At 60.3% G+C, this 57671-nt stretch carries 50 protein-coding genes, 1 tRNA gene and 1 pseudogene (2 of these 52 only partly in view); 40 read left to right on the forward strand and 12 right to left on the reverse strand.

The genetic code is table 11. From position 1 onward, the window contains the following. Window positions 1-1642 carry the 5' portion of a 5-methyltetrahydropteroyltriglutamate--homocysteine S-methyltransferase gene (locus tag CLU92_RS20750; RefSeq protein ID WP_101483429.1) on the reverse strand. The gene continues 266 nt to the left of window position 1, outside the view, so the window shows 1642 of its 1908 coding nt (coding positions 1-1642); its start codon is at window positions 1640-1642; its stop codon lies beyond the left edge, outside the window. A 118-nt stretch (window positions 1643-1760) separates the two neighbouring features. On the opposite strand from CLU92_RS20750, the gene CLU92_RS20755 reads away from it, so the two are divergent. The 5 genes from CLU92_RS20755 to CLU92_RS20775 all read left to right on the forward strand — a co-directional run bounded on the left by CLU92_RS20755 (window position 1761) and on the right by CLU92_RS20775 (window position 7198). Then, a complete protein-coding gene (locus CLU92_RS20755; RefSeq protein WP_101483430.1) occupies window positions 1761-2669 on the forward strand; it encodes a LysR family transcriptional regulator in 909 nt (302 codons plus the stop codon). Between the two features lie 129 nt (window positions 2670-2798). After that, window positions 2799-3284, forward strand: a complete 486-nt coding sequence (gene phaP / locus CLU92_RS20760) for a TIGR01841 family phasin (RefSeq protein WP_101483431.1) — start codon at window positions 2799-2801, stop codon at window positions 3282-3284. Window positions 3285-3495: 211 nt separating this feature from the next. Further along, a complete protein-coding gene (locus CLU92_RS20765; RefSeq protein ID WP_099761085.1) occupies window positions 3496-4674 on the forward strand; it encodes an acetyl-CoA C-acetyltransferase in 1179 nt (392 codons plus the stop codon). 213 nt (window positions 4675-4887) lie between these two features. Further along, complete coding sequence (gene phbB / locus CLU92_RS20770; RefSeq protein WP_071325827.1) at window positions 4888-5628, forward strand: acetoacetyl-CoA reductase; 741 nt, start codon at window positions 4888-4890, stop codon at window positions 5626-5628. Window positions 5629-5746: 118 nt separating this feature from the next. After that, window positions 5747-7198, forward strand: a complete 1452-nt coding sequence (locus CLU92_RS20775) for a hypothetical protein (RefSeq protein WP_101483432.1) — start codon at window positions 5747-5749, stop codon at window positions 7196-7198. Here CLU92_RS20775 and CLU92_RS20780 read toward each other — a convergent pair. After that, window positions 7135-7755 (reverse strand): LysE family translocator, encoded by a 621-nt coding sequence (locus CLU92_RS20780; protein ID WP_257561136.1) that lies wholly within the window; start codon window positions 7753-7755, stop codon window positions 7135-7137. The two genes, CLU92_RS20775 and CLU92_RS20780, sit on opposite strands and share 64 nt — an antisense overlap. A 165-nt stretch (window positions 7756-7920) precedes the next feature. On the opposite strand from CLU92_RS20780, the gene CLU92_RS20785 reads away from it, so the two are divergent. From CLU92_RS20785 to CLU92_RS20800, 4 genes are all read left to right on the forward strand, one after another. After that, window positions 7921-8403, forward strand: coding sequence for an Lrp/AsnC family transcriptional regulator (locus CLU92_RS20785; protein WP_010393611.1), 483 nt, complete (start codon window positions 7921-7923; stop codon window positions 8401-8403). Between the two features lie 85 nt (window positions 8404-8488). Beyond that, window positions 8489-9445: a prolyl aminopeptidase gene (pip, locus tag CLU92_RS20790; RefSeq protein ID WP_101483433.1), complete on the forward strand. Its 957-nt coding sequence runs from the start codon at window positions 8489-8491 to the stop codon at window positions 9443-9445. A 112-nt stretch (window positions 9446-9557) separates the two neighbouring features. Further along, window positions 9558-9998 carry a DUF2721 domain-containing protein gene (locus CLU92_RS20795; RefSeq protein ID WP_101483434.1) on the forward strand — a complete coding sequence of 147 codons (441 nt, stop codon included), beginning with the start codon at window positions 9558-9560 and terminating at the stop codon, window positions 9996-9998. A gap of 44 nt (window positions 9999-10042) precedes the next feature. Next, window positions 10043-10498 (forward strand): hypothetical protein, encoded by a 456-nt coding sequence (locus tag CLU92_RS20800; RefSeq protein WP_099408108.1) that lies wholly within the window; start codon window positions 10043-10045, stop codon window positions 10496-10498. 1 nt (window position 10499) lies between these two features. Here CLU92_RS20800 and CLU92_RS20805 read toward each other — a convergent pair whose 3' ends face one another. Beyond that, the gene (locus tag CLU92_RS20805; protein ID WP_306821373.1) at window positions 10500-11093 is read right to left on the reverse strand and encodes an SRPBCC family protein; all 594 of its coding nucleotides are present in this window, start codon (window positions 11091-11093) and stop codon (window positions 10500-10502) included. Between the two features lie 159 nt (window positions 11094-11252). Between CLU92_RS20805 and CLU92_RS20810 the strand changes: the two genes are divergently transcribed. Further along, window positions 11253-13298, forward strand: a complete 2046-nt coding sequence (locus CLU92_RS20810) for an NADPH-dependent 2,4-dienoyl-CoA reductase (RefSeq protein ID WP_101483436.1) — start codon at window positions 11253-11255, stop codon at window positions 13296-13298. Window positions 13299-13358: 60 nt separating this feature from the next. On the opposite strand, the gene ybaL is transcribed toward CLU92_RS20810, so the two are convergent. From ybaL to CLU92_RS20825, 3 genes are all read right to left on the reverse strand, one after another. Next, window positions 13359-15068: a YbaL family putative K(+) efflux transporter gene (ybaL, locus tag CLU92_RS20815; RefSeq protein WP_101483437.1), complete on the reverse strand. Its 1710-nt coding sequence runs from the start codon at window positions 15066-15068 to the stop codon at window positions 13359-13361. Window positions 15069-15279: 211 nt separating this feature from the next. Then, a complete protein-coding gene (locus CLU92_RS20820) occupies window positions 15280-16401 on the reverse strand; it encodes a beta-ketoacyl-ACP synthase III (RefSeq protein WP_101483438.1) in 1122 nt (373 codons plus the stop codon). A gap of 198 nt (window positions 16402-16599) precedes the next feature. After that, window positions 16600-18042: a S41 family peptidase gene (locus CLU92_RS20825; RefSeq protein ID WP_101483439.1), complete on the reverse strand. Its 1443-nt coding sequence runs from the start codon at window positions 18040-18042 to the stop codon at window positions 16600-16602. Window positions 18043-18366: 324 nt separating this feature from the next. Between CLU92_RS20825 and CLU92_RS20830 the strand changes: the two genes are divergently transcribed. The 3 genes from CLU92_RS20830 (at window position 18367) to CLU92_RS20840 (ending at window position 23509) form a co-directional block, all read left to right on the forward strand. Next, on the forward strand, window positions 18367-18945 hold the full coding sequence (locus tag CLU92_RS20830) for a hypothetical protein (protein WP_101483440.1): 579 nt from the start codon (window positions 18367-18369) through the stop codon (window positions 18943-18945). A 141-nt stretch (window positions 18946-19086) separates the two neighbouring features. Next, window positions 19087-21180: a M13 family metallopeptidase gene (locus CLU92_RS20835; protein ID WP_101483441.1), complete on the forward strand. Its 2094-nt coding sequence runs from the start codon at window positions 19087-19089 to the stop codon at window positions 21178-21180. A gap of 253 nt (window positions 21181-21433) precedes the next feature. Further along, entirely contained in the window at window positions 21434-23509 is a 2076-nt protein-coding gene (locus tag CLU92_RS20840; RefSeq protein WP_101483442.1) for a M13 family metallopeptidase, read from the forward strand. Between the two features lie 137 nt (window positions 23510-23646). Here CLU92_RS20840 and CLU92_RS20845 read toward each other — a convergent pair whose 3' ends face one another. Further along, entirely contained in the window at window positions 23647-24210 is a 564-nt protein-coding gene (locus tag CLU92_RS20845) for a cytochrome c5 family protein (protein WP_101483443.1), read from the reverse strand. A 199-nt stretch (window positions 24211-24409) separates the two neighbouring features. Between CLU92_RS20845 and CLU92_RS20850 the strand changes: the two genes are divergently transcribed. The 4 genes and pseudogenes from CLU92_RS20850 (at window position 24410) to CLU92_RS20865 (ending at window position 27640) form a co-directional block, all read left to right on the forward strand. Beyond that, a tRNA-Arg gene (locus CLU92_RS20850) sits at window positions 24410-24485 on the forward strand. Window positions 24486-24567: 82 nt separating this feature from the next. Next, window positions 24568-24726: pseudogene (locus CLU92_RS28505) on the forward strand (DUF6538 domain-containing protein); the annotation flags it as partial. A 36-nt stretch (window positions 24727-24762) separates the two neighbouring features. Beyond that, entirely contained in the window at window positions 24763-26598 is a 1836-nt protein-coding gene (locus CLU92_RS20855) for a site-specific integrase (protein WP_180338550.1), read from the forward strand. 304 nt (window positions 26599-26902) lie between these two features. Then, the gene (locus CLU92_RS20865) at window positions 26903-27640 is read left to right on the forward strand and encodes a hypothetical protein (protein WP_143452630.1); all 738 of its coding nucleotides are present in this window, start codon (window positions 26903-26905) and stop codon (window positions 27638-27640) included. A 7-nt stretch (window positions 27641-27647) separates the two neighbouring features. Here the strand turns inward: CLU92_RS20865 and CLU92_RS20870 are convergent, their stop codons facing one another. Then, on the reverse strand, window positions 27648-28223 hold the full coding sequence (locus CLU92_RS20870; RefSeq protein ID WP_101483446.1) for a recombinase family protein: 576 nt from the start codon (window positions 28221-28223) through the stop codon (window positions 27648-27650). Window positions 28224-28400: 177 nt separating this feature from the next. Here CLU92_RS20870 and CLU92_RS20875 point away from each other — a divergent pair, with 177 nt between their 5' ends. The 17 genes from CLU92_RS20875 (at window position 28401) to CLU92_RS20950 (ending at window position 47474) form a co-directional block, all read left to right on the forward strand. Further along, complete coding sequence (locus tag CLU92_RS20875) at window positions 28401-28769, forward strand: hypothetical protein (protein ID WP_143452631.1); 369 nt, start codon at window positions 28401-28403, stop codon at window positions 28767-28769. After that, window positions 28766-29731 carry a hypothetical protein gene (locus tag CLU92_RS20880; protein ID WP_101483448.1) on the forward strand — a complete coding sequence of 322 codons (966 nt, stop codon included), beginning with the start codon at window positions 28766-28768 and terminating at the stop codon, window positions 29729-29731. Before CLU92_RS20875 ends, CLU92_RS20880 begins: the two co-directional genes overlap by 4 nt. Before the next feature lie 46 nt (window positions 29732-29777). After that, on the forward strand, window positions 29778-30362 hold the full coding sequence (locus CLU92_RS20885; protein WP_101483449.1) for a hypothetical protein: 585 nt from the start codon (window positions 29778-29780) through the stop codon (window positions 30360-30362). Window positions 30363-30608: 246 nt separating this feature from the next. Further along, a complete protein-coding gene (locus CLU92_RS20890; RefSeq protein ID WP_218973472.1) occupies window positions 30609-32534 on the forward strand; it encodes a class I SAM-dependent DNA methyltransferase in 1926 nt (641 codons plus the stop codon). Between the two features lie 244 nt (window positions 32535-32778). Further along, the gene (locus tag CLU92_RS27545) at window positions 32779-33501 is read left to right on the forward strand and encodes a restriction endonuclease subunit S (protein WP_180338551.1); all 723 of its coding nucleotides are present in this window, start codon (window positions 32779-32781) and stop codon (window positions 33499-33501) included. Between the two features lie 906 nt (window positions 33502-34407). Next, the gene (locus CLU92_RS20900; protein WP_101483451.1) at window positions 34408-34728 is read left to right on the forward strand and encodes a family 43 glycosylhydrolase; all 321 of its coding nucleotides are present in this window, start codon (window positions 34408-34410) and stop codon (window positions 34726-34728) included. Between the two features lie 17 nt (window positions 34729-34745). Next, window positions 34746-35816, forward strand: coding sequence for an aldose epimerase family protein (locus CLU92_RS20905; protein ID WP_101483452.1), 1071 nt, complete (start codon window positions 34746-34748; stop codon window positions 35814-35816). Between the two features lie 242 nt (window positions 35817-36058). Beyond that, window positions 36059-37801 carry an IlvD/Edd family dehydratase gene (locus tag CLU92_RS20910; protein ID WP_101483453.1) on the forward strand — a complete coding sequence of 581 codons (1743 nt, stop codon included), beginning with the start codon at window positions 36059-36061 and terminating at the stop codon, window positions 37799-37801. A 12-nt stretch (window positions 37802-37813) separates the two neighbouring features. Further along, complete coding sequence (gene araD1 / locus CLU92_RS20915) at window positions 37814-38806, forward strand: AraD1 family protein (protein WP_101483454.1); 993 nt, start codon at window positions 37814-37816, stop codon at window positions 38804-38806. Further along, a complete protein-coding gene (locus CLU92_RS20920; protein WP_101483455.1) occupies window positions 38803-40380 on the forward strand; it encodes an aldehyde dehydrogenase (NADP(+)) in 1578 nt (525 codons plus the stop codon). The genes araD1 and CLU92_RS20920 overlap by 4 nt, the downstream gene beginning before the upstream one ends. 87 nt (window positions 40381-40467) lie before the next feature. Next, window positions 40468-41235, forward strand: a complete 768-nt coding sequence (locus CLU92_RS20925) for an SDR family NAD(P)-dependent oxidoreductase (RefSeq protein ID WP_101483456.1) — start codon at window positions 40468-40470, stop codon at window positions 41233-41235. Window positions 41236-41317: 82 nt separating this feature from the next. Next, on the forward strand, window positions 41318-41440 hold the full coding sequence (locus tag CLU92_RS28335; RefSeq protein WP_257562752.1) for a hypothetical protein: 123 nt from the start codon (window positions 41318-41320) through the stop codon (window positions 41438-41440). 317 nt (window positions 41441-41757) lie between these two features. Further along, entirely contained in the window at window positions 41758-42732 is a 975-nt protein-coding gene (locus CLU92_RS20930) for an ABC transporter substrate-binding protein (RefSeq protein ID WP_071079903.1), read from the forward strand. Window positions 42733-42741: 9 nt separating this feature from the next. Next, window positions 42742-44283 carry a sugar ABC transporter ATP-binding protein gene (locus CLU92_RS20935; protein ID WP_257561137.1) on the forward strand — a complete coding sequence of 514 codons (1542 nt, stop codon included), beginning with the start codon at window positions 42742-42744 and terminating at the stop codon, window positions 44281-44283. After that, window positions 44280-45362, forward strand: coding sequence for an ABC transporter permease (locus tag CLU92_RS20940; protein ID WP_101483457.1), 1083 nt, complete (start codon window positions 44280-44282; stop codon window positions 45360-45362). The genes CLU92_RS20935 and CLU92_RS20940 overlap by 4 nt, the downstream gene beginning before the upstream one ends. After that, window positions 45359-46333, forward strand: a complete 975-nt coding sequence (yjfF, locus tag CLU92_RS20945) for a galactofuranose ABC transporter, permease protein YjfF (RefSeq protein ID WP_101483458.1) — start codon at window positions 45359-45361, stop codon at window positions 46331-46333. The genes CLU92_RS20940 and yjfF overlap by 4 nt, the downstream gene beginning before the upstream one ends. A gap of 199 nt (window positions 46334-46532) precedes the next feature. Further along, on the forward strand, window positions 46533-47474 hold the full coding sequence (locus tag CLU92_RS20950; RefSeq protein WP_035823672.1) for a LysR family transcriptional regulator: 942 nt from the start codon (window positions 46533-46535) through the stop codon (window positions 47472-47474). A 121-nt stretch (window positions 47475-47595) separates the two neighbouring features. Here CLU92_RS20950 and CLU92_RS20955 read toward each other — a convergent pair whose 3' ends face one another. The 4 genes from CLU92_RS20955 to CLU92_RS20970 form a co-directional block, all read right to left on the reverse strand. Then, window positions 47596-48861, reverse strand: coding sequence for a DUF6445 family protein (locus CLU92_RS20955; protein WP_101483459.1), 1266 nt, complete (start codon window positions 48859-48861; stop codon window positions 47596-47598). Between the two features lie 52 nt (window positions 48862-48913). Further along, window positions 48914-49657, reverse strand: coding sequence for a hypothetical protein (locus tag CLU92_RS20960; RefSeq protein ID WP_101483460.1), 744 nt, complete (start codon window positions 49655-49657; stop codon window positions 48914-48916). 40 nt (window positions 49658-49697) lie between these two features. Continuing rightward, entirely contained in the window at window positions 49698-50522 is an 825-nt protein-coding gene (locus CLU92_RS20965; protein WP_143452633.1) for a hypothetical protein, read from the reverse strand. A gap of 75 nt (window positions 50523-50597) precedes the next feature. After that, the gene (locus CLU92_RS20970; protein WP_101483462.1) at window positions 50598-52010 is read right to left on the reverse strand and encodes a caspase family protein; all 1413 of its coding nucleotides are present in this window, start codon (window positions 52008-52010) and stop codon (window positions 50598-50600) included. Between the two features lie 187 nt (window positions 52011-52197). Here CLU92_RS20970 and CLU92_RS20975 point away from each other — a divergent pair, with 187 nt between their 5' ends. The 6 genes in view from CLU92_RS20975 to CLU92_RS21000 are tightly spaced (at most 28 nt apart) and all read left to right on the forward strand, a layout consistent with a single transcriptional unit that may run on beyond the window. Next, on the forward strand, window positions 52198-52962 hold the full coding sequence (locus tag CLU92_RS20975) for a hypothetical protein (protein WP_133988906.1): 765 nt from the start codon (window positions 52198-52200) through the stop codon (window positions 52960-52962). Then, a complete protein-coding gene (locus CLU92_RS20980; RefSeq protein WP_101483464.1) occupies window positions 52959-53981 on the forward strand; it encodes a hypothetical protein in 1023 nt (340 codons plus the stop codon). The genes CLU92_RS20975 and CLU92_RS20980 overlap by 4 nt, the downstream gene beginning before the upstream one ends. Window positions 53982-54009: 28 nt before the next feature. After that, window positions 54010-54867: a hypothetical protein gene (locus CLU92_RS20985; protein ID WP_101483465.1), complete on the forward strand. Its 858-nt coding sequence runs from the start codon at window positions 54010-54012 to the stop codon at window positions 54865-54867. A 1-nt stretch (window position 54868) separates the two neighbouring features. Then, window positions 54869-56509, forward strand: a complete 1641-nt coding sequence (locus CLU92_RS20990; protein ID WP_243857887.1) for a hypothetical protein — start codon at window positions 54869-54871, stop codon at window positions 56507-56509. Then, on the forward strand, window positions 56484-57395 hold the full coding sequence (locus CLU92_RS20995) for a glycerophosphodiester phosphodiesterase family protein (protein WP_101483466.1): 912 nt from the start codon (window positions 56484-56486) through the stop codon (window positions 57393-57395). The genes CLU92_RS20990 and CLU92_RS20995 overlap by 26 nt, the downstream gene beginning before the upstream one ends. Before the next feature lie 27 nt (window positions 57396-57422). After that, window positions 57423-57671, forward strand: partial view of a hypothetical protein gene (locus tag CLU92_RS21000; protein WP_101483467.1) — the 5' end (the start) only. 339 nt of this gene lie beyond the right edge of the window; only the first 249 of its 588 coding nucleotides appear in the window; the start codon lies at window positions 57423-57425; its stop codon lies beyond the right edge, outside the window.

The raw sequence follows: 57671 nt of genomic DNA on the forward strand, positions 1-57671 counted from the left end.
TGGCCAGGGCCAGTTGCAGCGCCGTGGTGGCGCGCGACTGGTCGTCGCGCACGAACGAGCATTGCAAGATCGTCACCGGCCCCGTCAGCATGCCCTTCACCGGTTTATGCGTCAGGCTTTGCGCGTGCACCGTCCATTCGACGGTCATGGCGGCCGGGCGCTGCACGTCGCCGTAGATGATGGGAGGCTTGACGCAGCGCGAGCCGTACGATTGCACCCAGCCCAGGCGCGTGAAGGCGAAACCGTCCAATTGCCCGCCGAAGTATTCGATCATGTCGTTGCGTTCCGCTTCGCCATGCACGAGTACGTCCAGGCCCAGCGCTTCCTGGCGGATGGCCGTCGTTGGCGGGAAGGAGCCGATGGTCGTTGTCGGGAAGTCGGGCAGTTGCAGGCGCTGCGTCACTTGCGGACGGTGCACGCGGGGGCTGGTACGGCGGCTGGCAATGGCCAGGCGAGACATGGCCAATGCGGCCAGCGCGGCGTCATCGGGATGGCCTTCGAGCGCGCCCTTGAGGACGGCGATCTCCGACAGCTTTTCCGTGGCAAACGCCAGCCAGGTCCGGATTTCACCGTCGAGCTCCGTCTCGGCTTCCAGGCTGAACGGTACGTGCAGCAGGGAGCATGACGGCGCCAGCCACAGGTTGCCGTTGCGTTTGGCTGCCAGTGGCTGCAGCACGGCGAGGGCCGCGTCGAGGTCGGTGCGCCAGATGTTGCGCCCGTCGACGATGCCGATCGACAAGACTTTATGCGCGGGCAGCCAGTCCGTCACGCTGATCAATTCATGCGGCGCGCGGATGCCGTCGACATGCAGGCCGGCCACGGGCAGGCGGCACGTCAGGCTGAGGTTTTCTTCCAGCGGCGAGAAATACGTGGCCAGCAAGATATTCACGCCCACCTGGTTCAACTGCCAATACGTGCTTTCGAAGGCGCTGCGCCAGGCGTTGGGCAAATCCAGGCCCAGGATCGGTTCGTCGACCTGCACCCACGTCACGCCTTGCTGCTTCAGGCGGTCGAGCAGGGCGCTGTAGACGGGCAGCAACTGTTCCAGCAGGGCCAGGCGCTCGAAACCCGGTGTCTTTTCCTTGCCCAGCCAGAGGAAGGTGAGGGGGCCGATCAGGGCCGCCTTGACCTGGTGGCCGAGCGCTTGCGCCTCGGCCACTTCCGCCAGCAGGCGCTCGCAAGCCAGCGAGAAGCGGGTCTGCGGCGACAATTCGGGCACCAGGTAATGGTAATTGCTGTCAAACCACTTGGTCATTTCCAGCGCGGGATTGCCAGCGCTGTGTTCGTGGGGGGCATGGCCATGGTTGCAAGCGGCGGGTTCGGCATGATTGTCGTTGCCGCGCGCCATTGTGAAATAGCGCGACAGCGATGACTGCTCTGGCGCGAAATTGAAACGGGCCGGTTCGCAGCCCAGCAGCTGGATATGGTTGGCCATGTAGTCGTAAAAGGCGAAGTCGCCTACGGTGACGTAGTCGAGTCCGGCGCCCCTTTGTTGCGCCCAGTGGGCCGCGCGCAGTTGCTGGCCCGTGGCTTCCAGGGCGGCCTCGGATACCTCGCCACGCCAGTGGCTTTCCAGCGCCAGTTTCAGTTCACGCGCGGCACCGATATGGGGAAAGCCAAGGATGTGGGTACAAATGGTCATGATGTCATCGAGATTTAATGTGAATGCGCTAGAGTGTGCGGCAACTTGATCTATAATCAAAACGAAACATTTTGCCGAATAACATGAAAATAATTCACGTACATCCCCCAATTTCCCGATGCTAGAAATCCGCCACCTGCGCACCCTGAGTGCCTTGCGTTCGTCCGGCAGCCTGGTGCGCGCCGCGCAACTGCTCAATCTGACCCAGTCGGCCCTGTCGCACCAGATCCGTTTGCTGGAAGAGCGCTACAAGGCGCCCTTGTTCGAGCGCAAGTCGATGCCGATCGCGTTTACGGCCACGGGCAGCCGGTTGCTGGAGCTGGCCGACAAGCTGCTGCCCGAGATCGAGCTGGCCGAGCGCGAGGTGGCGCGCCTGTCGCAGGGCGACCAGGGGCAGTTGCGCGTGGCGCTCGAATGCCATACCTGCTTCGACTGGCTCATGCCGGTGATGGATGCGTTCCGCCAGCGCTGGCCGGAAGTGGAGATCGACCTGGTGTCGGGCTTTCACAGCGAACCGGCGGATTTGCTGCGCTCGGGCGAGGCGGACCTCGTGATCGGCTCGCCGTATGGCCCCGATTTCACCGTGTTTCCCCTGTTCCGCTTTGAAATGCTGGTGGTGATGGCGCAGAAGCACCGCCTGCAGGCGCAGCGCCGGCTCGTGGCGGCCGACTTTACGGGCGAGACCCTGATCACCTATCCGGTGCCGGAAGAGCGCATCGATCTGATCCGCGAAGTGCTGCGGCCGGCCGGCATCCAGTTTGAACGCCGCACGGCGGAACTGACGGTGGCCGTGCTGCAACTGGTGGCGAGCCGGCGCGGCATCGCCGCTTTGCCGAACTGGGCCATCAAGAATTACGTCGATTACGATTATGTGGTGGCGCGCCCGGTGGGCGAACAGGGCTTGTGGAGCGACCTGTATGTCTCGGTGCCGGAGCAGTTGCAAGACAAGGCGTATGTGCGCGATTTCGTCAGTGTGATACGCGAGCAGTGCGCGGCCTCGCTCGACGGTATCAAATTGTTGTCCTGATTAGCGTTGTATTGGAAACAAACCAACAGGGAACATTGATAAATATCAAGGTTTAGTAATGAACGACCGCTTACAGTTGAGCACTGTGCGGCGCAACATGGCGCCGTCTACTCTTTGGAGAGGAACGACATGTTTTCATTTTCCGAACAATGGGCACGCGCCGGCAAGGCCGTGATGGAAGCACAATTGATCAGTGCGCAAGCGTATGTCCAGGCTGCCGTCGACAGCGGTGCCAGCGTGCTGGACTTGCAGCTCGATGCGGCCCGCGCGGCGTTGGCCGCCGCTACGGTGGCGGGCAATCAGCTGCTGTCCGCGAAGGATCCGCAAGCGCTGCTGGAACTGTCGCGTACACAGTCGCAACTGGCCATCGAACGCATCGGTGCATATAACCGCCAGGCAAAGGATGTTGCTCAAGAAACCCAGGAGAAATTCGATACTGTGACAAAGGGTGAGTTTGCTGCATCGCGTCAAAAATTTGGCGAGCTGTTGCAGGTGGTAAAGCAAACGCCCGTGCCCCTGACTATTCCCTTCAATAATTTTCTAAAAACCACTTTCGGCGGCGCCGATGAAGGGTATGATAAAAATAAAAACACGCGCCCTGCTCGTCAAACGTAGGCGCGTTGCGGCCCGGCAGCGGCTATCCGCCGCGCCCGGCCTGTGGCCGCCACCGCAAGCAGGCTGTGATCGCCGCCGCCTGCGGTGCGGCGCTGGAACTGCGGCGCATGCCGCGCTAGAATGAAACACAGCTTGCTGTGTCTTCCCGGATTCATTGGATTGTATTAGCACCTTGACCTTGGCCCTCGTGGCCTGCATATCGGAGAAATAAATGGATGATGTCGTAATCGTGGCCGCCGGCCGTACCGCAGTCGGCAAATTCGGTGGCAGTCTGGCCAAGATTCCCGCGTCCGAACTGGGCGCACATGTAATCAAGGGCTTGCTGGCACAAACCGGCATCGACCCGAACCTGATCGGCGAAGCGATCCTGGGCCAGGTACTGACGGCCGCCGTCGGCCAGAACGCCGCGCGACAGGCCGTCATCAAGGCTGGCCTGCCCAGCTCCATCCCGGCATTCACCATCAACAAGGTATGCGGCAGCGGCCTGAAGGCCACGCACCTGGCGGCGCAAGCGATCAAATGTGGTGACGCCAACATCATCATCGCCGGCGGCCAGGAAAACATGAGTGCGTCGCCGCACGCCATGAACGGCTCGCGCGACGGTTTCCGCATGGGCGACTTCAAGATGGTCGACACCATGATCGTCGACGGCCTGTGGGACGTGTACAACCAGTACCACATGGGCATCACGGCGGAAAACGTCGCCAAGAAATACGAAGTGACGCGCGCCGAGCAGGATGAATTCGCGCTGCAGTCGCAACTGAAGGCGGAAGCGGCGCAAAAAGCGGGCAAGTTCAAGGATGAAATCCTGCCGCTGGAAATCGCCAACAAAAAAGGCACTGTCGTCTTCGATAGCGATGAATACATCAAGCCCGGCTCGACCCTGGAATCGCTGACCGGCCTGCGCCCCGCGTTCGCCAAGGACGGCACTGTCACCGCCGGCAATGCTTCCGGCCTGAACGATGGCGCCGCCGCCGTCATCATGATGTCGGCCTCGCAAGCGAAAGAACTGGGCTTGAAGCCGCTGGCACGCATCAAGGCCTACGCTTCGTCGGGCCTGGACCCGGCCGTCATGGGCATGGGCCCCGTCTCCGCTTCGCGCTTGTGCCTGAAAAAAGCCGGCTGGACGCATGAAGAGCTGGACTTGATGGAAATCAATGAAGCGTTTGCCGCGCAAGCGATTGCCGTCAACAAGGAAATGGGCTGGGATACCAGCAAGATCAATGTGAACGGCGGCGCGATTGCCATCGGCCACCCGATCGGCGCCTCCGGCGCGCGCATCCTGGTCACCCTGATCCACGAAATGATACGCCGCGACGCCAAGAAAGGCCTGGCCGCGTTGTGCATCGGCGGCGGCATGGGCGTTGCTCTGGCGATCGAGCGCGACTAATGGTGGACATCGAACCTAAGCTACTGCGCGTCGCGATTTGTGGCCTGCGATGCTCACCGTGCTAGAGCACGGTTGCGCTTCTTAGCCACAACTCGCTGCCGCTCGCTACGGTTAGATTCGATGTAATCCGCCGTTGGATTGGATCGGCGGGACAGGATAGCTTTAATTAAATAATTAACTTTTTAGCAACAGAACGACACTGAGGGGATGAAAATGGCAAGAGTTGCATTGGTAACTGGTGGCATGGGTGGTCTGGGAGAAGCGGTCTGTTTCAAGCTGGCGGCGCTCGGCTATCGCGTGGTCACAACCTATTCTCCAGGCAATCCGAAGGTCGCGGAATGGCTGGCAACAACCAAGGACATGGGCTATGACTTCAAGGCGTATCCGTGCGATGTGGCCGACTACGACTCGGCGGCCGCCTGCGTGGCTGCCGTGGAAAAGGACATCGGTCCTGTCGACGTGCTGGTGAATAACGCCGGCATCACGCGCGACATGACGTTCAAGAAGATGGACAAGCCGAACTGGGATGCCGTGATGGGCACCAACCTCGATTCCGTCTTCAACATGACCAAGCCCGTTTGCGACGGCATGGTGGAACGCGGCTGGGGCCGCATCATCAACATCTCGTCCGTGAATGGCCAGAAGGGCGCCTTCGGCCAGACCAACTATTCGGCCGCGAAAGCCGGCATGCATGGTTTCACCAAGTCGCTGGCGCTGGAAGTGGCGCGCAAGAACGTTACCGTCAACACCATTTCGCCAGGCTACATCGGCACCAAGATGGTCATGGCGATTCCACAGGAAGTGCTCGACAGCAAAATCATCCCGCAAATTCCGATGGCGCGCCTGGGCAAGCCGGAAGAAGTGGCCGGTCTGGTCGCTTATCTGGCCTCCGATGAGGCAGCGTTCGTCACGGGCGCGAATATCTCGATCAACGGCGGCCAGCACATGTCGTAATCGTTGTTGAGGTAAAAAAGAGAGACAGCTGCGGCTGTCTTTTTTTTATGCTGGCGAGCAAAACGGGACAAGCGCGTGCTTTGCCTTAGAATCAGTATTTCTCCACTGCATCATCTCCATGACCCTCTTTCCAGCCTTGCGCCGTGCCAGCGTGCTTGCCTTCCTTCTCCTGGGCACTACCGCTGTCCAGGCCAGCGTCGCGTTTCACGTCAGCGTCACCACGCAGCGTACCGACCAGCCCGGCGCGAAAAAGTCGCTGCCACGGCAGGAGAAGCAGGATAGTGATGTCGTGCTGGGCCCGCATTACCTGAGCGTACGTGATGGCAAGAGCCTGTCCGTGCTCGATTTTGCCTCGCGCCGCCGCTACGTCATCGATTTGGCGGCATCTACCTACGACGCGTATTCGCTGTTCGACGTGGCGGCTTATCGGCGTATCGAGATCGGACACCGCAAGGGCATGGCCGGCGCGCTCCAGGCTGGCGGCTTGCAGGCCCACGTCACGCCGCCCCACGTCACGCCGCCCGTATATGAGGAGCAAGCGCTGTCCGTGCCGGCGGCAAGGCGGCGCAATGCACTGCAGCCCCAGGTGCAGGACGGCGCCGTGCTGTGGTCGCTCGACGAGCAGCCTCTGCTGCGTTTGGGGATAGCCGGCAGCCCCGTCAGCGGCGACGACGCCACGGCGTTCGCCCAGTACCTGCGCTATACCTGGGGCGGTCACCCGTTGTTGCTGAAGATGCTGGCCGATGGCAAGCGCATTCCCGCCGACTTCACCTTGCACTACCAGGAAGTGGGCGGCACGGTCACGCGCCATTTCCGCATCAGCGCCATGACGGCGGGTGCGCCCGCCACGTATACGCTGGCAGCTTACCGGCCACGTCCGCTGGCAGCCGACGCGCCGACGCTCGAAAGAGTGCTGACGCAGGCGGCGCGGTTGCCGCCGCTGGGATCCCAGGCCCATCCCCCGCTGCGGGCTGAAGCGGAGCGTCTGTTTGCGGAAGAGAAACCCTTTGAGGCCTTCCTGAGCATGCTGGAAGACCATTTTTCCACGGGCGCGCTGGTCGAAAAACTCACGCCCCGGCAGCAACTGGCCATGCAGGAGTGCGAGCCCATTCACGACTTGACGCGGGGGCTGCTGGCCAAGGACCCGGCGGGCATCGCGGCCGGGCTGGCCACCGTGCAGGAATTAAGAGAAAAAACGGGACTGGAGCAGCCCGTACTGGCCTTGTTCGAAGGGAACTTGCGCGCCAAGCTGGGGCAATGGCCGGAAGCGACCGCGCTGTATCTGCAAGTGCTGCAGGCAAAACCGCGGATGGCGGTCGTGTACCAGGACCTGGGCGACGCCTTGCTGGCGCAGTTCGATGCGCCGAATGCCTGGCGCAGCTGGGATGCGGGGCGGGTCATGGCGCCGTCGCTGCGGCAATTTCGTAAGGCTAACGAGCTTGAACGTAGCCTGCTGAAGGAGTACCCCGCCTTCTTTGCAGGCGGGGCGCCGGTGCAGCCGACAGTTCAGCCCAGCACCAGCCGTCCGGCCAGCAGCACGAAGACGGTGGGCAGCACGAACTTGCCGTAAGGCGAAGGTTTGCCGCGCAGGCGGTGCGCCAGGCGCGCGGCCAGCACGGCGTACATGGCATCAAACAATAGGCCCATCAGCACCAGGACAGCGCCCAGGCGCAGGTATTGCATGCCGACATGCTCGCTGCCGACGACGAATTGCGGCAGGAACATGCTGCAAAACAGCAGTGCCTTCGGATTGAGCAGATTGGTCAGGAAGCCGCGCACCAGGCTGGCGCGGGCGCCGTGCGCCGTGGCGGGGGCGCCTTCTTCCTGCGCCGTTTTTTTCGACAGGGCCGACTGTAACAGGCGCAGCGCCAGGTACAGCAGATAGGCGGCACCTGCCCATTTGACCCACTGCAAGGCTTGCGGATGTGTCACCATCAGCGCCGCCAGGCCCGCGCCGGACAGCGCCACGTGCACGGCCCGTGCACCGGCGATGCCCACTGCCGTCACCAGCGCCGTGGCCACGCCGCGCGCCGCGCCCGTCGCCAGCACCAGCGCCATGTCGGGACCTGGTAATAAAAAGGCGCCGGCCAGTGCCAGCAGGTACATCAGGAAGGTAGAATCGGACATGGCGCAGCTCGGTCACAGGCAAAAAGTAAGGGCGGGAGCAACGGCCGCTTGCCGCATGCTCGCCGGGCCCCATTATGTTCTTGTCGTGATGAAATGTGCTTGCTTTTCCTGCCCTGCATACCCTAGTATTCGGGTAGATTCCACTCCTATAAAAACAAAAAATAGATGAAAATTTCAGAAGTTAGCCTCGACGCCACCGATTTGCAGATACTCAGGCTGTTGCAGGATGAAGGACGGCTGTCGAATGCGCGCCTGGCCGAGCGCTTGAAGCTCAGTGAAACCCCCGTCTGGCGCCGCTTGCGCCGCCTGGAAGAGGAAGGCTTTATCACCGGCTACCAGGCTTTGCTCAACCGCAAGAAGTTGGGGATCGGCCTGGTCGCGTTCGTGCGCGTCGTGTTTGCCAACCATGGCGGCGAGCAACCCTCGCAGTTTGAGCAAGCCATCGCGACGATACCCGAGATATTGTCGTGCCACAATGTGGCGGGCGAAGCCGATTATTTCCTGCAAGTGGTGGCGCGCGACCTGGAAGCGTATGGCGAATTCGTCTCGACCGTGCTGCGCCGCCTGCCCGGCGTGGCGGAAATCCAGTCCAGCCTGTCGATGCGCGAAATCAAGTCGTCGAACCGCCTTCCCTTGCCGCTGGCCTGAGGCGCCGGGGGCGCACTATGGCACTATAATTGGGTCTTTGCCAGGCATCCGCTGCCTGGCTTCCAGACCTTCTGCGAGGACCGCCATGCCTGATTCCCTGTCGCCCCTGTTTCCCGTCCTGACGCCGAACCGGCACGGCATGCTGGCGGTCGATGACCTGCACACCATTTATTGGGAAGAGTGCGGCAATCCCGACGGCATTCCCGTGCTGTTCCTGCATGGCGGTCCCGGCGCGGGCCTGTCGCCGCAGCACCGCCGTTTCTTCGATCCGCAGCGCTACCGCGTAATCCTGTTCGACCAGCGCGGCGCGGGCAAGTCCACGCCGCTGGGCGAATGGCACAACAACACGACGCAACTGCTGATCGAGGATATCGAAGTGCTGCGCGCCCAGTTCGGCATCACCCAATGGCTGGTGTTTGGCGGTTCCTGGGGTTCGACCCTGGCGCTGGCGTATGGCCAGGCGCATCCCGAAGCTTGTCTCGGTTTCGTGCTGCGCGGCATTTTTCTGTGCACGCAGGCGGAGATCGACTGGTTCATCGAAGGCGTGCGCTGGTTTTATCCGGAACTGTACGCGGAATTTGCCGCGCCTATCCCGCTGGAAGAACGGGGCGACTTGCTGGCGGCCTACGTGAAACGCATCCTCAGCAGCGATCCCGCCGTGTACTGGCCGGCCGCACGCGCCTGGAGCCGCTTCGAGGGCCGCCGCGTGTACCTGATGCCGCAGCCGGAAGATGCGCCGAACGATGCGCTGGACCTGGGCGTGGGCCGGCTTGAATCGCATTACATGGCCAATCTTGGTTTCTTCGAGGAGGACCAGCTGATTCGCAACATGGGGCGCATCGCGCATTTGCCGGCCGTCATCGTTCAGGGACGCTACGACGCCATCTGCCCGCCCCTGTCAGCCTACCGCCTGCAGCAGGCATGGCCTGGCGCCCAGCTGGAGATGATACCGGACGCGGGCCATGGCGCGCTGGAGCACGGCATCGCTTCGGCGCTGGTGCGCGCCACCGAACGCTTCGTCCCGGGGCGCGGCTTCGCATGACATTTAAACATGCCGGTTGGCAAAGCTGCCAGCCGGCGTGCGCCACCTGCTACACTACGGCCTGTGCTGGCGCCAGGGTCGGGCGCCGGTGTGAACCCACGACTTTTTATCCATGAACATACAGATCGGCGACATCGGCCATATCATCCAGCTGGCGATTGCGCCGGTTTTCCTGCTGACCGGTATCGGCACCATGCTGGTGGTGCTGACCAACCGCCTGGGCCGCATCATCGACCGCACGCGCGTGCTGGAAGACCGGCTCGACATTGGTTACAACGATTTCTATATGGATGAGCTAGATACCTTGTATCAGCGTACCCATCTGATCAATTACTCGATTTCGCTCAGCACGGCGTGCGGTTTTTTCGTCTGCGTCATCATCGCCATGCTGTTTTTGGGCGACATTTTGAACCTGACCCTGGACAAATACATCGCGGCCTTCTTTGTGCTGGCCGTGATTTGCCTGATCGGCTGTTTTATCTATTTACTGCGCGAAATTTACCTGGCCGCCAGGGCCCAGCGCATCCGGCGCCATATCCGTCCGCCCCGTTAAGCGGCCGCGCCGGTTTTACCCTACTATTGAAGAACGAGTCCAGCATGCACGATTACAAACGTCCCCCCACCCTGCACCGCTACGGCCAGCGCAGCGAACTTGAGCTGGCACTGAGCCTGGGCCAGTTCCGCCTGATGCCAGCGGGCAATTGTTTGACCCTCAGCTTTTCGCAAGTATGGGACAAGCAACTGTTCGACCTGTTCGCCCCGGCCGATGCCTGTTTGATCATCCACAATACGGAAGAATTCGGCGAACGCCTGCACCGCGCCGTGCAGCGTACTTTGCCCAGCTGGGCCGGCATCGACGGCCTCGTCGAGTATGGCCAGCGCGCAGCCCTGGGCGCCGCCTTCACCAAGACGCGCGCCGAAGCGCCCGAGCAGGAATGGCTGTTCGCCTGGCGCTCGATGCAGCCGCAGGCCAGCCTGAATCCCGTCACGGTGAAACTGGGCAGCCTGGAAAATTTTGCGGAAATCCGCGACCGCGATACCTATTTAGCCTGATTTATCCGGATTTATCGGCGTACTGGCTGTCGATGCGGGTGAGCACGGCCGCCATCATGCGCTCGATATCGCCGCGTATCATGGTCGTGCCCAGCATGCCGGGCACATAGAAGCCCGGCATCAGCCTGCTGGAAAAGACGATGCGCGTGCCGCCCGTCTCGGGGATGGGATACAAATTCCAGCGCGATTCGTAATGCCGCATGTCGCCCGAAATGAGGGCGATATCGATGGCCGTGAACGGCGTTTCCGTGGCCCGCACCACCAGGTGGATGGCGTGGTTCATGAACAGAAAGCGCGCCATGCCCTGCTGCTCGATGATGACTTCATTGCCGTTGCGCGACAGAACGCGGCAGGAACTGAGGTCGGGCACGAATTCATTCATGCGCTCGTAGGTGGTCAGGGTCTTCCAGACGGACGCCAGCGGCGCCTGCACGCTGCCGCTGGCATCGACTTCATACATGCGCTGCCCGTCGACCTCGATGCGCTTGACGTCGACCTTCAGCTTGTCCAGACGTGGCGCCTGCATCTGCGCTTGTGCTGCAGCCGGGATGGCAACGGTACACAGCATCAGCAGGCAGAGGAAGAGTCGTGTCATGCTACCTAGCCTACGGGAAACTTGCGCCCTGCACAAGCTGTACCCATCGCCGGCGGGCGCGCCGGGCGATTTAGAACTCCCGGTCTAGAGAAATACGCTGCGGCGGCCAGCAATGCTTGTTACCGTACGGCCTGCATACCATCTTCTATCGGACCGACCATGACTGCCTATCCCCATTTGCTGGCCCCGCTCGACCTGGGCTTCACCACCTTGCGCAACCGCGTCATCATGGGGTCCATGCACACGGGCCTGGAAGACCGGTTTTATCATTATGGCAAGCTGGCCGCGTTTTACCGCGAGCGGGCGCGCGGTGGCGTGGGGCTGATCGTCACGGGCGGCATCTCGCCGAACCGCCAGGGCTGGCTGCTGCCGTTTGGCGGCACCCTCAATTTTCTCGGCGACGTGCCGAACCACCGCAAGGTGACGCGCGCCGTGCACGAGGAGGGCGGCAAGATCGTCATGCAGATTCTGCATGCGGGCCGCTATGGTTATCAACCGTTCGTCGTTTCGGCGTCGGCGAAAAAATCGCCGATTTCGCCATTCCGCCCCCGTCCCTTGAGCGAGCGGGGCATCGAGCGCACGATCTGCGACTACGTACGTTGCGCGCGCCTGGCACAAAAGGCGGGCTACGACGGCATCGAAGTGATGGGCAGCGAAGGATACTTATTGAACCAGTTCCTGTGCGCACGCACGAATCTGCGCCAGGACCGCTGGGGCGGCACGATCGATAACCGCATGCGCCTGCCCGTGGAAATCGTGCGCCGTATCCGCGCCGCCGTCGGTCCCAACTTCATCATCATGTACCGCCACTCCCTGCTCGACCTGGTCGAGGGCGGCAATACCTGGGACGACGTGGTGACGGTGGCCAGGGCGCTGGAGCAGGCCGGCGTGACGATACTCAATACGGGCTTCGGGTGGCATGAGGCGAGGGTCCCCACCATCGTCACCTCGGTGCCGCGCGCCGCCTTTGCCTCCGTGGCGGGTCGGCTGCGCCGCGAAGTCAGCATTCCCGTGGTGGCATCGAACCGCATCAACATGCCGCACGAAGCGAATGCCATCCTGGAGCGGGGCGACTGCGACCTGGTGTCGATGGCGCGCCCCTTCCTCGCCGACCCTGACTTTGTCGCCAAGGCCGCTTCCGGCCGCGCCGACGAGATCAACACCTGCATCGGCTGCAACCAGGCCTGTCTCGACCACACGTTCGCCAACAAGCGTGCCAGTTGCCTCGTCAACCCGCGCGCCTGCCATGAAACGGAACTCGTGTACGCGAAAAAGGCCGTGCCGCGCAAGGTGGCCGTCGTTGGCGCCGGCCCCGCTGGCCTGTCGGCCGCCACCGTGGCTGCCGAATGCGGACACGACGTGACCCTGTTCGACAGCAGCGACAGCTTGGGCGGCCAGTTCAAGGTGGCCATGCAGATACCGGGCAAGGAAGAGTTTACGGAAACCATCCGCTATTTTTCCCGCCGCATCGCCTTGTCGAACATCAAGCTGCGCCTGGGCCAGCGCGTCACGCGCGAGCAATTGCTGGCCGGCGGCTATGACGACGTCATTGTCGCCACCGGCATCAAGGTGCGTCTGCCGGCCATTCCCGGCATCGAGCACCCGAAAGTGCTGTCGTATCTGGACGTGCTGCAAGCCAAGAAACCTGTCGGCGCGCGCGTGGCCATCATCGGCGCGGGCGGCATTGGTTTTGACGTGGGGGAATACCTGCTGCACGACCCGGCGCACCCGCTTCCGCAACCCGTATTGGCCTGGGCGGGAGAGTGGGGCGTGGACCTGAACGCGGCCACCGGCGGCGGATTGGTGGCGCCCGTGGCCTCTGCGCCCGTGCGGCAGATTTTCCTGTTGCAGCGCAAGACGTCGAAGGTGGGCGCGGGCCTGGGCAAGACGTCGGGCTGGGTGCACCGTGCGGCGCTGGCGAGAAACGGCGTCGCCATGCTGGCGGGCGTGACCTACGACAAGATCGATGGGCAAGGCTTGCACATCACCGTGGGCGGCGAGCAGCGCTTGCTGGCGGTGGACAACGTGGTCATCTGCGCGGGCCAGGACAGCTTGACGGAACTCATGCCGCCCGTCGACAAGGATGGCAAGCCCCTGCATGCGGGCGGCCCGCGTTTCCATAAAATCGGCGGCGCCGCGCTGTCGGCGGAACTCGACGCCAAGCGGGCGATACGGGAAGGTGCGGAGCTGGCCGCGAGTTTGTAAATTGAGGGCTGGGGTCAGACCCGGCGGGTCTGACCCCGGATGTCGCTGCACGTGCCGTTATTAATGGCCATGCCCCTTTTTCACCGCCTCAAAACTCTGCAGCACGTGCTCGGCCATGCCATTCGCCAGTTCTTGCTCGCCAATGAAGACTTTGCCCGCGTTTTCTGCGCGCAGCAATTCCGCCTCTTCCTCGCTGTGCGTGCGCACCACCGTCATGATGGAGGGGTTCAGCGCACGCGCCGTCTCTATCATGGCGCGCACGTGGAAGGTGTCCGGCGTGGCGATGACGAGCATGGTGGCGTGCGTGATGTGCGCCTGGATCAGCACGGCCGGTTCGCCCGCATTGCCGGCCACGGCCGGAATGCCCTGCTTGCGCAACTGGTCGACGATTTCCCGGTTTTCCTCGGCCACGACGAAGTGGATACCCCGCTCCATGAGGGCGGCGGCGATGCGCCGGCCTACGCGGCCGTAGCCGACCAGGACGATCTGGCCCGACAGCTTTTCGTGCGGCACCGTCATCGGCAGCTCAGCCAGCGGGTCGGTCGTGCGTTCGAACTTGCGCGCGAAATCGCTGTTGCCGATCACGCGCAGCAGCGGCTTGGCCATGCTGAACACGAGCGGGTTGAGGGCGATGGAGAGGATGGCACCGGCCAGTATCAGGCTTTGTCCTTCCTGCGGCATCAGGCCCAAGGAGAGGCCCAGGGCGGCCAGAATGAACGAGAATTCGCCGATCTGCGCCAGGCTGGCCGAGACGATGATGGCTGTTTTCGGCGGATAGCGCAGGGCCATCACCAGCAAAAACGCGGCGATCGACTTGCCGAAGATAATGATGGCGCACACGGCCAGCACTTGCAGCGGCTTCTCGATGAGAATATTCGGCTCGAACAGCATGCCGACGGAAACGAAGAACAGCACGGCGAAGGCGTCGCGCAGCGGCAAGGATTCTTCCGCAGCGCGGTGGCTGAGTTCTGATTCGCGCAGCACCATGCCGGCGAAGAAGGCGCCCAGCGCGAACGACACGCCAAACAGCTTGGTCGAAGCGTAGGCGATGCCCACGGCGGCGGCGATCACGCACAGGGTAAACAGTTCACGCGAACCGGTGCGCGCCACTTGCCATAAAATCCATGGGAACAGCTTGCGGCCGACGACCAGCATGAAGACGATGAAACCGGCCACTTGCCCCAGGGTCACGGCCAGGGTTTGCCACAGGCTGACGGCCTCGGCATCCGGCGCGACTTTGCCACCCAGCACACCGGCGAACGCCGGCAGCAGCACCAGCACCAGGACAGTGACGAGGTCTTCCACCACCAGCCAGCCGACGGCGATGCGGCCATTGAGCGAGTCGAGGATGCCCCGTTCTTCCAGCGCGCGCAGCAGCACCACGGTACTGGCCACGGACAGCGCCAGGCCAAAGATCAGTCCGCCACCGAGAGTCCAGCCCCACCAGTGGGCCAGGCCCATGCCCATCGCCGTGGCGACGCCGATCTGCAGTACGGCGCCGGGCAGCGCAATCTTGCGCACGTCCCACAAATCTTCGATGGAAAAGTGCAGGCCGACGCCAAACATCATCAGCATCACCCCGATCTCCGCCAATTGCCCCGCTATTTCCGCATCTGCCACAAAACCGGGCGTGGCCGGTCCGATGATGATGCCGGCGGCCAGATAGCCGACCAATGCCGGCAGTTTCAGGCGGGCGGCGATGAAGCCGAAGATGAGGCCGAACCCGAGGGCGGCGGCGATGGTGGTGATCAGACTGATGTCATGGGGCATGCGTGGTGGGTTCCTTATGGTGACGTGCGGATGGGAAAAGAGGGGATTCAGCGATTGAGTATAAACGCAACAAAGCTGCGGCTGGAATTTTCCTGCCGCTTTTTTTTACAGAAAATTTACGCTATATCTTCGTCCAGGTGCCTACGAACGCATGCCATCCACTGCGATCTGCGCCTAATTGAGGCAATCAGGCGCATCTCGCGGCTAGCGCTTACACCTTGCGTACGACCACGCAGCCGATGGAATAGCCGGCGCCGAACGAACAGATGACGCCCAGGCCGCCTGCCGCCATGTCATCTTGATATTTATGGAAGGCAATGATCGAACCGGCCGACGAGGTGTTGGCGTAGGTGTCGAGGATCACGGGCGCTTCGTTGGCCTCGGCGTCGCGGCCGAGGATCAGGCGCGCGATCAGCAGATTCATGTTCAGGTTGGCCTGGTGCAGCCAGTAGCGGCTCACTTGCGCCACTTCCACGCCGGCCTTGGCCAGGGTCGCCTTGATCATCTCGGCGGCCATCGGACACACTTCCTTGAAGACCTTGCGGCCTTGCTGGCGGAACAATTTGTCGGCCTTGCCCACGCCGGATTCGTCAAAACGGTTGAGGAAGCCGAAATTGTTGCGGATGGCATTCGAGAAGCGCGTTTTGAGTTCCGTGCCGATGATCTCGAACTGGTGCTGCGACACGGCCGTGTCCTTGGCTTCGACGATGATGGCGGTGCAGGCGTCGCCGAAAATGAAGTGGCTGTCGCGGTCGCGCCAGTTCAGGTGGCCGCTGGTGATTTCGGGATTCAAGACCAGCACGGCGCGCGCCTGGCGGCTTTGCACGGCGGCCACGGCTTGCTGGATGCCGAAGGTGGCGGACGAACACGCCACGTTCATGTCAAAACCATAACCATCGATGCCGAGCGCATCCTGCACTTCCACGGCCATGGCCGGGTAGGCGCGCTGCATGTTGCTGCACGCCACCAGCACCATGTCGATATCGGCCGGCGTGCGGCCGGCGCGCGCCAGGGCGTCACGCGCGGCAGCGACGGCCATCTCGGCCTGCAAGGACAGTTCGTCATCGCCCCGTTCCGCAATGCGCGAGACCATGCGCGTCGGATCGAGGATGCCTTCTTTTTCCATCACGAAGCGCGACTTGATGCCGGACGCCTTTTCGATGAAGGCCACGCTCGACAGGTCCAGCGCCGTCACCTCGCCTGCGGCGATCGCGTCGGCGTGATCGGCATTGAATTTTTCTGCGTAGGCATTGAAGCAGGTGACCAGCTCTTCGTTGGAGATCGAAAATGGCGGCGTATACAGTCCGGTACCGCTGATGACGACTTGTTTCATGGTTAAACTTTCAAATTTGGCAATCGACGCGCTGCCGATAAGTGAAGCAAATTTTACACAAACAGACTCGACCGTAGAGAGTTTCGTGTTGCGGGGTAGGGGAAAGTGTGGCGGAAGATTGATTTTTGTCGCGTGGACGGTGGCAGGGGGTATTGCGTGTGATGGGGGGCAGACCCGGCGGGTCTGACCCCAAACTGCCTACTTTTTCTGTTCTTTCTTGACGTCAGCCTGCACCACCACCGGTTCGGCCTTGGCCAGCTGGACAGGCAAGCCTTTCAGGTGATTCAGCGCCTGGTGCAGCTGGAAATCGTCCTTGCTGCCAAATTCCAGCGGCTTGCGGGTTTTTTCCAGGGCGATGATGCGCAATTGCTCTTCCATCTCGTCGTTGACGGGCGCGGCCTTGGTACTTTCCTGGTCGCGGTCGTTGCTCAGGTGCTTGGTCAGGTCCGCTTCGCGGATGCGCAAGCCGTTCAAGCCGTCGCCATCCGCATTTTCATCGACCAGCAGGTCGGGTACGATGCCCTTGGCCTGGATCGAGCGGCCATTCGGCGTGTAGTAGCGGGCCGTCGTCAGCTTGACGGCCGTGTCGGCGGTCAACTGGCGTATGGTTTGCACGGAACCCTTGCCGAAGGTTTGCGTGCCGATGATGGTGGCGCGCTTGTAATCCTGCAGGGCGCCGGCGACGATTTCCGACGCCGAGGCCGAGCCTGTGTTGACCAGCACCACCAGCGGCACCTTCTTGATAGCAGCCGGCAATTTCGCCAGCGCATCGCCTTCCGAGCGGAAGGAATAGTATTCGGCGCGGCCGTAGAACACCTGTTTCGAATCCGGTAACTGGCCGTTGGTCGAGACAATGGCCGAGTCCTTCGGCAGGAAGGCGGCCGAGACGCCGATGGCGCCTTGCAGCACGCCGCCGGGATCGTTGCGCAGGTCGAGCACCATGCCCTTGAGGTTAGGGGCTTGCTGATACAGGGCCGTGATCTGCGCGGCCATGTCGTCGACGGTCGGTTCCTGGAACTGCGACACGCGCAGCCAGGCGTAGCCCGGCTCGACCATCTTCGCCTTCACGCTCTTTTGATGGATTTCCTCGCGCGTGATGGTGAAGGCCAGCGGCTGGGGTTCATCCTTGCGGGCAATGGTCAGCGACACCTTGGTGCCCGGTTCACCGCGCATGCGCTTGACGCTGTCGTCCAGGCTGACGCCTTTGACGGGCTGGCCATCGAGGCGGGTGATCAGGTCTCCGGCCTTGATGCCGGCACGGTAGGCGGGCGAATCCTCGATGGGCGAGACGATCTTGATGTAGCCGTCTTCACTCATGCCAATTTCAATACCCAGGCCGACAAACTTGCCTTCGGAGCCTTCGCGCAGCTCGGCGTAGGCTTTCTTGTCCAGGTAGGCGGAATGGGGGTCGAGCGAGGCAACCATGCCGGAAATGGCATCCTCCAGCAGTTTTTTGTCTTCCACCGGCTCGACGTAATCGGACTTGATCAGGCCAAACACATCAGCCAGCTGGCGCAGCTCTTCCAGCGGCAGGGGCGGCTCGACGTTCTTTTGCGCCATGGCCGAAAATTGCAGCGACACGGCGACGCCGGCCACCACGCCCAGGCCGATCAAGCCGGTATTTTTGAGTTTGCCCATCATTGCACCTTTGCAGCTAGCGTGTCTTGCACAAGCGCCAGTCCCCGTGGAGCGGCGCTTTGTTGAAAGTATAGACCTGAATCTCTGCCGGCGTGGGCCGGTCGTGGAAAAAGCGTACCTGGCCGCAGTCTACGCGCGAAAACGGGACTTTCAGCTTGCCATATGTTGCGGTTTTGTATGCGATGTATAGTTACTCTTGAGGGGAGTAAGCATTTGTAAGAGTCGAAAAAAAGCGTGTGCGGCGGCCCTATAGTGGATTCGCATTCTCGACCCGAAGTGGTTTTGCCTGCGTCTGCGGACGCAGGCTTTTTTTTATCCGGAGCCCCCATGACATCGCCGACCTTTTCCCGCACCTTGCGCCGCCTCAGCCTGGCCTTCCTGCTGGGCAGCACCGCCTTGGCCGCCTCGGCCGTGCCGATCGCCGAGATGCGCCTGGAAGACTTGCTGCCGATGGCCCCCGATTTCAGGACGGAATTGAAACTCAATGCGAATCAAAGCACCTTGTGGCAGCAGGTGGAAGGAAAAACCCGTCAACTCCTGCGCGAACGCAAGGCGCGCCGCGAACGCGTGCAGGCGGCGGTGACGCAGGGCTTGCAGGCGCCCCGGCTGGAGTTGCGCGACATGCTCGCCGGCCTGGACAATGAAAGCGCGCTGAGCCTGGCCGAAGAAAAGCAGGTGCGCGAGTGGTGGCTCAGCGTCAACGATGCCCTGGACGAGCAGCAGCGCCAGATGGTGGCCCAGTTCATCGCCGGGCAGATGGCGCGCGTGATGGACGCCGCCGTACCCCACAGTGAATCGCGCGGTGCGCCCGGTGGCGAACACGGCGGGCGCAAGGGGGGCAAGGGCGGCATGGGAGGCGTGAGCATGGGCAATGGGGGCGCCGGCATGACGATACCCGCCAACTGAGGGGCAATCCAGGGGTAGTCCAGGGGCAAAGGATGGCCAAATGGCATGGTCGCGTGCTACATTCCCGTAGCGCCTGGCGCGGCGGGCTATCCGCCCGCAGCTTATGCCCGGTCTTTTTGACATGCCCCATAAGGACAATCCGTGAATCGCTATCTCTTGAGCAGTCTGACCCTGACCCTGTTGGCTGCGTTTGCCCATGCCGCCGAACCGGCATCCGCCGCATCCTCCGTGGCGGCACCGACCGTGGCGCCCAGTGTCGCACCTTCCGCGCCTGCCGCCGCTGGCGTCGTTTCCGGCATCGATGTGCAGTACATCGACCCTGCCGTGCGCGTGCAGGACGATTTCTTCACCCATTTGAATGGCAAGTGGCTGGCCACGGCCGAGATTCCTGCCGACAAGTCGAGCTGGGGTTCGTTCGCCAAGTTGCGCGATGACACCACGCCACAGTTGCGCGGCATCATCGAGTCCACGCAACAGGACAAGCACAAGAAGGCCGGTTCCGAAGCGCAGAAAATTGGCGACCTGTACGCCAGCTACATGGATGAAGCCCGCCTCGATGCGCTGGGCACGAAGCCGCTTGCCGGCGAACTGAACCGTATCCGCTCGCTGCGCGACAAGAAGGGCGTGCCTGCCCTGATCGCCCACCTGAGCCAGACGGGCGTGCCCACCCCGTACGCCGTGTACGTGGGCCAGGATGCGCGTGCCTCGACGAAATACGCCGCCTATGTCAGCCAAAGCGGCCTGGGCATGCCTGACCGCGATTACTACCTGGAAGCCAAGCAGGCTGGCGTGAAGGAAAAATACCAGGCGCACGTAGAAAAAATGCTGGCCATGGCCGGCGACAAGAACGCCGCCGCCCGCGCCAAGGCCGTAGTTGCCCTGGAAACATCGCTGGCCGAAGTGCAATGGACCAAAGTCGAGAACCGCGACCCCGTCAAACGCTACAACAAGACCGACATCAACAAGCTGAACGACCTGACCCCCGGCTACGACCTGAAGTCCAGCCTGGCAGCCCTGGGCATCGCCAACAAGGTCGATTACGTCATCGTCAACCAGCCGAGCTACCTGGCCGGCTATAACAAGGTGCTCGCTGCCACCGACCTGGACACCCTGAAAGCCTACTTTGAATGGCAGTTGCTGCGCAGCTATGCCAGCTACCTGTCGAAAAACTTCGTCGACGAAAGCTTTGCCTTCTACGGCACGGTACTGAGCGGCGTGACGGAAAACCAGCCGCGCTGGAAGCGTGGCGTAGGCGCCGTCGAAGGCGTGCTGGGCGAAGCCGTCGGCAAGCTGTACGTGGCGCAATATTTCCCGGCTGAGCGCAAGGCGCACATGCAGGAGCTGGTGAAAAACGTGCTGGCTGCCTACAAGGACAGCATCGATACGCTGGACTGGATGAGCCCGGAAACCAAGAAGGAAGCGCAAGCCAAGCTGGCCAAGTTCACGCCGAAGATCGCCTATCCGAACAAATGGCGCGATTATACGAAGCTGCAAATCGTCCAGGGCGACTTGGTGGGCAACATCATGCGCGCGGCCAATTTCGCTTCGGCGCGCCAGGTGGCCAAGCTCGGTAAACCGATCGACCGTGAAGAGTGGGGCATGACGCCGCAGACGGTGAACGCCTATTACAGCTCGACGATGAATGAGATCGTCTTCCCCGCCTCCATCCTGCAGCCGCCATTCTTTGACGCCAACGCGGACGACGCCGTCAACTATGGCGCCATTGGCGCTGTTATCGGCCATGAAATCAGCCACGGCTTCGACGACAAGGGCAGCCAGTCCGATGGCGACGGCAACCTGCGCGACTGGTGGACCCCGGCCGACCGCAAGAACTTTGCGGCCAAGGCTGACGCGCTGACCAAGCAGTACGATGGCTACAGCCCATTGCCTGGCTACAACGTCAACGGCGCGCTGACCCTGGGCGAGAACATCGCCGACAACTCGGGCGTGGCCATCGCGTACAAGGCGTACAAGATTTCGCTGGGCGGCAAGCCGGCGCCTGTGCTTGATGGCCTGACGGGCGACCAGCGCTTCTACATGGGCTTTGGCCAGGTATGGCGCAGCAAGATGCGCGAAGCGCAGCAGATCGTGCAAATCAAGACCGACCCGCATTCGCCGGGCCAGTACCGCGCCAATGGCACCATGGTCAACCAGCCTGGCTTCTATGAAGCGTTTGGCGTGAAACCGGGCGACAAGATGTATGTCGCCCCGGAAAACCGCGTCATCATCTGGTAAACGTCATTTAGCCAGGTAGGTCGGATTAGTACGGCAACGCCGTGCGTAATCCGACAATGCCACTGGCGCGAACAATGTTGTCGGGTTACGCCCCCTGGGCTAACCCGACCTACGCTTAAAATCCGTATCTTTTTTGCATTCCCCGCAAAGTTCTTTCTGTCGTTTCGGCCGGTATGCTACAGTCAAAAACCGGGCCAGAAGCCTTGGGCCTTCTGACCCTTATATTTTACACAATACAATATAGAGGACAACCGTGAATCGTTATTTGTTAAGTGCATTGACCCTGAGTTTGCTGGCCGGCGTGTCCGGCATGGCTGGCGCCGCTGATTCTGCCAAGAAAGCCGCTGTCGCTCCCGCCACGGCCGTCGCCGCTGCGGCGCTGACGTCCGGTATCGCCATCGAATACGTCGACCCTGCCGTGCGCGCGCAGGACGACCTGTTCCAGCACCTGAATGGCAAATGGCTGGCGGAAACTGTCATTCCTGCCGATAAGTCGAGCTGGGGCAGCTTTGCCAAGCTGGCCGACGATACGCAAACCCAGCTGCGCGGCATCGTCGAAGGTGCGAGCGCCGACAAGGCCCGCGCGGCCGGCTCGAATGCCCAGAAAATCGGTGATTTTTATACCAGCTTCATGGATGAAGCCAAGCTGGAAAGCCTGGGCCTGACCCCCTTGAACGCGGAGCTGGCGAAGATCGCCGCGCTGCAGGACAAGGCGGAGTTGCCTGCCGTCATCGCTCATTTCAGCAAGCTGGGCGTGACCTCGCCTTACGACTTCGGCATCCACCAGGACGCCAAGGACTCCACCAAATACGTGGCCGACATCGTGCAAAGCGGCCTGGGCTTGCCTGACCGCGATTACTACCTGGAAGAAGGCAAGGCCGATACGCGCGCCAAATACCTGGCCCACGTGGAAAAAATGCTCAGCCTGGCCGGCGACGCGAATGCTGCTGCCAACGCCAAGGCTATCCTCGCGCTGGAAACGGAACTGGCAAAGGCGCAATGGAGCAATGTGCAGAACCGCGATCCCGTCAAGACCTACAACAAGGTGGAGTTGGCGAAACTGGCCGCCTTGGCGCCAGGCTACGACTGGGCCCGTTACCTGAAGGACACGGGCATTGCCGGCAAGGTCAATTATGTGATCGTCAGCCAGCCCAGCTACCTGAAAGGCTTTGCCGAGATCGCCAACAAGACGCCGCTGGACACATGGAAAGCGTATTTCCAGTGGCACTTGCTGCACGCCAACGCCGGCTACCTGCCGAAAGCGTATGTCGATGAAAACTTCGCGTTTTATGGCACCACCCTGACGGGCGTGACGGAAATGCGTCCGCGCTGGAAACGCGGCGTGGGCGCCGTCGAAGGCGCGCTGGGCGAAGCCGTGGGCCAGCTGTACGTGGAGCAATATTTCCCGGCCGAGCGCAAGGTGCGTATGGAAGCGCTGGTGAAAAACCTGATGACGGCCTACAAGCAAAGCATCGACAAGCTCGACTGGATGAGCCCTGTCACCAAGAAACAGGCGCAGATCAAGCTGGCCAAGTTCACCACCAAGATCGGCTATCCGAACAAATGGCGCGATTACTCGGGCCTGACGGTGACGCCGGACGATTTGATCGGCAACATCCAGCGTTCGCACTTGCTTAACTACAACCGCGAATTGAACAAGCTGGGCCAGCCTATCGACCGCGACGAGTGGGGCATGACGCCGCAAACCGTGAATGCTTATTACAACCCGGAACTGAACGAAATCGTCTTCCCTGCCGCCATCCTGCAAGCACCGTTCTTCGACGCCAATGCGGACGATGCCGTCAACTATGGCGCCATCGGCGGCGTGATCGGTCATGAAATCAGCCACGGCTTCGATGACCAGGGGGCCCAGTACGACGGCGACGGCAACCTGCGCGACTGGTGGACCAAGGCCGACCATAAAAACTTCGCCAAGAAAACCAAGCAGCTGGTGGCGCAGTACAACAGTTTCAGCCCTGTTCCTGGCCACTTCGTCAACGGCGAACTGACCCTGGGCGAGAACATCGCCGACAATTCCGGCGTGGCGATTGCCTACAAAGCGTATAAATTGTCGCTCAATGGCAAGAAAGCCCCTGTCATCGACGGTTTCACGGGCGAGCAGCGCTTCTATGCGGGCTTTGCTCAGGTCTGGCGTATGAAGATGCGCGAAGCGCAGCAACTGGTCTTGCTGAAAACGGACCCGCACTCGCCAGGCCAGTTCCGCGCCAACGGTACCATGCGCAACCAGCCCGGCTTCTATCAAGCCTTCGACGTGAAACCGGGCGACAAGATGTATCTGCCACCGAAAGACCGCGTCATCATGTGGTAAGACGGTTGTCCCAGGCATAAGTTGCCAGCCGCCCCGCGCAAGCCGGGCGGCTTTTTTACATCGGGTGATCTGGCACAAACTGCGGGCGAAAAAAAACCGCCCATCCGGGCGGTTCCTGGTCCAGCGCGCTGGCTGAATTATTTGGCAGGCTCGGCAGCTGGTGCGCTAGCGCCGTCAGCGGCTGCGGCCGGTGCCGGCACTTCCGGTTCCTTGAACTTGCCGCCCGACGCGTTGGCCATGTAGACGACGGCGCGCGCTACTTCCACATCGTCGAGGTCGGGATTGCCGCCCTTGGCCGGCATCGCGCGCAAGCCTTCGATGGCGTGCTTCAGGACCGTATCGTAACCCTGGGCCAGACGGGCCGACCAGCCGCCCGCATCGCCAAATTTCGGTGCACCGGCCACGCCGGCGCCATGGCACGCCACGCAGGTGGCTGTGTAGACGGCTTCGCCGCCTTGCAGCACCTTCGGACCGCTGGCATCCTTGAAGGTAAAGCCGGCGTTGGCCACTGGGCTCAGGCGTTCGGCAATGGCTTCCGGCGACTGGCTGTCCGTCCCCGCACCCGTCAGTTTTTGCGCCGTGACGAACTGCACCAGCAGGATGATGCCAATGACGGTGATGAGGAAGAAGCCAGCTACGGCGGCAAGCAGTTGTTTAGGCGTTTTGATCGCTGATTGTTGTTCGTTATGTGCGTCGCTCATGATGTCCTTAGTCCGAATTTGAAACTGATGGCCGTGTAAGGTAGCATTTTTACATGCTTGTATGTAAACCTTTATGAAACCCACAATTATAGGCACAAAAATTGAGCAGTGACATGCAATTGCCAGCGATACGACAGTTTCCGTAGACGTAGGTAAAGAAAAACGGTATCCTTCGCATCACTTCAGAAATTCCCCCTACGCGGCTGTAGCTCAGTGGATAGAGTATTGGCCTCCGAAGCCAAGGGTCGTGGGTTCGATCCCCGCCAGCCGCACCAAAAAATCCTAAGTTGTTGATCCTCAACACGCTTTCCTCTTTTTTGATTCTTGCTACATTGCTCTGCTACAAAAAGGTAGAGCATGTCAGAGCATCTTGCACGTCGAGGCGGCATTTGGTGGGCGCGGTTGGTCGTTCCAGAGCGGCTACGAAAGCTGGCCGGTAGGCGCGAATTTATCCAATCTTGCCGGACCCATGAGCTGCACGTGGCCAAGATGGTCGCGGCGGTCTTGGTCTCCACTTGGAGACGGCAGCTTTTGACGTTAAGCTCCGCGTCCATGAATTCAAATGTCCTAAAGTTGATCGAAAAAGACCCCGCCTTGTCTATAGGTGGATATTTATCTCTTGATGAAGCTGCTGCATCTATCGGCGTTGAACGTAATCGCATACTGCGAATGGCCACGGACCATCGTTTGAAGTTGTACTGCCGCTTGGCCGGTGTGCCAGGGCATATAGTGTCCATAGAGTCACTTGAGCTGGACCCCTCTGTTTCTGGTGGCCTGGGTCGTATTGTGCCTACGCGTTCACAGCTGCCGGAAAGCTCATTTGAACAGACTTATAACGGCGTGCTGTCCATTCCCGATTCTAAGCAGGTTGCCAGCAGCATCATCGCCGAAAATCTCGAACACATTGACTTGGTGCTGTTTAACCTACCAGAAGCCGCTGGAAAGGTCTTTCTACCTGACTCAACCATCTTGGTTGCAGTTGGTAGCATCGAGGTGCAAGCAAAGGCCATAGACATCATCCGAGTCCACTTGGCGCGTGAGGTCACACCGGAGCAGATTCGGCGAGCAAGCGCACTAACTGACGTCGCCAGATCGCTAGATGGACCCGGCGCCGGAAAGCTGTTTAGTGAGGCAGTTGAAGCCTATTGCACGGAATCTGAGGGCCTTCAGAAAACGCTCGAAAGTAGCGCAGAGCAGCGTCAGCGTAAGGCCGGCATTTTGCTGTTCATGGAATTTATGGGCGACATGCGCTTGAAGGAAATTGATGCCGATATGTTACGTGCTTTTCGTGATGGCCCGTTGAGGTCGCTTCCTGCCAACTCAAACAGACTACCAAAAGACTTACGCCGCTCGACCATGAAGGAGATGGTGGAAGTATTGAAAGCTGATGGCCGGACTTGGCCGCTCATGAGTCTCGACATGCAGGGGGAAAGAATGCAATGGTTGTCGAGATTTTTTAAATGGGTGCATGAGAAAAAGCAATGGACTTCATTGAATCCGGCTGCGCCACTTAGTGGTGAGACAGGTAGGTCAAAAGCCGAAATGAAAGAAATCAAGCGTGAACGTCGGAGTAGAGCAGACGAAGACGAGGAAGGAGTTCGGTTATTTAGTCAAGACGAATTAACTCGAATATTTGGACAACAACACTATAAAATCGGCGATGGTCGGCACGTGACTAAACCATCTTACTGGTATCCATTTCAATACTGGATTCCACTATTGGGACTATATGCGGGATGCAGGATAAAAGAGGCTTCCCAATTACACCTGGATGATATTCGTTTGGAAGCTGACGTTTGGTGTATTGATGTGAATGAAAATACAGCGGATAAAAGTATTAAGAATGAACAAAGCAAACGTCTAATACCGTTACATCCAAAATTGATCGAGTTGGGTTTTTTGGACTATTGCGAACGGTTGCGAAATGTGGGATATAGGCGCGTCTTCCCTGATCTCACTTGGGCAAAGACCGACGCAAAATATGCAAAAGAGTCGATCCGTAAAATGTCGGCGATGCTGCTAAGTTTAGGGATGCCGAGAGATAATACAAACGTCTTTCATAATTTTAGACATAATGTGAACGGAATGCTTTCGCGTGTGCCAATGGCATCGTTGCCTTTTGCTGATGAAAATCTTAAATTCGTTGTTCGTCATCTTATTTTGGGGCACCTTCCGGGGGAGAGCGTGAACATGAAACACTACACTCATATCACGATGCTGGAAATGTACGCGTTAATAGCTGGGATACACTACGACCTCCCGCCGATTGCGAAACTAGACATTGATTTTGCTATTAAGTGCGTGCAAGTAGCATTGGGTAAAAAGAAGGATGATAGACAAGGGCGCGAGGATATGGGGCCTCTGAACTTGGAAATATATGGCACTTGAGCGGTTTCTTGGCCAATGCTACAAAGAGCGGACCTAGAAGCACTGTAGTTCGGTTGCTAACATGTGGGGGAACGCTCCAGCGCAGTACAGCAGGCTGGATCTGGCACTTCATGACAGTGGCCCAGCAGTTACTTCCTCGCTAGCCTTCCACTAGCTATTTTCGTCTTTGACGAGTTCTGCGGATGTGGTATATTGGTTACAGGGCGATAGCTTATTATGGTTAAAGCGCCATCTTTTGATGGAGTTCCTGGTTCGATTCCAGGTTGCCAAAGGGAATTCTATTTGATTAACTACTGAGTGTCCTTTGGCAACCACTTCACCTCCCGTCTTATCCGACGCACAAATCCAAATTATTTTTAGCGCTCAAACTAAAAATGTTCGCGCCTTGAACTCAGCGTGGACCCATCTTGTTCGAACAATCAATCGTGATCTGGTATCGGGTAACGAGGTAAGCTTAAAAACTCATACGCAGTTATTAGGGCTTCTGTATTGTTCTTGGGCTGAGTCAATATTTTTGAAACTTATTCATACACCCAGAGGCTTTGATGGTGGAATGATTAATCAAATTCAAAAAGTCAAGAAGGACAACGGTGTTTTTTTCGCATGGCTAAAATGCCTGGAACTAGGATTGCTAAAGGTTCCAGCTGCAAATGCTGCCGGAGATATTGCAAACATCCGACAAACATTGGCCAGGCTTATTAAAGAATACATCGAAGAGCCAGCGCTGCTGAGAAATAAGATGGCGCATGGTCAATGGGAGGTAGCGTTAAATCGTGAAAATACCGCTATAAATGAGGATATTTCACGGAAGATCAAGGATATCGACGTTGTTAAACTAATGGCCCTGAAGAGTGCGACCGAAATCGTTGCAAGTTGTATTGAATTGCTTATTCAATCTCCTCACATGCATTTTAGAAGTTCGATAAAAGATGTCATTTGGGAACACGACCAGAAGTTGGCTGAACAAAGCACGTGGACTCTGGAAGAGAAAATTGCACAGCTTAAAGCTCGTGCGCCTCGTTCTCGCTCTGTCGGATATTGAAGAAGGTCTAGTTTGTACCACGAAGCCGCATGATCGTCTGGCGGCTGGTTTTGAATGCCCTTGCCACCGCCGCCACAGCGGCTCCTGCTGCTAGCTGCGCCAGGGCGGCGGTCCGTTGATCCTCTGATAGCGCCAAAGGGCGTCCAAAGGCTACGCCGTCCTTCCTGGCGCGCTCCTGGCCCGCTAACGTGCGCTCAATCAGCAGGTCGCGCTCGAACTCTGCCACGGCGGCTAGGACGCCCATTGTCATCTTACCTGCTGCACTGGTGAGGTCTACGCCGCCCAGAGCCAGACAGTGTACGCGAACGCCCATCCCTTCCAGGCGCTCCACGCTGGCGCGCACGTCCATTGCATTGCGCCCCAGCCGGTCCAGCTTCGTTACGACCAGCACGTCACCCACCTCCATCCGATCCACCAGCTTGGCGAATCCCTTACGTTCCATTGCAGCGACAGACCCTGAGATAGTCTCTGTGATGGTGCGCGCTTCCGTAATAGTGAATCCGGCGTTCTTGATTTCCTGGACCTGGTTGTCTGTCGTCTGCGATTCGGTCGATACGCGGCAATATGCAAAAACTCGTGACATGGCATTCCTCTTGAAGTGTACGAAAGTGATGTGCGAAATAATTGCATGTACGAAACTGCCATAACTCTATATTTCGTACATGCTAATGTGCCGTGTCCGAATATGGTCATATTCGGACACAAAAGAAGTGTAGCATACTTATATCACTAGTGACTAAAATATGTTATGCTCTTCAACATGAGCAAACCTGTAGATACCTCGAAAAAACTCGGCCGCAAACCAATCGGCCCGACCAATTTGACCCCGGCTGAACGTCAACGGCGTTATCGCGAGAAAATGCGCGAGAAGGGTGGTAAAGACTTCCTGTTGACACTGGCGGGGTTGCACCTCCAAGGCGTCGAGGCATTCGCAAGCGCGCATGATTTGACAGCATCAACTGCATTGCGTCTGCTTGTTGAACCGGCCCTGGATCGCTACGTTGGGATAATGAATCGTATTCATCGCATGGCGGAGAATGGTGCTACGGACGAGGCTTGCGCGCAGTTTATGAGCGACCACTTGTATCCGGAACTGCCGGAAATGGAAGCTAGTCGGAAAGCTCCATGAGTGCTGGCACATTGACGTACAGGACGGAGATAGACTGGGTTGAGTTGGAGGTTCGCACAACGGCCCCTTCAAATTTCTGGTCTGTTCAAGAAGTATTAAGGCCGGTGCTGCCTCGCTCACAAGCGAAACAGCAGTTCGTTACCCCTTTGGATGGCGGCAATGGCGGCGCGGCGACGATATTTCGATTTAGCATTCAAGACCCTGAGCGGGCAAGCAAGATCGAGAAAGTTGTAGCCGCACTATGCGGTAGGTTTGACCTTGTTTCCATCGTGGTTACAGGCGTGGAGGTAGCTTTCGACACTTATAGCCAATGCGGAAGCATTCGCCAGTTAGCGGAGTTAGCGGCTGACCGTTTTAGGTTCATTACTGCAAAGCCTAGCTCCTGCTGGCATTTCTACCGCCAGAGGGGCGAGAACCCGCAGTTCATAAATGTGCTGCCAGGACGCAGTGATCTTGTCGAACACTTTGAGGGGTTTTGGCAGTTGGCCGACCGGAAGGACAAAGATACTGCGGACGTTCGCTACCATGCGTATGTGAAGACGTTGGACAACGGCACTGAGCTGCTTCCAGATCGCCACCGTGCGCGCTTCGAGATCACGCTACGAGGTGCCGCACTTCCATTCCAAACCGTGGAAGAACTGAAGAAGTTCAATTTCGCTGAGCTGGCCCATTACTTCAAATTTCGCCGCATCGCTGACAACGTGCCTCCGGCCGTCAAATATGCGCTTACTTCCTGGTCCGGTCGGCAGCTCGGCCTGCGCGGGCCGTATCGAAGACCAGATCTAACTAGGGTCGGAAAGTACAACGGCACCAGCATATTTAGAGGCTCGACCGTTGCCGACGACAAGCTGAACGCGGATGTTTATGAGTGCCTGCGACAGCTTACGCGTACATGGCGTAAGCGCTCCCGACGTGCGGATTTTCCGGAAGTTTTTTTGCCGCCAGCCCGCATGGATACGTAATTCCAGTAGCGCGTCCTTATAATGTTTAATACTACATACCTACACGATGACAAAGAAGACTGCTGCGCCTGACCAGATTAGCCAAGCATTGGCGTTGCGAGAAGCAGGCTACACCGCCCTCGCCATCAGCCAGCGGCTTGGCATCAGCGTGCGCAGCCTACAACGGCATTTCGCGTCCACAGGAACACGAAAGGGCGCGCTCAAGGCTGACGTGCTTCAAAGGGCCAAGGATGACCTGATGGCGCGCATCACTTGCGACCAGACGATCAAGCAAGAGGCTGCCCGCCTCGTCGCCGACGATCTCGCCCACTCGATGCATCTTCGTGAGCTGATCCTGGCTGCGTCAGAGCAGATGAAGGCTGCGTCCCTGAGCGATGCCGTGCAGGTGATGCGTGCGGCGGCGGCATACTCGACCACGATCAAGAACACGTCGGACATCATCCGTCATAGCCTGCGCCTGAAAGATCTGGCCGACGACATGGATGAGCTGCCGGAGTTGGTAGTTACCGAACTCAGCCAGGCAGAGATTGCCGAACTCCGCCGCCAGCCTGACGCCGACGCTGAGCTTGCGGTGGACGTGACTGAACTCGACGCCAACGACAATGCCATTGTCGAGGAGCTACCGGCATGACGTGATGTTGGCGTTTTCCTGGCATGCCCGAGTCCTAGAAAAAATGACAACACTGGAGGGCTGTGCTGTCGTCCACCTGGAGGTGATTTTGAAAATCAAGCAACATGTTCCACTTTGCCGTTCCTCACCTCAAATCGTTGCCTTGACGGTATGGTTTGTGAGGCTGCTACGTATGTTCATGTTAGACTCTTGCCGAACAAAACTTACGACAAGCTAGACGGCTGTCAAACTAAATCAGGAATTGTCGTGGCAAAAAATGAGCGAAAGACAGAGAATGTTGTTCGGGATGAACTACGTCAGTGTGGCTATTATGGAGCCGACACGGATATCCAAATAGAAGAACAAAAAAGCAATATCGACGATGTGAAGCAGTTAATGAAAACTGCTAGTAAATCAGGCGGCGGTGGTGGTGGCGCACCAGAGTTTATAATCAGTTCACCTTCCTCTGCCGACTTTCTCCTTATTGTGGAATGTAAGGCTGATGTAAAGGATCACGAAAGTTCATCGATTGACAACATTTTGACGGGTACGGAATTCGATGAAAGTGATGATCTACGGGCTAAACGAATTCAGCGATTTGCAGTCGATGGCGTATTGCACTATGCTAAATCCCTGTCAAAGAAGTTTAACGTAATTGCCTTAGGTGTTAGCGGAGAAACCAAAAAATCCGCGCTTATATCGACATATTTATGGCCTAAGGGTGGAGTTAAGCCTAAACGACTTGTCGCTAAGGATGGTGCGACACTCAATGGTATTATCCCTTGGAACGATTATATCGAAAACGCGACCTTCGATCCATCCGTTCAAAAGTTGCGGTTTGATGAACTAATGGGATTCGCGGCGGATCTCCATGAGTTTATGCGGGATCATGCAAAGCTAACAGAAAGTGAAAAACCGCTCCTCGTTAGCGGCACCTTAATTGCGCTACGTAACAAAGGTTTTGTCGCTTCATACAATGTCGTAAATCCAGCTCAATTACAAAAAGATTGGATGCGTGTCATTCAGGAGGAAATCCAGGCAGCTGATATTCCGCAGGCAAAAAAGGACAATATGACTCAGCCTTATTCCAGTATCGGAGTCCACCCCGAGTTAGGAAAAGCTACGAAGTCATATCCTAAAGGTCCATTGCATGAGCTTATCGACCGCCTAAACAGCAAGGTTTGGCCCTTCATCAGTATTTATCACGACTTCGACGTGGTAGGTCAGTTCTATGGTGAATTCCTGAAGTATACAGGTGGGGACAAAAAGGCACTTGGAATTGTTCTCACGCCACGGCATGTGACAGAACTTTTTGCGTTATTGGCGAATGTTAATAAAGATAGCAAAGTTTTAGATATTTGCGCTGGCACCGGTGGGTTCCTCATTTCGGCCATGCATAGAATGTTTAAGAGCGCTACCACCGAAGATGAGCGCAATCGAATAAAAAAGCTTGGCCTTATTGGTGTTGAGCAACAGCCTAATATGTTTGCATTGGCTGCGTCAAACATGATTCTTCGTGGCGATGGCAAGGCTAACTTGTATCAGGGTAGTTGTTTCGACGAGGGGATTACCGAAGCTATTAAGAAGCATGAGTGTACAGTCGGCATGGTCAATCCTCCGTACAGCCAGGCCGACAGCGACCTCCACGAATTACGCTTCGTCAAACATATGCTGGACTGTCTCGAACAGAGTGCGACCGGCATTGCCATCGTCCCTATGTCGTGTGCTTTAGCATCGAATGCTATCCGCGCTGAAATCCTTCGAGACCATACCCTTGAAGCCGTAATGTCCATGCCTGCCGAACTGTTTTATCCTGTAGGGACAGTCACGTGCATAATGGTTTTCACTGCGCATAAGCCACACGAGGATGAGGGACGGAAAACGTGGTTTGGATATTGGAAAAATGATGGTTTTGTAAAAACAAAGAATAAGGGACGTATCGATCAAAACGAAGTATGGTCTTCAATACGGGACCGATGGGTAGAGATGTATCGAAATCGGGAAGTACATGCCGGTGAGAGCGTGATGCAAAAGGTTACGGCTGCCGATGAGTGGTGTGCGGAGGCGTATATTGAAACCGACTACAGCATTCTTACCCAGGCAGATTTTGAAAATGTCGCAAAGAATTACGCGATATTCCGGCTTCTCGGGTTGCATGAAACTGAGTCCGAGGGTGACCATGCCAACAGTTAGCGATCTGTTCATTCTTAAGTACGGCCATAGCTTAGAGTTAAATCGACTTGAGCAAGTCGAGGGTGCGGACGCAATGAACTTCGTGTCGCGAACGGCTAGAAACAACGGTGTTAGTGCCCGAATTAGGAAAATTACGGGCCTGGAGCCGGCAGCCGCTGGAACCATTTCGGTAGCATTGGGTGGCCAAGGGGGCGCGGGCACCGCATTCCTTCAGCCGTTCCCGTATTACTGTGGGCGGGACGTAATGATTTTGACACCCATTGGTGCTATGACGGAGCAAGAAAAACTGTGGTGGGCAACATGCATTACGGCTAATCGCTTCCGATTCGGATTTGGGCGGCAAGCGAATAGGTCGCTTAGGAATTTAGTTCTTCCTTCTGCTATCCCGCCGTGGGTATATGCAGCAAATATTAGTAGCGCGTGTTCCTCTACACTTACGGAGCTAAAGCAGCTTTCCTCTGCGCAACCGCAAACTGCGCCATCGATGATTGGTACTGGAAGAGTGCGAATTGAGGAAATTTTCAATTTAACTTATGGAACCAGTCTCGAATTAAACAGGCTTTCAACAAACGGTGGTAACGTTAATTTCGTTGCTCGTACGGCCAAGAACAATGGGGTGGCTGCAATGGTGGTTTTACCTGCGAGTGTCGAGGTAATAAATGGTGGTTGCTTGACCGTCGCCTTAAGCGGATCAGTGTTGGAAACGTTTTATCAGCGAGAGCCGTTTGTGACTGGTTTTCATATAATGGTTCTGCGCCCTCAAGAGCCAATGGTCCCCGAGGAGTTGATGTTCTATGCTGCTTGCATCCGTGCTAACCAATCGCGATATAGTTATGGAAGGCAAGCGAACCGCACTTTGAAAGACCTAGATGTTCCTGCTCGAAATGCAATACCAAGATGGGTGTACGGGGCTATTTCTCGCGTTGCTAATCAGCTGGAAGCCAGTGGTAGGGGGTCACCTCTATGAGTAACTGCGCGGATGGAGCTTCCCCTGCTGTTCTACTCCTAGCTATCGGTTCAACACCCCAAGTGGGGTGCCTCGCCGAGCCAAACTGGCTCGGGAAACGTGGAAGATGGACCGGGGCAACCGCTGAGGACGACGCCGTATAGGTAGGCATGCTACCTGCGATGGTCGAACCTATCGCGTCCTATGCTGCTTTCAGTATTGCGTACAGAGTGGCGCGACTTGCGCGTATACTGCTACAAAAGTGTGATACAAATTATTCAATCGAGCAATGTTGCCAGAGTGTGCGGGGGTATTGGGTTCGATCCCCGCCAGCCGCACCAGACAAATCAAGACTCCCGTTTTATTCAGTCAGCATTGCCATGCTGGCTGCATGCCGTATCCCCACTCCCACTATTACTTCCGCAAGCCTGACAAGGTCTATCGCTGCTTGCCAGGGATGCCACTCTTTGTGCGTCGCTTACCCAAAAACGCCCCTGACGCTCTTGCCGTTGTCGCTTTGCAAGCTCCAGTATCCGTCAGACGCCGATATCAAAATTGATATCGAAACTGTGGAAAAATTGATTGGAGGGATTATCGTCCAGCCCCTAAGATCAATGCCGAGTATGCGAACGACATGCAAGCAGCATGACAATATCAATACAGTCTCTGGAGATGCATGATACGCAACACCATCGGCCCGCTCGCGGCCACTTCTCCTCGTCGTCCATTCAACTTGAAGGCCGCCGTTGCGGCATCGGCCGGTATCGGCCTGCTGAGCACGGCTTCGGCATGGGCGCAGGACGCGGTGGTGGCGGACGCCAGTGGCGAGCCTGCGGCGGAAGTGTCGGTCGTGACCGTCAGCGGGGTGCGCCGCGCCGACAGCATCGCCGGCCTGGCCGACGCACCGAGCCGCGAAATCAAAGATAAATTGTTCCAGCGCCGTATGTATGCGATCCGCCGGAATTCCGCAGCTTCTGGGCCAAGGAGTCCGCCGACTTGCTCGACCCGTTTTCGTGGAGCACGTCGCCCGAGCCCGTGTTTGCTACCTGCTACGAGCACGGCAACTATGGCCCCGGCCACAACAGCTGCACCAAGGCCGGCGACGACGTATTGCTGGTGTACCATGCCCACACCTACCCGGAAATCGTCGGCGACCCGCTGTGGAATCCGGTTCGCCACACGTTTGTCAAACCGCGGCGCCGGGATGCGCAAGGCATGCCCGTGTTTGGCCGCTCATCGACCCTGTAAAACCTGGACCCTACGCCATGACCCCAGTTAATTCTGTTTCTGTGACGCAAGCGCCGTTCGGCATCCTGCCCGACGGCCAGCAGGTAACCGTCTTTACCCTGACGAACCGCCGCGGCATGCAAGTCAAAGTGCTCGACTTTGGCGCCATCATCAGCGAAATCCACGTGCCCGACCGCGACGGCAACTTTGCCGACGTGGTGCTGGGTTTCGATCGTATCGAGCCCTACCTGGCCAACAGCGCTTTCCTGGGCGCCGTCATCGGGCGCTTCGGCAACCGCATCGCGGCAGGACGTTTCCATCTCGATGGCAAGGATTACCAGCTGGCCGTCAACAACGCGCCGAATCACTTGCATGGTGGCAACCAGGGCTTTCACCAGGTCATGTGGCAGGCGGAGCCGTTCACCAGGGATGAGGCGGTCGGCGTGACGTTGACGCGCAGCAGCCCGCACGGCGAGGATGGCTATCCGGGCAAGCTCGACGTCACCGTCGTGTACGAACTGGACAACGACAACGCGCTGAGCCTGCGTTACCACGCCGTGACGGACCAGGCCACGCCCGTCAACCTGACCAACCATAGCTATTTCAACCTGGCGGGGCAGGGCACTATCCTCGGCCACGCGCTGACGATCAACGCGGACCGCTACCTGCCCGTCGATGCAGGGTCCATCCCCACGGGCGAACTGGCGGACGTGTCCGGCACGCCGTTCGACTTGCGCCAGAGCACCGTCATCGGTGGCCGCATCGATTTGCCGCATGAGCAGATCCGCATCGGCCGTGGCTACGACCATAACTTTGTGCTCAATCAACAGGCAGATCAAGGGCTGAACCTGGCCGCCAGCGTGCGCGATCCCGTGTCGGGGCGCGTGATGCAGGTGTACACGCAGGAGCCTGGCATCCAGTTTTATTCCGGCAATTTCCTCGACGGCAGCCAGCACGGCAAGCAGGGCCCCATTCGCTACCGCGGCGCGCTGTGCCTGGAAACCCAGCATTTCCCGGATGCGCCGAACCAGCCCCACTTCCCCAGCACCATTTTGCGCCCGGGTCAGGTGTATCGGACGCAAACCGTGTACCGTTTTTCTGCAGAATAATCGTCGCAGCTCCCTGGGGTCTGACCCGGCGGGTCAGACCCGGCGGGTCAGACCCCAAATACCTTCCACGCCCTGCCGCCTCCCGCCCGCAGGGCGTTTTCATTGGGACATGTCGATATCGTTTTCGATATCGGAACGCATTAAAAATTGATTGGAAAGGCATGGCTGGATTCTTTAGTATTCCAACATCGCTGCCCGGGCCGACGACCTTAGATCCGGCATGGCACAACCAGGAGAATGGCATGTCTGAGACAAAAAAGAAGGTTGCCCTGCGCTCGGCCGAGTGGTTTGGCTCGCAGGACAAGAATGGCTTCATGTACCGCAGCTGGATGAAAAACCAGGGCATACCTGACCACGAATTCCATGGCAAGCCCATCATCGGCATCTGCAATACCTGGTCCGAACTGACCCCCTGCAACGCGCATTTCCGCCAGTTGGCCGAACACGTCAAGCGCGGCATCCTGGAAGCGGGCGGTTTCCCCGTGGAATTCCCTGTCTTCTCGAATGGCGAGTCGAATCTGCGTCCGACAGCCATGCTGACGCGCAACCTGGCCTCGATGGACGTGGAAGAATCGATCCGAGGCAACCCGATGGACGCCGTCGTGCTGCTGGTGGGCTGCGACAAGACCACGCCTGCGCTGTTGATGGGCGCGGCCAGTGTCGACATTCCCACCATCGTCGTCAGCGGCGGCCCCATGCTGAACGGCAAGCTCAACGGCAAGGACATCGGCTCCGGCACGGCCGTGTGGCAGTTGCACGAGCAGATGAAGGCCGGTTCCATCACCCTGCACCAGTTCATGTCGGCCGAGTCCGGCATGTCGCGCTCGGCCGGTACCTGCAACACCATGGGCACGGCCTCGACCATGGCCAGCATGGCCGAAGCACTGGGCACGTCCCTGCCGCACAACGCGGCCATTCCCGCCGTCGACTCGCGCCGCTACGTGCTGGCGCACATGTCGGGCATCCGCATCGTCGAAATGGTGCACGAAGACCTGCGCCTGTCGAAAGTGCTGACGCGTGCAGCATTTGAAAACGCCATCAAGGTCAACGCCGCCATCGGTGGCTCGACCAATGCCGTGATCCACCTGAAGGCGATTGCCGGACGCATCGGCGTGCCCCTGGAGCTGGAAGACTGGACCCGTGTGGGCCGTGGCACGCCGACCATCGTCGACTTGCTGCCGTCGGGCCGTTTCCTGATGGAAGAGTTTTACTATGCAGGCGGCTTGCCCGCCGTGATACGCCGCCTGGGCGAAGGCGATTTGCTGCCGCACAAGAATGCCTTGACCGTGAACGGCAAGTCAATCTGGGACAACTGCGTCGAAGCACCGATCTACAACGATGAAGTGGTGCGCACCTTGGACAACCCGCTGCTGGCCGATGGCGGCATTTGCGTGCTGCGCGGCAATCTGGCGCCTCGCGGCGCCGTCCTGAAACCGTCGGCCGCCTCGCCGCATTTGATGCAGCACCGGGGCAAGGCCGTCGTCTTCGAGGATTTCGAACATTACAAATCGCGCATTCTTGATCCGGACCTCGATGTCGATGCCGACTCCGTGCTGGTCATGAAAAATTGCGGCCCGAAAGGCTATCCCGGCATGGCCGAAGTGGGCAACATGGGCTTGCCGCCGAAGCTGCTGGCGCAAGGCATCACCGACATGGTGCGCATCTCGGACGCGCGCATGAGCGGCACCGCCTACGGCACGGTCGTCTTGCACGTGGCGCCGGAAGCCATGGCGGGCGGCCCGCTGGGCATCGTCAGGGATGGCGACATGATCGCCCTCGATTGCCACGCCGGCAGCCTGAATATCGACATCAGCGACGCGGAAATCGCCGAGCGCCTGGCGAAGCGCGAGCTGGGCAGCGCGCCCGGGCCGAAGAGCGGCTACCAGCAGCTGTACATCGAACACGTGTTGCAGGCCGACGAAGGCTGCGATTTCGACTTCCTGGTCGGCAATCGCGGTTCAGCCGTGCCGCGCCACTCACACTAAGCGGAGAATCCCATGCTGTTGCTGCAATTTACGAATGAACATCGCGGGCGCCTCGTCGGCCTGCTGCAAGACGACCAGATCCGCGTCATCGAAGGCTACAACACGACGTACGCGCTGGCGCAAGACGCCATCCGCAAAAAGGTCAGTCTGGCGGAACTGGTCAACGCCAGCGTCGGCAACAGCATGCATTCCTATGCTGACGTGGCCGCTGCCGGACGTGTGCTGCCGCCGCTGGACCACGCCGATGAAGCGCACTGCTACGTGACGGGTACGGGCCTGACCCATTTGGGCAGCGCCGGTGCGCGCGACGCCATGCACAAGAAGATAGGCGGCGACGCGGAGTCGCTCAGCGATTCGATGAAAATGTTCCGCCTGGGCGTGGAAGGCGGCAAGCCTGAAGCCGGCACGGCCGGCGCCCAGCCCGAGTGGTTTTATAAAGGCGACGGTTCCATCGTGCGCGCCAGCGGCCAGTCGCTGCGCATGCCGGATTTCGCCCTCGATGGCGGCGAAGAGCCGGAAATCGCCGGCCTGTACGTGATTGGCGACGATGGCCAGCCCTACCGCGTTGGCTACGCCATCGGCAATGAATTCTCGGACCACGTCACGGAACGCCAGAACTATCTGTACCTGGCCCACTCGAAGCTGCGCATGTGCAGCGTGGGTCCGGCCCTGCTGGTGGGCGAATTGCCCGCGTACATCGCCGGCGCCTCGCGCGTGTTGGACACGGCCGGCAATGTGCGCTGGGAAAAGGCCTTTGTCAGCGGCGAAGACAATATGTCGCACACGATTGCCAACCTGGAACACCATCATTTCAAGTATCCGCTGTTCAAGCGCCCTGGCGACGTGCACGTGCACTTCTTCGGCACGGCTACCTTGAGCTTTGCCGATGGCGTGAGCGTGGCGCCGGGCGAAACCTTTGAAATCGAAGCGCCTGCCTTTGGCCCCGCCCTGCGCAACCGCCTCGACGTCTTCCCAACCGAATTTGCGAAAGTGAGCACATTATGAGTTTCAATATCACCGGTGATGCATTGATCGGCGGCGTCGCCGTCAAGGGCAATGGCGGCTCCTTCGAAGCGTGGGACCCGGCCGCGCGCGCACACATCGCACCCGCCTTCCATATGGTGGACGTAGCGCAAATCGACGAGGCTTGCCGTCTGGCGCAAGCGGCGTTCGACCCTTTCCGCGCCACCACGGATGCGCAGCGTGCCGATTTCCTGGACACCATCGCCGCGCAAATCCTCGAACTGGGCGACGAGCTGATCGTGCGCGCCATGACGGAAAGCGGCTTGCCGCGCGCGCGCCTGGAAGGCGAACGCGGCCGCACGGTGGGTCAATTGAAATTGTTTGCCGGCTTGCTGCGCGAAGGCTCGTGGACCGATGCGCGCATCGATTCGGCCTTGCCCGAGCGCGTGCCGCCCCGTCCAGACTTGCGCTTGCGCATGATAGGCCTGGGTCCCGTCGCCGTGTTTGCAGCAAGCAACTTCCCGCTGGCCTTCTCGGTCGCTGGCGGCGATACGGCCTCGGCCCTGGCGGCTGGATGCCCCGTCGTGCTGAAGGCCCACTCGGCCCATCCGGGCACGTCGGAACTGGTGGCGCGCGCCATCGTCAAGGCGATTGCCGTTTGCCAGCTGCCGGCCGGCGTGTTCGCCTTGCTGACGGGCACGGGCAACGGTATCGGCCAGGCGCTGGTGGCCCATCCGGCCATCCAGGCCGTGGGTTTTACGGGATCGCGTTCGGGCGGCATCGCCCTGATGAAGGTGGCGGCCGAGCGTGCGCAACCGATACCTGTCTATGCTGAAATGAGCAGCATCAACCCCGTGTTTGTGCTGCCGCAAGCTTTGGCTGCCCGTGGTGCGGCCATTGCCAGCGGCTTTGCCGCCTCGCTGACGATGGGCGTGGGCCAGTTCTGCACCAATCCCGGCCTGGTGCTGGGCCTGGCCGGCGCTGACTTTACGGCCTTTGCCGCTGCCGCCGCCGAAGCGCTGGCGCCGGCCCCGGCCGCCACCATGTTGACGGCCGGCATCGCCAGCAGCTATGCCAAGGGCGTGGCCGCGCTGGCGCAGCACGCCGACGTGACATCGCTGGTGCAAAATGTGGGCGAGGAAGGCAAGGGTGCCGCCGCCCTGTTCGTCACTTCGGGCGAGGCGTTTCTGGCCAGGCACGACTTGCGCGACGAAGTCTTCGGCCCGGCCTCCCTGCTGGTGGCTTGCCGCGACATGGAACAATTGCTGGCGATTACGGAAAGCCTGGAAGGCCAGCTGACGGCCACCCTGCAAATGGAGGCGGGCGACCTGGAAGACGCGCGCCGTTTGCTGCCCGTGCTGGAACGCCGCGTGGGCCGCATCCTGGCCAACGGTTTCCCGACGGGCGTGGAAGTGTCGACGGCCATGGTGCACGGCGGCCCGTTCCCCGCCACCTCGGACGGCCGCAGCACGTCCGTGGGCACGGCGGCCATCAACCGCTTCCTGCGCCCCGTGTCGTACCAGAACCTGCTGCAGGACTTGCTGCCGGAAGCGCTGCGCGATGATAATCGGCTGGGGATATGGCGCCGCAAGGATGGCGTGCTGGGCAAGGAGTAACAACACGGCGAGCCGCATGCGATTGCGGTTCGCTGCTGTTCGCTGCGGTTGCACGTTGTACATAAAAAATAAACAGGTGGAGACAAGATGAAGCAATTGGCGAAATATGGCAGCTTGCAGGGCAAGCGCGTGTTCATCACGGGTGGTGGCAGCGGCATCGGCGAATCTCTGGTGGCCGAGTTTGCCGCCCAGGGCGCGCTGGTGGCGTTTGTCGATATCGCAGTGGAAGCGAGCGAGGCCCTGTGCCGCCGCCTGGCCGAAGCGGGCATGATGGCGCCCTTGTTCCGTCATTGCGACATTACGGATATTGCCTCCTTGCAAGCCGTCATGGCGGAACTGGCCGAGCAATTGGGCGACTTCGATATCCTCGTCAACAATGCGGCCAACGACCAGCGCCACCAGGCGCAGGACGTGACCCTGGAATACTGGAACGAGCGCATTGCGATCAATCAACGTCCCATGTTCTTTACTTGCCAGGCTGTCTTCGAGGGCATGAAACGCAAGGGCGGCGGTTCCATCATCAATGTCAGCTCGATTTCCTGGCACATGAAGTCGGGCGGCTATCCCGTGTATGCCACCACCAAGGCGGCTGTCGTGGGTCTGACGCGGGGCCTGGCGCGCGATTATGGCGCCCACAATATCCGCGTCAACACGGTCACGCCCGGCTGGGTCATGACGCAGCGCCAGATCGACCTGTGGGTCGACGAGGCGGCGGAAGTGGAAATCAAGAAAAGCCAATGCTTGCCAAGCAAGCTGATGCCACAGGACATCGCCGCCATGGTGCTGTTCCTCGCTTCCGATGACGGAGCGATGTGCTCCAGTCAAGAGTTCATCGTCGACGCCGGCTGGGTCTGAGAAAACTTCCAGGGCGTTGCTGCAGGGTCGGATGTCATCGTACTGATGTACCAGCGTACTGTCTTCGACCCTGCGCCTGGCCATGGCCGCCGGTAGCACCTTCTCGGCGCCCGTCAATGTCACCATCGCCGAACACTTGGGCACGGGTATCTGCGAAGGCATGTGGGTGGTGCCCGACTCTTCCATTCCAAACACCAAGGGCTGACGCAATCGACGTGCTGCACACGTGCGTGACGGCGGACAACTACATGCAGAAACGCAAGGTCCTGCCCATGACGTGGGATAAGGATGGCTGGCCGCAAGTCAATGCGCGCGGCTTGAACCGCGATCAAAGCCGCCAATGAGCGGCCGCCAAACGGTACGGAGGCAGGAGATGTGTGCCAGGTGATACGCAAATCGGTATCGCAAGCGAAAAAGAATTGATTGGATGGCTATGTTGCTTTCTCCTACCATTGCTTCATAAAAAAACCGCCCATCCGGCATCCGGCTGTGATGGTATTCCAAAAAAAACTGGAGACAAGAATGACATTGACACGCCGCACACTCCTCGCCAGCGCCATGCTGCTGGCCTTTTCCGCCACCACCTTCGCTACCTCGTCCGCCTTCGCCGCCAAGCCCCTGGTCATGGGCTTTTCGCAGGTAGGCGCCGAGAGCGAGTGGCGCACCGCCAATACCGTCTCCATCAAGGATGCAGCCAAGAAAGACGGTGTCACCCTGAAATTTGCCGACGCGCAGCAAAAGCAGGAAAACCAGGTCAAGGCCCTGCGCTCCTTCATCGCGCAAAAGGTCGACGTGATCGCCTTCTCGCCTGTCGTTGAATCCGGCTGGGATACGGTCTTGCGCGAAGCCAAGGCCGCCAAGATTCCCGTCATCCTGACGGACCGCGCCGTCAATGTGGCCGACAAATCGCTGTACGTGACCTTCATCGGTTCCGACTTCGTGGAAGAGGGCCGCCGCGCCGGACAATGGCTGCTTGAGCACGCCAAGAAAACCCCGGACGCCACCTTGAACATCGTCGAACTGCAGGGCACGGTGGGTTCCGCCCCGGCCATCGACCGCAAGGAAGGCTTCCAGGAAGTCATCGGCAAGAATCCCAAGCTGAAGATCATCCGTTCGCAAACGGGCGACTTTACGCGCGCCAAGGGCAAGGAAGTGATGGAAGCTTTCTTGAAGGCCGAAGGCAAGAAGATCAACGTGCTGTATGCGCACAATGACGACATGGCCATCGGCGCCATCCAGGCCATCGAAGAAGCGGGCATGAAGCCGGGCAAGGACATCATCATCATCTCCATCGATGGCGTGAAAGGCGCATTCGAAGCCATGATCGCCGGCAAGCTGAATGTCACCGTGGAATGCAGCCCGCTGCTGGGCCCGCAACTGATGTCCATCGCCCGCGATGTGGTGGCCGGTAAACCCGTGCCAGCGCGCATCACGACGGTGGAAGGCGTGTTCCCTGCCGAGGTGGCCGCCAAGGAATTCCCGAACCGTAAGTACTAAGCTTGCCGCATGATGAAGACGCAAGCGCATCACAACGCCGCGCCAGCTCCCCTGCTGGAGCTGCGCGGCATCAGCAAATCCTTTCCCGGCGTCAAAGCCCTCAGCGATGTTGCCCTGCGCCTGTATCCGGGTGAAGTGCATACCTTGATGGGGCAAAACGGCGCCGGAAAGTCGACCCTGATCAAGGTGCTGACGGGCGTCTATACGCCCGACAGCGGCCAGATCCTGCTCGACGGCAAAGCCATCGCCCCGGCGTCGACGTCGGACGCGCAGGCGCTCGGCATCAGCACCGTGTATCAGGAAGTCAATCTGTGCCCGAACCTGTCGGTGGCGGAAAACATTTTTATCGGCCGTTATCCACGCCGCTTTGGCATCATCGATTGGCGTGCCATGCAGCAACAGGCGCGTGCCTTGCTGCAGCAATTGCAGATCGATATCGACGTCACGGCGCAATTGTCCAGCTTCCCGCTGGCCATCCAGCAAATGGTGGCCATTTCGCGCGCGCTGAACATTTCGGCCCGCGTGCTGATCCTCGACGAACCCACGTCCAGCCTGGACGAGGCGGAAGTCACTCTGCTGTTTTCCGTGCTGCGCCGCCTGCGCGAGCAGGGCATGGCGATCCTGTTCGTCACCCACTTTCTGGACCAGACCTACGCCATTTCCGACCGGATCACGGTGATGCGCAACGGCGAGCGGGAAGGGGAATACGCGTGCAGCGAGCTGTCGCGCCTGGCACTGGTGAATAAAATGATCGGCGTGGCGGCCGACACGCAGGAACAAGCGCTGGATCTGGCGCAGGACGCGGGCGCCGCCAGCTTTGGCCCCACCGTGCTGGAAGCGCAGGGCCTGGGCCGCAAGGGCGCCTTGCTGCCCATGGATTTCCACATCCGCCAGGGCGAATTGCTGGGCCTGGCGGGCTTGCTGGGCTCGGGCCGTACGGAGCTGGCGCGATTGCTGTTCGGTGCCGACAAGGCCGATTCCGGCAGCATCACCATGCAGGGCAAGCCGCGCCAGTTCAGCGTGCCGCGCGACGCGATTGCCCACGATATCGGCTTTTGCTCGGAAGACCGCAAGCACGAGGGCGCGATTTTGTCGCTGTCCGTGCGCGAAAACATCATCCTGGCTTTGCAAGCCCGCACAGGTTTGCTGCGTGCAATCCCGTTCAAACGCCAGCAGGCGCTGGCCGACGAATATGTGAAGGCGCTGGGCATCAAGACGGCCAGCATCGAGACGCCGATCGGCAGCTTGTCGGGCGGCAATCAACAAAAGGCCTTGCTGGCGCGCTGGCTGCTGACCTCGCCCGCCATGCTGATTTTAGACGAACCGACGCGCGGCATCGACGTGCGCGCCAAGCAGGAAATCATGACTTATGTGAGCAAGCTGTGCCGTAAGGGCATGGCGATTCTGTTCATTTCGTCCGAGCTGCCCGAAGTGCTGCGCTGCAGCGACCGTATCGTCGTCATGCGCGATCGCAAGGCTTGCGGCGACTATGCGCGTGGCGAACTGGACGACAGTTCCGTGCTGCAAGTGATCGCCGGAGATGCCACATGAGTTTATCCACACCCTCCAGCGCGCCATTGACGCGTGCGGCTTCCCTTACGAATGCTTCCATGTTGCAGAGTGTCTTGCACCACCCTTTGAGTCGCCCCCTGGCCGCGTTGCTGTTGCTGCTGCTGGTCGACCTCTTCGCCATCCCAGGCTTTTTTCATCTGGAAATCCGTGACGGTCACCTGTACGGCAGCGTGATCGACATCGTCAACCGCGCCGCACCCTTGATGCTGGCCGCGCTGGGCATGACCCTGGTGATTGCCACGCGCGGCATCGATATTTCCGTGGGCGCCGTCGTGGCCCTGTCCGGCACCGTGGCCGCCATGCTGATCGGCGGCACCATGGTGATGGAGAATGGCGTGGCGACGTATGTGAGCAACATCCCCATGGGCTGGGCTCTGGCGGCGGCCCTGGGCGCGGCCTTGCTGTGCGGCGCCTGGAATGGCGTGCTGGTAGCCGGCCTGGGCTTGCAGCCCATCGTCGCTACCCTGATTCTGATGGTGGCGGGGCGGGGCCTGGCGCAGCTGTTGACGGATGGGCAAATCGTCACCGTCTACTATCAACCGTACTTCTTCATCGGCAGCGGCTACCTGTTCGGCTTGCCGTTTTCCCTGTTCCTCGTGGCGGCGGTCTTCCTCATCACGGCCGTGCTGATGCGCAAGACTGCGCTGGGCCTGTTCATCCAGGCTGTCGGCATCAATCCTGTCGCCGCCCGCCTGGCCGGCATCAAGACGGCAACCCTGATCTTTTTCGTCTACGTGTTTTGCGCCGCCTGCGCGGGCTTGTCGGGGCTGATGATCAGCTCGAACATCAAGAGCGCGGACGCGAACAATGCTGGCCTGATGCTGGAACTTGACGCCATCCTGGCCGTCACCCTGGGCGGGACGTCCCTGGCCGGCGGCAAGTTCAGTCTCGTGGGCAGCATGATCGGCGCCCTCATCATCCAGACCCTCACCTACACCATCTATTCGCTGGGCGTGCCGCCGGAAGTGAACATGGTCGTCAAGTCGGTCGTCGTGTTCCTCGTCTGCCTGTCGCAATCGTCGGAATTCAAACAATTGCTACAACGGAGAAAAGCATGAAGGGCTTGCTGCACACCCCGTATTTCACTTCGCTCGTCACCGTGCTGCTGCTGGTGGTGATGCTGGGCCTGGGCGGCGCCGCCTATCCGGGCTTGCTGTCGACACAAGTGATCTTTAACCTGTTGATCGATAACGCCTTTTTGCTGGTGATCGCCGTTGGCATGACCTTCGTCATCGTTTCCGGCGGCATCGATCTGTCCGTCGGGTCCGTGCTGGCCCTGTCGACCATGATCGCCGCCTGGCTGCTCCACGTGGCGCACTGGCCGCCGCTGCTGGTGATCGCCACCGTGCTGGCGCTGGGCACCATCTTTGGTGCCGGCATGGGTGCGCTGATCCATTATTTCAAATTGCAGCCATTCATCGTCACCCTGGCCGGCATGTTTCTGGCGCGCGGTCTGTGCTATTTGATCAGCATTAATTCCATCACCATCGATAACCCGCTGTTCGTGGCCATGTCGCAGACGCAATTGGGGCTCTTGGGCGGCTTTGTCTCGCCCGGCGTGGTGATTGCCGTGATCACTTTGCTGCTGGCCATCTGGCTGGCGCACGCCACGCCGTTCGGGCGCGCCGTGTATGCGATAGGCGGCAATGAACAGTCGGCCCTGATGATGGGCTTGCCCGTGGGCCGCACCAAGGTGCTGATTTACGCCTTCAGCGGCTTTTGCGCCTCGCTGGGCGGTGTGCTGTTTTCGTTTTACATGCTGTCCGGCTATGGCTTGCATGCGCAAGGCACGGAGCTCGATGCGATTGCCGCCGTCGTCATCGGTGGCACCCTGCTCAGCGGCGGCTACGGCTACGTGGCGGGCGCCCTGTCCGGCGTGCTGGTGCTGGGCACCATCCAGACCCTGATCGCCTTCGACGGCACGCTCAGCTCGTGGTGGACCAAGATCGTCATTGGCGGCCTGCTGTTCGTCTTTTGCGTCGTGCAGAGATTGATGGCCATGGGCCAGAAAAATACCAAGGGAAGTTAAGCTTTATGTTGAAGTAACACACACATGCGTACAAGCCGGACGGCGGCATCGAGTTCATCCATCAAACGAATGGCCCGCAGCCAATCCCGGCGCCGCCTGCAAGGCAACCTGAACGCTTGCTGACGATGCACCAGACACACTGATATCAGTAGTATCGATATTGAATTAAAACTGATATCGATCATGATATGATTTATTGATGGATACCCTCAACCCCAACTGGTTCTTGCGAGCCCGCCTGAAGACGCGGCAATTGCTGCTGTTGATTGCCCTGGATGAGCAGCGCAACATCCACCGCGCGGCGGAAGAATTGCACATGACGCAGCCGGCCGCGTCCAAGCAAATCAAGGACCTGGAAGAGATGCTCGACGTGCGCCTGTTTGACAGGTTGCCGCGCGGCATGGAGCCGACCATCTACGGCGAGACGATGATACGCCATGCGCGCATGGCCCTGACCAGCCTGTCGCTGGCGCATGACGATATCGTGGCCCTGAAGTCGGGCCTGACGGGCCAGGTGGAAGTGGGCGTCATCATGACGCCGGCCATGGCCTTGCTGCCGCGCGCGATTGCCCGCATCAAGCAGCAGGCGCCGCTGATGCGCATCGGCGTGCACCTGGAGCACAGCAACACCCTGATGGACATGCTGCAGCATGGCACGCTGGACTTCATGATCGGGCGCATCCTGGAAAAGGAAAGCAGCGCCGGCCTCATCTACGAGGAGTTGACGGAAGAGCCGGCCAGCGCCGTGGCGCGCAATGGCCACCCGCTGCTGTCGCGCAAGAATCTGCAATTGAAGGATTTGGCGGGCCAGCCGTGGATCTTGCCGCCGCAGGGCAGCATCCTGCGCCACCGCTTCGACATGATGTTCCGCCGCGCCAGCCTGGAACCGCCCGTCGACGTGGTCGACACCACCGCCTTGCTCTTGATCACGTCCTTGCTGCAGCAAACGGATTCCCTGCACGTGATGCCGACGGAAGTGGCGCATTACTACGAATCGTTGAACGTGCTGAGCATCCTGCCCATCGAGCTGCCGTGCAAGATGGATGCCTTCGGCATCATCCGCCAGCAGGATCATCTGCTGTCGCCGGGCGCGGATATGCTTTTAAAAGCTGTGCGGGCCACGGCGGCGGATATGTATTGACACGACGCGGTGGTGGCTGTGTCGGATTACGCGTTCCGCTAATCCGACCTACGCATGGTCCCGTGACAGGTAGGTCGGATTAGCCCGCAGGGCGTAATCCGACAACACCGGCGCAGCATGCTTAATCGGGCACTTCAAAAAAGAACAGCTGCACCAATCGCCCATTCTCCGGCGTGTCGCCAAACACATTGCTGATCGAGTGAAAGTAATGGCCCTTGTAGACGATCAGGCGGTTGTGGCGCATGGGTATTTGCAGCAGCGCTTGCCAACTGTCGCGCTGTTCCTGCAAGTCGTTGAATTTCTGCACTTTACTGTTTGGCAGCCAGCGCTTCTGGAAATCCTTGAAGCTGGCGTAGCCGCCCGCCTTGACGTCCGCCTCGGGCAAGCGCCGATACCAGCCGCTGGGCTGGTGGCGCCAGAAGGTGGTGCCGCCCTGGCACTGCTCGGGCGGGTTCAAATACAGCACGCCCGCATAGAAATTGAAATTATTCCCCGTCTCGTTGTCCACATGGATATCCGTGCGCGCCATCGCGTCCGCATAGCTGAGGCGGTAGGAGCCATTGTCGGGCGAAATGAAACGGATGGGGCGGTCCAGCGCTGTGGCGATGCGTTCCATGATGGCTTGGCAAGGCTGGCCCGCCGTCTGGCTGCCCGGATAGTTCTGTCCCGCATAGCGCTGCTGCTCAAATGGTAAAGCCAGCGCTTGCGCGCGCCAGGCGGCCGGATCAGGCAGGAAATCGTCGAGGATGTGCAAGTCCGTTTCGCGCAGGAAGTCCTGCAGCGATGGCGCGGCATCGATCGGTGTCAACGTTTCCGCGTGGTCCGCTTGCGGACTGGCAAAGCCGATGCTGCATATTTGCGCCAGCGCCGGGTGCAGCGCGATACCCTGCGCATAGCGGGCCAGCGCCAGTTCCTGCTGGCCCGTGCGGTAATACATCTCGGCCAGCCCCTGCAGGTTTTGCCAGCGTTCGGGACGCAAGGCATGGGCGCGTTCGAGTTCCACGATGGCTTCGGGCAGGCGCAGCTTGGAAAGCAGCAATTCGGAATGCACGATGGCGAAATCGTGTTCGTGCGGCGCCAGCCGCGCCGCCGTGGCGTAGCTGGCCAGCGCCGCTTCGCTATCCGTACCGCGCAACACATTGCCCAGGTTGTAGTGGAACAGGGCATTGTCGGGTTGTTGCTTGAGCGACAGTTTCAGCAAGCCCAGGCCAATGGTGGCCTGGCCCAGTTCCAGCATGGCCAGGCCCTGGAAATGCTGGGCTTCCACCAGGGCCTGGTCCAGTTTATAGGCGGCTTGGTAGGCATTGATCGCTTCAATCAGCTTGCCCGCCTGGTGCAGCCGTTGCCCGTTTGCCAGATGTTGTTCCGCCAGTGTCTGTTCGCCCATGTCCCGATCCCGATGCAATGTGGCGAACAGTGTAACGCAAAGGCCCCGGTGCTTACAGCGCTTGCTGCACAGGAATTTCCTGCCCGTTCAGCTTGATCGCCACCTTGACGATCTGCGCCTTGACCTGGTTACTGGCCATGTCCGCTTCCTGGGCGTAGGCATACACGATGATGGCGAAGTCCTTGTAGCCGCTGCGCGCCGCCTCGATCTTGCGCGCCGCCTCCTGGTTCACTTTCAGCAGCGAGTAGCCGTCGCCATTCGTGAACGCCAGCTTGTAGTCGCCGTTGTCGTACATGTAGTAATACGTGCCCGCTTCGGCGAATTTGGCGGGGAAGGCGGCCTTGTCCATGGCATACGGCGACAGCGCGCCCTGGCCATTGATCTGGTAGCGCAGGTAGCGTTTGGTTTTCGCTTCGCTGACCTTGGCGTCGATCTGCGGTTTCAGCGCGTCGAGCACTTCCTGCTTGCGGAAGGCGTCGTTGCTGCCCGCATATTCGCGCGAGACGCGCTGCGCCACGGCCGCATAGTCGGGCGGTACGCCGGACAGGGCGATGTAGCTGTACATCAACTGGTTGCCGCTGCTGATGTCGACATAGCTGGCGCTTGGCGTGGCAGTGTCCGCTTGTGGCAGGCTGGCGGCAGCCGCCTTGACTTGCGCCTTGGCGGCCAGGTCGGCCACGCTGGTGGCGGGTGCTGCGACGGTCGGTGTGGCGTTATTGTGCTCGGTCTTGCCGCAGGCGGACAGGATCAGGGCGATGGCGAGCAGGGCGGGCAGGGTGCGCAGGGTAGCTTGCATGATATTTCCTTCAGGATGAGTGTGCGGGAGGTTGTCGGGATTAGCCGATGGTCTTGCGTTTGTACTCGCCGACGCCGTAAGCGGCCAGGACGATGGAAGAGGCCAGCACCAGGTAAAAACCGATGCCGAAGGACAAGCCTTGCCACACTTGTCCCAGCATTTCGCTGGCCATCTGCTCGGCCATGCGGGCCGCGCGGCTACCCATGATGCCGCCCATGGCGTTGCCCGCATCGCTGACGGCGCCCTTGATTTTGATGAACAGCAAGCTGCTGTGGATGACGACGAACAGCAGCGGCGCGCACTTGCCCAGCGCCGCTTTCGGGTGGCTGCTGGCCATGGTGGCGCAGCAGCCGGCAATGGCCAGCAGGAAGAAAAATTGTGCGGAAGTAAAACCGCCGCCGCCATCGCGGGCGAAGCTTTCCAGGCTGTCGGCGGACAGGCCCAGCAACTGCCAATAGGTGCGCGAGACGGAAGCGAACAAACGGATGCCGATGGTGTTGAAGACAAAGGCGCCGGCGATCAATACACCCAGGCTGGCCAGCACCTTGATGCCCAGGGCCGCGACGGCCTGGCCCCACAGTTGCTGACCCTTGTCGCGCGCCAGTTTCGCCGCGCCGGCCATCTCTTCCTGCGCCAGTTGCTGCGTCGCCACGGCGCTGACGGTGACGAGGCTGCCCGCGTCATCGAAGCGCACGTCGACGACGGCGTTGATGGCGGGCGCCACGTCCGAGCGCCAGTGCGTGGCCACGTCGAAAACATGCTGAATGCCGGCCACGCTGACGGAACCTTGTCCGCTTGTTTGGTAGGCGAGGATGCGGCCCCGTTGGCCGGTGGTCATGGTTGCTGCTGGGATCGATGTTTGCATGGGATTTCCCTGGTCACTGTCATGCTGTATTGCATGTACCCACGGATAACGGGGGCAGTTCAGGGAAATCTAAAATTATTTTGAGTTATTTTTTTGCGGCTGCATCAAGTCCTTGGCGGCGCCCTGGTAATCCTTCATCAAGCCCATGAAGGCGTCCTGCAAATGGCGGGCCGCTTCCTGCGGCGGCGCGCCCGTGCGCCGTGCCAGGTCGAATTTATAAGCGTGCGCGGCCGTGTAGCCCGCTTGCGAGGCGGCGTCCAGCAGCACGCCGGCCCGTTTCAAGGATGCCGGGTCGCCCTTGACCATCAGCAATTCGGCCAGATAGGTCTGGGCGATGGGAAAATCTTTTGCTGCCGCCTTTTCCAGCCACTGCATGCCCGCCTTCGGCTGTTTGATGCCGGCATCGCCGCCGCCGATGCCATAGCCGAGCGCCGTCAGCGCCACCAGGTCGCCGCCCCGCGCGCGTTTTTCCAGCTGCTGGCGGGGAAATGGCCGCGCCGCGACCTGCATGCGGATTTCATAGTTGATGTCCTGTAATACATTGCCTGGCCACACTTTCGCGCCCGAAGCAGTGGTCGCGGCTGGCTGGGCGGCTGGCGCCGGCGCCGGGAGGGGAGCGCGCATGCCGCTGTTGCCGGAAGCCTGCACGCCTGGCACCGGCGGGCTGACACCCTTGCCGCTGCCCATGTTCAGCACCAGGCGCGCCGACGTTTCGCCGAACGAGACGCGGGGCTTTTGCACATCGTGCGTCATGGCCGCCACCCTGGCCGCCACTTGCGAGAACACATCGCCCATCGGCAAGCCCGGGGCATCGAGCGCGTCGAGCAGGGCGCTCGTGTAGGGGCTGTTGCGCGAATCGGGCGACCAGAAATCGCGGGCCAGGGCGCCCGGTCCCGCCGAATAGGCGATCACCACGCCCCGTGGCGCTTGTGTGTCGGCAAAACCGTGGCTGGCCGCATTGCTGCCACCGGGCACGGGCACCATTGCACCGCCGCGCGTATATTCCTGGCGGCAAGCGTCGAGGATCAGCACGGCGCCGCGCGCGCCCGTGCGCTGCAAATCGCCCGCCAGGCTGGAAACGGACACGCCCTGTGCGGCAATCGCGGCGGCGCTGAGCGCATTCATGTTGGCGCCCAGCGGCAGCACGTAATTGGCTTCGCCCGCCTGCGCGCCGTGGCCCGCGTAAAACACGAGGGCGATATCGGCGCCGCGCGCCTGCGTGGAAAACTCGGCCGACGCTTTTTGCAGCTGCGCCGCATTGATGTCCGTGCGCAGCAGTACTTCAAAGCCCAGGCGGCGCAGGCGTTCGGCCATGGCGCGCGCATCGTTCACGGGATTCAATAGCGGCTGCGGATAGGCCGCATTGCCGATCACCAGGGCGATGCGCTTGCCGGGAGACGCTTGCACAGGCGCTGGCGCGGCAGCGTGCGCTACCTTGCTGCCCAGCAAAAAGAACAGGCTCAAGAACAGGAGAATCAGGCGATGCATGGGCGTCTCGGGAATTGTCGTGAAAGTAACAAAAGTTAGCGATTTTTACTGTGATATGCGAAAATTGCTTAAATGCATTTTACCTTACTGACAAGTTTCTCTTGTCTGGCCAGCGCATTGCTTGATTGCCGGTGCGCTTCGCCGCCGGCCAGTGGCGCGTGCCGCCCAACACACGATCGGACCGGCTGTGCAATCGGAACAATTTGAACGGATTCATGCTTTCTGGACCCGCCGCCCGCAGTTGACGCAAGGCGAACTGGGCGAGTTTTACCAGCGCGTCATCGCCGCGTTGACGCCGTGCCGCCCGCGCGAGGCGGCGTCGCTGGGCGATTCCCTGGCTGATTTGCGCCACCAGTTTTTCATTGAAAAAGTCCTGCACAGCGATAGCGACGCCGCGCCCCATCACGTGGGCGCTCTGTTTTTATACTTCAAGCGCTTCATCATCGACCAGCTGCGCAAGCAGCGCGATGACGAAGATGCCGATGCGCAAGAGGGCTGCGAGCTGCGCGCGCCCGACGCCTATGCCGAACCGCTGCGCGACTACCAGCTCACGCCGCAGCAAGTGCGCGTAGCGGCCGACGGTTTTATCACCACCTTGCCGCAGGATTTGATCTTGCTGCTGCGCCATTGTGGCTGCGGCGGCATGCCTGTCAAGGAATTGGCCGAGCAGATCGCTTCCGCGCATTACCACGGCGGCAAGCTGGGCCTGGTGCACAGGCAGAAGGGCGATAGCCTCAGCGCGGGACGCCAGATCGTCGAACCGGCCCACCGCTCTACCCTGCTGGGCAACTGGGTCTTGACCCTGCTCAAGCTGCGCGTGGGTGATGCCTTGACCGCGCGCGATATGCAGGCGGCGCAAATAGTTTTGGATATCTTGTGCGTGGCCGCGTTATCCCTGCACCTGGACCCCGCGTCCACCCACCCGAGCACTGATGAAAGGCCACCGGCATGACTGCATTGACGCCCACACTGGCCATCGTTGCCGCGCGCCTGCCATCTCCCCCATCTTCCGCCGAAATGCTGGACGCGGAGGTGAGCGGCGATACTCCCGACTGGCGCGGCATTGCCGTGCCGGAATACCTGCTGCAGCGTTTCGCGCGCCGCAGTGATGCCGCGCCGCTGGCCGCGCGGCCCATCGCCGGCGGACAGATTCACTTGCTGGCGCGCCGCCCCGGCTTTGGCGCCGTGCTGCTCGATGCCTGGGACAGCTCGCGGCAGCGCTGGCGAGGCTGGCTCGTCACGCCCGACACAGCGTATGCGGATGCCTGCGGCCTGGTGGTCGAGGAGCGCGACGCGCCCGCCGACCCCCGGGCGGGGCTGGTGTTGTGCGACATGCCCGTGACCCTGGACGTGACGGACCTGGGCGCCTGCCTGGGCGTGTTCAGCCAGGAGCGCCTGCAGGCGGCGCGCTGGCTGGAAACGCATGGCCGCGCCAATGCCGCCACGGCGGCGCCCGGCGTGATCGCCCGCGTGGCCTTGCCCGGCGACGACTATGTGCTGACGGGCACGCCCTTGTCGAGCGAGCTGGGCAAGGATGGCCGCGTGGCTTACCGGCAATTGCTCCGCCAGGGGCTGCAGCAGTTGCAGATCGCTACCGCCGATGCCACCGCGCCACAGCTAAAGACCCCGGTGAAGGCGGCAAATTCAAACCGCTGGCTGAAGCTCGTCACGGCCTTGGCCGCCAGCGTGATGGTGGTGCAATCTGCGTGGCTGTTCCTGCCGAAAGAGAATGCTGTCGTCGGCAATGCGGAATTCCGCAGCGGCAGTGGCGTCGAGACGGGTGTGCGCACGCGCGTGCTGTTCCGTGCCGAGGCAACAGAGGCGGAAATCCGCACCTGGCTGCAACGCGAGCAACTGGAAATCGTTGCCGGCCCGGACACCCTGGGCGCCTACACCCTGCTGTCGCGCGACCGCCAGAAAGTCTTGCCGCCGCCAGGCCCGGGCAATCCCCTGGCCGTGATCAATCCCTGAATTCAGAAATTAGAGAAAGTTATCCAGCATGACAACGTATAAGAATTTTCTATCTACTCATGGGCGCAAGCTGGCCCTGGGTCTGGCTGCTGGCCTCCTGTTGACGGGCTGCGCCATGACGCCGAATGGCCGTGGCGGCGTGATGGTGGGCCTGGATACTGCCGAGTTGTTCGGCACGCCGATTTCCACCTTCCGTCTGCGCGACGGCATGGAAGGCACCTTGCGCAAGGACCCGCAAGGCAAGTATTCGATCAAACTGTCGCAGGCGTTTCGCGTCGTGCCGCTGGCCAACGCCATCACGGCCCGCGTGGCGAGGGTGGAAAACGTGGGCGAGCGTACCGTGGTGATCGTGGAAACGCAGGAGCGCGGCTGCGCCTACCGCTATGAAGTGCTGGCCTTCCAGGGAACGGACGTGCTGCAGTGGACGGTAGGCAATTGCAAGGACCGCCCCCGCGTGGAACTGGCGGCGGACGCGAAATCGCTGAATATCGATTTTCCCAACTACAACCGCTTGTCGCGCATGATTTACACGGACAACCGCCTGCTCAACGCCAGCGTGGCCGTGCCGCCCGGCGTCGATACGCGCGCCCAGCCGTTTGCCGACGATGCCTTGCGCGCCACAGGCCCGGCGTTGGCCACCGTGCCGGGCAATGACAGCGGCCGCGTGATCCCTGCGCCACCGGCTGCCACCCCGGCACCCGCTGGCGCGCCGAAAGCGGGCAGCCGCGCCAGCGCCAAGCCGCGCCGCCAGGAGGTCCAGGCCAGGGCGGCGGCGCCCGCCGCCATCAGCCTGCCCGCGCCGCGTACCGCCACTTCTGCGCAGGCGGCGCCGATGATCTTCCAGGCCGAAGAGATCAAGCCCGTCGTCATCGATTTGAGGAAATAAGATGGCCGCGAGTTTGCGCAGTCTGCAGATCCGGCAGACCTTGATCCTGATCGTCCTGACGATCATTTACCTGTGCTTCGAGCTGGGCTTCAATGCCCGTTTGCTCGACGTGGTGGGCGGCGACGTCAAGCCGCACGACGTGGAGGGCGTGGAATTTTATGGCCGCAGCCTGTCGGGCATCGCCGCCGCGCTGGTGGTGCTGCAGCTGATGTGGCGCCGCCGCCTGAAGAACAATGGAAGCGGCCCCAGCTGGAAAAAAATCATCTTTTGCTGCATCGCCACGGCTGCGGTCGTGTTCGGCATTTTGAAGACCACGGTCACGGTGCTGGTTGAAACACGCGACGCGCAATTTCGCCGCCTGGCCTTCAACACCACCCTGATGCAGCGCTCACTGGTGGGCGGCAGCTTGCAATTGCAGGGCCTGGTAGATGATCCCACCCTGTTTGCCAAGCCCGAAGGCAAGGCCTTCCTGGCCCTGTTCCCCTTCCTGGCAGTGTCGGTCGGCCATCTCGACGAGCGCATGGAACCCGCCAAGGAGCAGTTGATCAATTTCAACGTCCGCAAGATCGCTGGCGGCGCGGCCGGGTATTACGAAAAGTACCAGCAGGCGATCGGCGAAGTGCGCGACAAGTGGAAATTGTATTCGGGCATGATTCCCGATGACGATGCGGGCTTGCGCCAGCAGCAGGAATCGGCATGGAGCGATTACCGGCAAAGCCTGTCGCGCCATGGCTGGCAACCGGAGTCGGTGCCGGCGCGCCGGCGCGCGGCCGTGGTCAATAATGTGCGAAAGAAAGTGCCGGTATCGGCCAACTGGCACCCGGCCGACCAGATATCGTTCCGCCTGGCAGTCAAGCGCCGCTATGCGTCGGAAGCGGCCAGCAAGGGCTTGAGCATCAAGGGCGAGCGTATTCCGCCTGGCTTGTCCTTCCCCGCCTTCGTGGCGCGCCCCGGCATCCAGGCCGTCTTGCGCGACGGGCCGGACGGCGGCGACGGCAGCGAAGCGAGCAAGGGTTTGCGGCTGCCCAAAGGCGCCGTGGTGCAAGACGCGTATGCGAGCCCTGCCGAGTTCAGCCGGTTGTTCGACCAGTTCGCCGCGCGCCAGACGGCGGAGAAACTGGTGGAGTACCGCGCCAGCCGCAATGACTTTGAAGTGGGCGGCAAGTACTTTGACGAAGGCAAGGAAGCGGCGCGCGCGGCCATCGTGCCGCCAGTGGCCCTGTTTTTCTCCTTGCTGGGCGCCATCGGCCACTTCTCGAAACTGCTGTACCTGATCGCCACGGTGGGCTTGCTGGTGCTGGCGGCGCGTCGGGGCGAGCAGGCGGGCGCCGATGGCCAGCTGAGCCGTCGTTCCGCCTGGATCGCCACGGGCGTGCTGGCCGGCGCCTTCCTGGGAACCTGGGGCATCTTCAGCCTCTCGGACAATAATGTCACGAAGAGCGAGCTGTTTCGCCAGATGCTGGACTGGAACCGCCAGGCGGCTGACGACAGCACGCGCTGGCAAATCGCCGGCAAGGGCTTGCTGGCCAATATCACGCACGTCGTGGCGGTGGGGCAGGGTTACAGCTACCCCGTCAACGAAGCCATCCGCATCCACGTTTTGCAGGGAGTTCATTATGGTTATCATCCGGGACAAAAATAAGGCGGCCGCACTGGCGCTGCTGCTCTGCATGGCCAGCACGGCTGTACAGGCCGACTGCCTGGGCATGAAGGTACACGCTCACCGCGGCGCGGGCAATGCGCCGGAAAACTCGCTGAGCGCGCTGCGCAACACGTATTTCGGCACTTGGGACGGCGTCGAGACGGATTTGCAGCTGCTGGGCGACGGCAGCTGGGTGGTGCACCACGATCTGTTGACGGGGAGAGTCGTCGACACGGGATCACCGCGTACCGTGAAGCAATTGACGGCCGACGACTGGCGCGCCGCCAGCATGAAGAACCGCGGCGTGCTGACGGCGGAAACGCCGCCCTTCGTCAGCGATATCGCCGACCTGGCGACGGCGTTCCCGGCCAAAACCCTGAACGCGGAAATCAAGGATGTCGTGTCGTCGTGCGCGCCGATTGCCACCCTGGTGGGGCAGTTGCGTGCAAACATCAAGCATGGCAACTGGTTTCTCACTTCGGGCGTGCCGAACAACCTCGCCTGCGCGCGCCGCGCCGATCCGCAGGGCTACTTGGGCCTGCTCGTGTTTGACGCGCGCAACGCGCAGGCGGCCGGCGCGAACCGGGTCAGCCGCTATATCGCGAAAAATGCCCGCCCGCCCAAGCTCGACAAGCCGTGGCTGCAGCGCGTGCAGCAGCAGATCGGCATGCCCGCCGGCGTGCACGTGGATGCGCGCAGCCTCGATGCCAATCCGAATTTGCTGATGGACGCCGCCAGCCTGAACATGCCCGTCTTCGTCTACGCCGTCGATGGCGACTCGGCCCTGGCCGCGTCCTTGCTGCGTGCCCAGCAGCGCAGCCACCGCTGGCCCAGCGGCGTCATTCTTGACGGCAATCCAGAAACGTTTTGCGCGATGATGAAGTAATCACGTTATGTGCCGGGAGACCCCGCCTTGATCCTGCCTCAGCCCGACCGTGCCGCCGCGCTTGCCCGTAGCGCCATCGGCGCCATGTTCTTTTCCCTGTTTGGCGGCCTGTGGGTGGCCGCCTGGTGCGTGCAGACGTACGGTGCGCATCCCTTAAGGTTGCTGCCGGTTGCCGGCATCACCGTCTTGCTGTTCATGCTGGCGTGGCGCCAGTTTCGCCGCCACCGCGCCGCGCATGCGGCGGCGGAACAATCGCCGGAGGCAAAACGCGTGGGC

Source organism: Janthinobacterium sp. 61, from assembly GCF_002846335.1.
Lineage (GTDB): Bacteria > Pseudomonadota > Gammaproteobacteria > Burkholderiales > Burkholderiaceae_D > Janthinobacterium.

Coding starts and splice junctions, on each gene's coding strand:
- CLU92_RS20755 (WP_101483430.1), top strand. CDS start 1,761: ATGCTAGAAATCCGCCACCTGCGCACCCTGAGTGCCTTGCGTTCGTCC.
- phaP (WP_101483431.1), top strand. CDS start 2,799: ATGTTTTCATTTTCCGAACAATGGGCACGCGCCGGCAAGGCCGTGATG.
- CLU92_RS20765 (WP_099761085.1), top strand. CDS start 3,496: ATGGATGATGTCGTAATCGTGGCCGCCGGCCGTACCGCAGTCGGCAAA.
- phbB (WP_071325827.1), top strand. CDS start 4,888: ATGGCAAGAGTTGCATTGGTAACTGGTGGCATGGGTGGTCTGGGAGAA.
- CLU92_RS20775 (WP_101483432.1), top strand. CDS start 5,747: ATGACCCTCTTTCCAGCCTTGCGCCGTGCCAGCGTGCTTGCCTTCCTT.
- CLU92_RS20780 (WP_257561136.1), bottom strand. CDS start 7,755: ATGTCCGATTCTACCTTCCTGATGTACCTGCTGGCACTGGCCGGCGCC.
- CLU92_RS20785 (WP_010393611.1), top strand. CDS start 7,921: ATGAAAATTTCAGAAGTTAGCCTCGACGCCACCGATTTGCAGATACTC.
- pip (WP_101483433.1), top strand. CDS start 8,489: ATGCCTGATTCCCTGTCGCCCCTGTTTCCCGTCCTGACGCCGAACCGG.
- CLU92_RS20795 (WP_101483434.1), top strand. CDS start 9,558: ATGAACATACAGATCGGCGACATCGGCCATATCATCCAGCTGGCGATT.
- CLU92_RS20800 (WP_099408108.1), top strand. CDS start 10,043: ATGCACGATTACAAACGTCCCCCCACCCTGCACCGCTACGGCCAGCGC.
- CLU92_RS20805 (WP_306821373.1), bottom strand. CDS start 11,093: ATGACACGACTCTTCCTCTGCCTGCTGATGCTGTGTACCGTTGCCATC.
- CLU92_RS20810 (WP_101483436.1), top strand. CDS start 11,253: ATGACTGCCTATCCCCATTTGCTGGCCCCGCTCGACCTGGGCTTCACC.
- ybaL (WP_101483437.1), bottom strand. CDS start 15,068: ATGCCCCATGACATCAGTCTGATCACCACCATCGCCGCCGCCCTCGGG.
- CLU92_RS20820 (WP_101483438.1), bottom strand. CDS start 16,401: ATGAAACAAGTCGTCATCAGCGGTACCGGACTGTATACGCCGCCATTT.
- CLU92_RS20825 (WP_101483439.1), bottom strand. CDS start 18,042: ATGATGGGCAAACTCAAAAATACCGGCTTGATCGGCCTGGGCGTGGTG.
- CLU92_RS20830 (WP_101483440.1), top strand. CDS start 18,367: ATGACATCGCCGACCTTTTCCCGCACCTTGCGCCGCCTCAGCCTGGCC.
- CLU92_RS20845 (WP_101483443.1), bottom strand. CDS start 24,210: ATGAGCGACGCACATAACGAACAACAATCAGCGATCAAAACGCCTAAA.
- CLU92_RS20855 (WP_180338550.1), top strand. CDS start 24,763: ATGAATTCAAATGTCCTAAAGTTGATCGAAAAAGACCCCGCCTTGTCT.
- CLU92_RS20870 (WP_101483446.1), bottom strand. CDS start 28,223: ATGTCACGAGTTTTTGCATATTGCCGCGTATCGACCGAATCGCAGACG.
- CLU92_RS20875 (WP_143452631.1), top strand. CDS start 28,401: ATGAGCAAACCTGTAGATACCTCGAAAAAACTCGGCCGCAAACCAATC.
- CLU92_RS20880 (WP_101483448.1), top strand. CDS start 28,766: ATGAGTGCTGGCACATTGACGTACAGGACGGAGATAGACTGGGTTGAG.
- CLU92_RS20885 (WP_101483449.1), top strand. CDS start 29,778: ATGACAAAGAAGACTGCTGCGCCTGACCAGATTAGCCAAGCATTGGCG.
- CLU92_RS27545 (WP_180338551.1), top strand. CDS start 32,779: ATGATTTTGACACCCATTGGTGCTATGACGGAGCAAGAAAAACTGTGG.
- CLU92_RS20905 (WP_101483452.1), top strand. CDS start 34,746: ATGACCCCAGTTAATTCTGTTTCTGTGACGCAAGCGCCGTTCGGCATC.
- CLU92_RS20910 (WP_101483453.1), top strand. CDS start 36,059: ATGTCTGAGACAAAAAAGAAGGTTGCCCTGCGCTCGGCCGAGTGGTTT.
- araD1 (WP_101483454.1), top strand. CDS start 37,814: ATGCTGTTGCTGCAATTTACGAATGAACATCGCGGGCGCCTCGTCGGC.
- CLU92_RS20920 (WP_101483455.1), top strand. CDS start 38,803: ATGAGTTTCAATATCACCGGTGATGCATTGATCGGCGGCGTCGCCGTC.
- CLU92_RS20925 (WP_101483456.1), top strand. CDS start 40,468: ATGAAGCAATTGGCGAAATATGGCAGCTTGCAGGGCAAGCGCGTGTTC.
- CLU92_RS28335 (WP_257562752.1), top strand. CDS start 41,318: ATGGCCGCCGGTAGCACCTTCTCGGCGCCCGTCAATGTCACCATCGCC.
- CLU92_RS20930 (WP_071079903.1), top strand. CDS start 41,758: ATGACATTGACACGCCGCACACTCCTCGCCAGCGCCATGCTGCTGGCC.
- CLU92_RS20935 (WP_257561137.1), top strand. CDS start 42,742: ATGATGAAGACGCAAGCGCATCACAACGCCGCGCCAGCTCCCCTGCTG.
- CLU92_RS20940 (WP_101483457.1), top strand. CDS start 44,280: ATGAGTTTATCCACACCCTCCAGCGCGCCATTGACGCGTGCGGCTTCC.
- yjfF (WP_101483458.1), top strand. CDS start 45,359: ATGAAGGGCTTGCTGCACACCCCGTATTTCACTTCGCTCGTCACCGTG.
- CLU92_RS20950 (WP_035823672.1), top strand. CDS start 46,533: ATGGATACCCTCAACCCCAACTGGTTCTTGCGAGCCCGCCTGAAGACG.
- CLU92_RS20955 (WP_101483459.1), bottom strand. CDS start 48,861: ATGGGCGAACAGACACTGGCGGAACAACATCTGGCAAACGGGCAACGG.
- CLU92_RS20960 (WP_101483460.1), bottom strand. CDS start 49,657: ATGCAAGCTACCCTGCGCACCCTGCCCGCCCTGCTCGCCATCGCCCTG.
- CLU92_RS20965 (WP_143452633.1), bottom strand. CDS start 50,522: ATGCAAACATCGATCCCAGCAGCAACCATGACCACCGGCCAACGGGGC.
- CLU92_RS20970 (WP_101483462.1), bottom strand. CDS start 52,010: ATGCATCGCCTGATTCTCCTGTTCTTGAGCCTGTTCTTTTTGCTGGGC.
- CLU92_RS20980 (WP_101483464.1), top strand. CDS start 52,959: ATGACTGCATTGACGCCCACACTGGCCATCGTTGCCGCGCGCCTGCCA.
- CLU92_RS20985 (WP_101483465.1), top strand. CDS start 54,010: ATGACAACGTATAAGAATTTTCTATCTACTCATGGGCGCAAGCTGGCC.
- CLU92_RS20990 (WP_243857887.1), top strand. CDS start 54,869: ATGGCCGCGAGTTTGCGCAGTCTGCAGATCCGGCAGACCTTGATCCTG.
- CLU92_RS20995 (WP_101483466.1), top strand. CDS start 56,484: ATGGTTATCATCCGGGACAAAAATAAGGCGGCCGCACTGGCGCTGCTG.